This window comes from Streptomyces sp. NPDC054975 (genome assembly GCF_053609105.1).
Genome location: NZ_JBSGWV010000023.1, coordinates 1 through 55504, shown reverse-complemented (window position 1 = coordinate 55504; position 55504 = coordinate 1). Strand labels below are relative to the sequence as shown.

Here is a 55504-nt window from a genome sequence, read left to right as displayed (position 1 = left end):
CATCGCGCGTTCCCGCCGTAGGCTCCTCCCCGGAGAAAGGGAGGGCCCACGTGGGTGCCACGAAGGTCAAGCGGATGCCGCGGGAGGTGCGGGAGCGGCAGATGATGGACGCCGCCGTGCGGACCTTCGGACAGCGCGGGTACCAGGCCGCGTCCATGGACGAGATCGCCGAGCTGGCGGGGGTGTCGAAGCCGCTCGTCTATCTGTATCTGAACTCCAAGGAAGAGCTCTTCACCGCCTGCATCCGGCGCGAGGCACAGGCCTTGCTCGACGCCGTCGCGGCCGGGGTCGACCCGGGCCGGCCGGCCGAGGAGCAGCTGTGGGCGGGGCTGCTCGCCTTCTTCACGCACACCGCCGAACACCCCGACGGGTGGGCGGTGGTGAGCCGGCAGGCGCGGACCCACGGGGAGCCGTTCGCCGGTGAGGCGGGGCGGATGCGGGACGAGATCGTCGCGTACGTGGGAACGCTGATCGGGGCCGCGGCCCAGGAGACCCACCGCGAGACGAACCGCGACCCGGAACTCGCCGAGCGGGATGTCGCGGGCCTGGCCCAGGCGCTCGTCGGGGCGGCGGAGTCGCTGGCCTCCTGGGCGAACGAGACGCCGGGGATGACGGCCTGGGAGGCGGCGGCGACGCTGATGAACTTCTCCTGGGCGGGGCTCGGCAACCTCATGAGGAACGAGCGCTGGTCGCCCAGGGAGCCCCAGGGGCCGCGGCCTCCTCGCTGACCCCGCGCCGTCCGACCCGTACCGTCACACCATCAGGCTCACTTCGTGGATCTCGTCGGCGGCGTGGCCCGTGCGGGCGTGGATGCGCTGGACGGCGTCGGCCGACGGGCCGTGGGACAGGCAGTAGACCGTGCCGGAGTCGGGGTCCGCCCAGGCCTTTTCGAAGTGGACGCCCTCGTCCTTCTCGATCGCGAGGTCGGCCGCGTGCGCCTCCTTCAGCTGGTCGGCGGTGATCCCCTTCATGTTCCGGTGGACATCCATGTAGGTACCCATGGCACACCTCCTCCTCTCATGGTGCGCCCCGGCCCCCGTCACGGCCAGAGCAACTCCCGCGCCCAGCCGTCCGCCGCGTCCCGGCGGTAGCGGAGCCGCACATGGCGCCGTCGCTCGTCGCCCTGGAAGAACTCGACCTCGGCCGGCTCCAGGACGTACAGGGTCCAGCTCTCGGCGTGCGCCCCCGGCTCGGCCTGCGCCCGCTCCCAGGCCGCCTCGCTCACCCGGCGCAGCTCGTCCCGCGATGCGAGGACCTCGCTCTGCCGGCCCACGAGCGCGGAGGCCAGGGCCCCGGTCGTCCGCGCGTGCAGATCGGCGTACGCCTCGTCGCGCGGCGACGTCGAGACCCGGCCTCTGACGCGTACCTGACGCCCCTGGACGGGCCAGTAGAAGCCGAGCGCGGCGTCGGGGCGGGCGGCCAGCTGACGGCCCTTGGCGCTCGTGGCGTGCGAGGCGAAGTGCCAGCCGCGCGCGTCGGCCCCGTGGAGCATGACGGTACGGACGTCGGGGCGCCCGTCCTCGTCCACGGTCGCCAGCGACATGGTGTGCGGCTCCACCTGCCCCGCCTCGGCCGCCGCCACGAACCACTCGTGGAAGAGCGGCAGGGGTTCGGCGGGGGCGTTCGCCGGGTCGAAGGACGGCAACGTGGTGTCCCAGACCCGCAGGGAGCGCAGGGCGCGGTCGAAGGGCGAGGTGTGCGACGACTCGGTCATGGCGTCCATCATGAGGGCCGCACGGCTCTCCGGCCGCCTTCCCACCGAGGCCCTCAAGCCGTGGCCGTGGCGGCGGCCGGGCTCGGGTCGTACTGCTTCAGCGGGATCGCGTTCGCCGCGCGCTGGATGTCCGCGCGGATCTTCTTCGCGATCAGGTTCTTCCACGGCGTGTGGGGGAGTGTGCGGACCATGGCCATGCGCAGGGCGATCTTCCAGCGGGAGGAGACCGTCATCTCCTTCGCGAAGCCCGCCGCGAACCGCTGGTTCAGCTCCACGCCCGGGCGCATCACGCGTTCGTACGCGGCGAAGGCCGCGCCGTGCTCGCCGTGGGCCGCCGCCAGTTCGCCCGCGAGGACGTACGCGCCGGTGAGGGCGAGGCCGGTGCCCTGGCCCGAGGCAGGCGACGTGCAGTGGGCGGCGTCGCCGAGCAGGACGACGCGGCCGCTCGACCAGCGGTCCATCTCGATGAGCGCGATCGCGTCGAAGTAGAAGTCGTCGGCTTGTGCCGCGTCGGCGATCAGCCGCGGGATCTCCCAGTCGTCTCCCGCGAAGGCGTCGGCGAGCAGCCGCTTCTGGGCGCCGGTGTCCCGGTGGTCGTAGGACAGTTCCTCCGGCGCGGCGAAGACGAAGCAGTTCTTCGCGGTGTGGGCCTGCTCGCCCGCCGTGCTGTAGACGGAGACCAGCTTGTCGGGGCGGGCGTGGTAGGTCTCCCAGCGCGTGAGGCCCAGGCGGTTGGGGCCGGTGAAGATCGAGACGTACGCGCCCAGGTACCGCCGGAAGCGCCGCTCGTCACCGAAGACGAGGCGCCGGGTGTGCGAGTGCATGCCGTCGGCGCCGACCACCAGGTCGAAGCGGCGGCGCGCGCCGCTCTCGAAGGTGACGTCCACACCGTCGCCGTCGTCGTGCAGGGTGGCGATCGAGTCGCCGAAGACGTACTCGACGTCGTCGCGGGTCCGCTCGTACAGGATGCGGGCGAGGTCGCCGCGCATGATCTCGTCGTCCCCCTCCGTCCGTCCGCCGAAGATCTCGGCGGGCAGCTCCCCGACCTTGCGGCCCTGCGCGTCGACGTACGAACCGCCGTCCATGTCCGTGGAGTTGGCCCGGACCTCGTCGAGGATCCCGAGCCGGCGGCAGACCTCGACGGCGGTGCCTCGGACGTCGACCTTGTAGCCGCCGGTGCGGAGTTCGGGGGCGCGCTCGACCACGGTGGGGGTGAAGCCGTGGCGGTGGAGGAGGAGGGCGAGGGCGGGGCCGGCGATGGAGGCGCCGGAGATGAGGACGGTCTGGTTCGCGAGCGGCGTGCGCGTCGTCATGGCAGGACTCCTGGTCGCGGTCGGTGCGGGGCCGCTCCGACCCCGCACCGACGACTATACGGATGTCCTACACGCTTGTCTATGACGCTTGTATAGATTCTGGTGCGGCAGGAGTGGCCGGGTCAGCCCCGGCCAAGGACCACCGTCCCCGACGAGCAGAACCAGCCCCCCGTCCCCGACGCCACCGCCAGCTCCGGCAGGCTCCCGTCCGGGCGGCGGACCTGGAGGCCCGGCGCCTCGCCGCGCAGTTGGCGTACCGCCTCCACCAGCAGGAACAGGCCCCGCATCCCCGGGTGACAGGCCGAGAGGCCGCCGCCGTCCGTGTTCACCGGGAGGTGGTCCTTCGCCTCGACGAACGCGCCGCCCTCGCCCTTCGCGCAGAAGCCCAGGTCCTCCAGCGTCACGAGCGTCATGTACGTGAAGGCGTCGTAGACCTCCGCCAGGTCGATGTCCGCGGGGCCGACGCCCGCCCGCTCGAACGCGAGCCGGCCGCTGACCGCCGCCGGGGAGACCGTGAAGTCCTCCCACTCCGACATCGTCGTGTGCGAGACGTGCTCGCCCGTGCCGAGGACCCACACGGGCGCCTTCGCCGTGTCCGGCACGTACTCCTCCGCCGCGAGCAGCACCGCGCAGCCGCCGTCGCTGCGGATGCAGCAGTGCAGCTTGGTGAACGGGTCGGCGATCATCGGGCCGTCGAGCACCTCGTCGACCGTGATCGGCTCGCGGAACATCGCCTCCGGGTTGAGCGCCGCGTTCGCCCGCGCCTGGACGGCCACCTCGGCGAGCTGCTCCAGGGTCGTCCCGTACTCGTGCATATGGCGGCGGGCGGCCATCGCGTACTTGGCGATCAGAGTGTGTCCGTAGGGGACCTCGAACTGCAGGGGGCCGCGCGCCCCGAAGGAGAGGTTCGAGGTGCGGCGACGGGCCTTGATGTCGGCGCGGGCGGTCGATCCGTAGCCGAGCAGGACGACGTTGGCGTGACCGGCGGCGATGGCGTCGGCCGCGTGGGCGGCCATGACCTCCCAGGTGGCGCCGCCGACGGCGGTCGAGTCCACCCAGCGGGGCCGTAGGCCCAGGTACTCGGCGACCTCGACCGGCGCCAGGGCGCCGAGCCCCGCCGAGGCGAGGCCGTCGATCACCGAGCGGTCGAGGCCGCTGTCGGCGAGGGCGCGGCGGGCGGCCTGGGCGTGCAGAGTGTAGGGAGTGGCCTCGTCGACCCGGCCGCAGTCGGAGAGGGATATGCCGACGACGGCGACGCGGCGCCCGGCGCGGTCGCGGTTCCGTGAAGTGGTGGGCATGAATCTGACGGTACATCAGATGAGGAGAACCGGATGCCGAGAAGCACGGCCGAAGACGTCGACACCTACCTCGCCGAGGTCGTGGAACCGGACCGCCTGACGGCCCTCGTCCGGCTGCGTGAGCTGTGCCGCATCGAACTCCACGGCTTCGAGGAGGTCATGGCGTACGGAATGCCCGCGTACCGGCGGCCGGGCGGGGAGCCGGAGATCGCCTTCGCCTCGCAGAAGCGGTACATCTCCTTCTACCTGATGCGCCCGGACGTCCGGGAGGGCTTCGAGGAGCGGCTCGCCGACCAGGACATGGGCAAGGGGTGCCTGCGCTTCCGCCGCCCGGAGCGGGTGGACTTCACCCTCGTACGGGACCTGCTGCGGGCGACGGCGAAGGCGCCGGGGGAGATCTGCTGATCCGCGAGTCGCTCCCGGCTCTGGGATTCTGCCGCCGTCCGCCCTAGCATGACGGGCCGTCAGATACGGAGGGGAGCTCCATGGACGCCGCCTTCACCGCGGAGCAGGACGAGATCCGCCGCACCCTGCGCGAACTGCTCGCCAAACGCTCCGGGCCCGCCGAGGTCCGTGCCGCCGTCGCCACCCCCGAGGGGTACGACACCGACCTGTGGAACCGGATGTCCGGCACCCTCGGACTGCCCGGGCTCGCCCTGCCCGAGGAGTACGGAGGAGTCGGCTGCGGCCCCGCCGAGCTCGCCCTCGCCTGCGAGGAGACCGGCCGGGCCCTCGCCCCCTCGCCGCTCCTCGCCACCGCCGTCCTCGCCGCCCCCCTGATCCGCGCCCTCGGCACCGGACCCCAGCGCGCCGACCTGCTGCCGCGCATCGCCGACGGCTCCCTGACCTGCGCGCTCGCCGTCCCCGGCGGCTCGCTCTCCCGCGCCCTCGGCCTGACCGGCGACAACGGCTCCTGGGCCGCCGGCGGCGGGCGGGCCGGCGGCGTCCAGGCGCGGGCCGCCGACGGAGGGTGGCGGCTGTACGGGGAGGTGACCCAGGTCCTCGACGGGCACAGCGCCGCGCTGCTCCTGGTCGCCGCCCATGCCGGAGGCTTCGCGCGGAGCCGGACCCTGCTCTTCCTCGTACGGGGGGAGGCCGCCGGACTCGTCCGCGTACGGCAGTCGACCCTGGACGCCACCCGCTCCCAGGCCGCCGTGCAACTACGGGACGTGAGCGCCGAGTTGCTCGGCGAGGAACCGGTCGACGTGCTCGGGGCGCTCGCCGCGACCGGGTGCGTGGCGGCCGTGGCGCTCGCCGCCGAGGCGGTCGGCGCGGCCCAGGCCGCCCTGGACCGCACGATCGAGTACGTCGGCTCCCGCGCACAGTTCGGGCGGCCCGTCGGCTCCTTCCAGGCCGTCAAGCACCGGGTCGCAGACCTGTACGTGCACGTGGAGGCGGCCCGCTCGCTGACGTACGGCGCGGCACGGGAAGCCGGTGGCGATGCCGGGGCGGGCGGCGCGGCGCGGGAAGCCGGTGGCGGTGCCGGGGCGGGCGGCGCGCTCGCCCTCGCCGCCGGCCTGGAGGCGCTGCGGACGGTGGCCGGCGAGACGATCCAGCTGCACGGCGGCATCGGCTTCACCTGGGAGCACGAAGCGCACCTGTACTTCAAGCGGGCGACGGCGGACGAGCTGCTCTTCGGGCCCGCGCGGCGGCTGCGCGAGCGGGCCGCCCAGGTGACAGGGCTCTTCGGGGAGGTGGCGGCCTGATGCCCGTCGGCGTGCGTCTGATGCAGAAGGTGTCGTCCACGAAAGCGTTCGCGAAGATCGCCCCGCACTTCATCCCGGCGATGGACCGGGCCGTGCACCGGCTGACGCGCGGCAAGGTGATGCTGAGCGCCCAGATGCTGCCGGGGCTGGTCCTGACGGCGAAGGGCGCGAAGTCGGGCCGGCCGAGGGTGACGCCGCTGGCGTGCATGCCCGAGCCGGACGGGACCTGGCTGCTGATCGGCTCCAACTTCGGCCGGGAGGGCCACCCGGCGTGGACCGGGAACCTGCTGAAGTACCCGGAGGTGGAAGTGAGTTGGCGCGGCGAGACGATCCCGGTGCGGGCCGAGCTGCTCGCGGGGGAGGAGCGGGCCGCCGCCTGGCGGGCGGCGCTCGAATTCTGGCCGCCGTACGCGACGTACCAGGCGCGGGTGGAACGGGAGATCAGGCTCTTCAGGCTGAGGAGGCGGTGAGGGGCGGGGCGCGGCACTCGGGCCGGGGCACTCCTCGCGCCGTCCTCGCGCCGGACAGGGGAACGCCGACGGCGGTCTCGCGAGGAGGGCCGCCGTCGGCGCGACAGGACGGACGAAGCGCGGGGTGGAGCGAGGTGGGGCGCCAGGGGGGCGCTGGAGGCGCTGGCTTGGCGCGGGTGGGGCCAGGGGCTACTTCGTCGGCTTCTTGCCCGTGATCCCCAGGTGCACCAACAGCGCCAGGTTCGGCTTCAGTTCGGCCTGCTTCACACCCCAGGTCTGGAACCCCTTCTGGTGACCGGCCACCGAGGCCAGCATCGCCACCAGGGATCCCGCCATCGCCGCGGGGCTGACGTCCTTGTCGACCTTGCCCTTGGTCTGGAGGTCCTTCACCGCGTCCGTAAGGGAGTTGGTGACGGAGTTCAGGATCTTCATGCGGATCTTGTAGAACCGTTTGTCGCCCTCGGCGGCGCCGAGGTCCACGACCCGCAGGATCGCGTCGTGCCGGCGCCAGAAGTCCAGGAAGCCCTCGACCAGTTCCTCGGAGGTCTGCCAGCCCGCCTTGCCGACCCAGGAGCGGCCGGAGACCAGTTCGGTCAACGCGGCGCCCTCCTTGGCCATTTCCTCCGCGATCTCGAGGACGGCACCCTCGACGTCCGGGAAGTACTGGTAGAACGTCGCGGGTGAAGTGCCCGCCTTCCGGGCCACGTCGATGACCTTGACGTCCCGGTACGGCGAGGAGCTGAGCATCTCGCTGAGGCAGTCGAGCAGCTTCTGCCGCGTCGCCTGACCGCGTCGTCCGGCCACGCGGCCGTCGACGGTGCGTACTTGTCCTGTCATGCCGTCAGCTTACCGACGGGTGATCGGCGCGCGATTCGGCCGACTGCAAATGGGGTGCACCCCCTCCTGGGGCGGCACCCGGGAGGCCGGGGGCGAGGGTGAGGGGCGTCCGGCCAGGCGCCCGGCCAGGCGTCCGGCTCGGTCCCTGCGGGGGCGGGAGGCCGCCGAACTCGAAAAAGCTTATTAACAGCCTGTGGACAACTTCGGTGGACAACTCCAGGGAGGCTCGGGCGGCCGCCTCCCTATATGGCGGTATGTTCGATTATGGGGCGTGCGGCGGGACCTCCCCCGACCTAGCGTGGAGCCATGGCGGTATTCACAGAGGGCACCCCCTGCTGGGTGGAGGCACAGCTCCCCGACCTGGAGGCGGGGAAGCGGTTCTACCGCGAGATCTTCGGCTGGACCTTCGACCCGGACCGCGACGAGGCCCTCAGCGACGGGAAGCGCGTCGCCGGACTCGTACCGAAACGCGACGGCCGGATGCCCACGACCTGGACCGTCTACCTCGCCACCGAGAACGCGGGCACGCTCGCCGCCCGGATCAAGGCCGCGGGCGGCCAGATGATCATGGAGCCGTACCCGGTGGGCCCCTTCGGCGTCCTCGCGCTCGCCGCCGACCCGGGCGGCGCCGTCTTCGGCCTGCGGCAGGCGGGCGACGACAACGGCTTCGAGAAGACGATGCTCCCCGGCTCCTTCTGCTGGATGGAGGTCTACACGAGGGAACGGGACGCGGTCGACACCTTCTACGCCTCCGTCTTCGGCTACCTCGGCCGCCAGGTGGAGCCGCGCGAGGAGGGCAGGGAGAGCGACTTCGACTACCGCGTCTGGTCCCCGCCGGGCTCCCGCCCCGGCGACGACACCGCCTTCGGCGGCCGGGCCGTCCTCACCGACGCCTTCCCCGCCGAGATGCCGGGCCACGTCCTCATCTACTTCGCCGTCGCCGACTGCGACGCGACCTGCGCGACGGCCGTCGCCCTCGGCGGCCGCGTCACGAACGAGCCCTTCGACACCCCGCATGGCCGCATCGCCGTCCTCCGCGACAACCAGGGCGCCCGCTTCGCGATCCTGGCGGAACCGAAGGACGAGCCGACCGGGACCGACACCACCGCGACCCACTCCACGCAAGCCGCCGCACCCGAACCCGCCGACCCCACCGAACCACCCGAAAAGCCCCCCGCCCGGCCCGGCGAAATGAACTGAGACACCCCGATCCGCCCCCGGGTTCGCAACCGTCGCCTCGGACAGGAAGAATCAGGGCCCACGGGGCCGTACCCTCATGGCCCGTACGGGGAGGTGGCAGGCAAGTGGAGCAGCTGACGCAGCACGACCCGAGACGGATCGGGCCCTTCGAGGTGCTGGGCCGGCTCGGTGCAGGTGGCATGGGGCTCGTCTATCTCGCGCGCTCGGCGTCCGGGCGGCGCGTGGCGATCAAGACCGTGCGGACCGAGCTCGCCGAGGACCAGCTGTTCCGTGTCCGTTTCACCCGTGAGGTCGAGGCCGCCCGGGCCGTCTCCGGTTTCTACACGGCCGCCGTCGTCGATGCCGACCCCCGCGCCGCCGTGCCGTGGCTGGCCACCGCGTACGTCCCCGCGCCCTCCCTCGAAGAGATAGTGAACGAGTGCGGGCCGCTGCCGGCCCAGGCCGTCCGCTGGCTGGCCGCCGGGGTCGCCGAGGCCCTGCAGTCCATCCACGGCGCGGGCCTGGTCCACCGCGACCTGAAGCCGTCCAACGTCCTCGTCGTCGAGGACGGCCCCCGGGTGATCGACTTCGGCATCGCGTCGGGGGTCTCCAACACCCGGCTGACCATGACCAACGTCGCCGTCGGCACGCCTGCGTACATGTCGCCCGAGCAGGCCCGCGACTCGCGCAGTGTCACCGGGGCGAGCGATGTCTTCTCGCTCGGCTCGATGCTGGTGTTCGCCGCCACCGGACACGCCCCGTTCCACGGCGCCAACCCCGTCGAGACCGTCTTCATGCTGCTCCGCGAGGGCCCGGACCTGGAGGGGCTGCCGGACGAGCTGCGGCCGCTCATCGAGTCCTGCATGCAGATGGACGTCTCGCGCCGCCCCTCCCCGGCCGACCTTCAGGCCCAGCTCGCGCCCCATCTCTTCGGTCCCGGCAGCGACGACAGCGGTACGGCCTCGGCCTGGCTGCCGCGGTCCGCCGTCGAGATGATCGAGACCCGCCGCGGCGGCCGCCCGAGCGCCCCGCCGCCGCCGGTCACCCCGCCCACGCCCCCGCGTCCGCCACGGCAGCCGCCGGAGTGGAGCGGTGAGGGACGCCCCGGCGGCCAGGGCGGCGGCGGTCGGCACGCCGCACCCGCCGAGGTCGGCGGTCCCGTACGGCTGGCCGGCGCCGCCGTCCCGATCGGCCCCGGCCTCCGCGTCGCCGACACCCGCGCCGCGCTCGGCCCGGTCGTCGACGCGGGCACCGCCACCGGCTGGATCCGGCCCCCCGGCGGCGCGCCCGCCCCCGAGCCGGCCCCCCTGCCGGGCTCCCGCCCCCTCTCCGTACCCCCACCGGCCCCGGAAGCCGCACCCGAACCCGCGCACTGGCGGCCCTGGCGCTTCCGGATGTCCAACGACGTCTGGGGCACCCCGGTCGTCGACGGCGACCTGCTCTACGTCACCTCCTTCGAGGTGCACGCGCTGGACGTCGCCAGTGGCCGGCGCCAGTTCAAGACGCGGGACGTCGCCTGGTCGATGGCGGTGGCCCAGGGCCGTATCCACGCCTCCGACGGGCCCACGCTGTACGCCCTCGACGCCACCGACGGCGGTGAGCGCTGGCGGCTCCAGACGGACGCCTGGGTGTACTCCCTCAAGGTCGACCGGGGCACGGTCGTCACCGGCACCCGGGGCGGCGGGGTCCAGGGCTGGGAGGCCTCCAACGGCGCCAAGCTGTGGGAGGTCACCGGCGCGCAGACCGACTTCGAGACCCCGGAGGCGGGGCCCGCCGTGCACGGCGACACCGTGTACGTCTGGCGCAACGCCCGGCTCCAGGCCCTCGACGCCCGTACGGGGGCGGAGCGCTGGTCGTACCCGGTCGGCGACGCCGCCTCGTGCGGCAACGTGCCCGTGCGGGTGGCCCCGGCGGAGGACGGCTACGTGTACGTCGCCGCCGGTACGCGCGTGCTGTCGATCGACATCGCGTCCGGGCACGTCCGCTGGCACTTCGAGGCGCCCGCGGTCTTCCTCTCCCCGCCCGCCTTCGCCCCCGGCCCGGCCGTCACCGGCGGCGGGGTCTACCTCGCCGACTACCTCGGCACGGTGTACGCCCTCGACGCGACGACCGGCCAGGACCGCTGGCGGATCGCGACCGAGTCCCGCCAGTCGATCGAGCCCGTGCTCGTCGTCGACGGGAACGTCCATGTGGGCAGCGGCAGCGCGCTGTACACGCTCGACGCGGTCACGGGCACGCCGAAGTGGCGGTTCGCGGCGGGTGGCGAGCTGATCGGCACGCCGGTGGTGGCCGACGGGCGGGTGCACTTCGGCTCGGCCGACCACGTCCTGTACACGCTGGACGCCTCGGGCGGCCAGCTGCGCTGGAAGCTGGCGACCGGCGGCGAGATCACCGGCTCGCCGGTGGCGCGGGGCGGGGTCGTGTACGCGTGCAGCAAGGACCGGTGCGTGTACGCCCTGGACGCGGTGAAGGGCACGGCCACGGGGCGGGGCGCGGCGCCGAGGGCGTGAACCGCCCCAGAGGCGCCGAGGGCGTGGCGCGGCGCTAGGCGCGGTCGTCCCGGCGGGGGTAAGGGCCTTGGCCTTGGTCCCCGCCCTGTCCCTGGTCCCAGCCCCGACCGTGTCCCTGGTCGCCGCCCTGTCCCTGGTCCCAGCCCCGGCCGTGTCCCTGGTCCCCGCCCTGGCCCTGGTCCCACCCGCGCCCCTGGTCCCAGTCCCGGGCCTGGGTCCGGTCGCGGTTCGGGTCGTGGGTTCCGGGGGGCCAGTCCTGGGCCTGGGTCCTGTCGTGGTCCGGGTCCCACCTCGGTACGTCCATCGTCCGGGTGGAATCGTCGTCCCCGGTCGGCGTCGGGCGCGTGGGATGGGCGGGGTACGTCGGCTGCGGGCCCAGAGGCATGGTGTGCGCGCGGGTGCGGCCCGACATGACGAGGGCGCCGAGGAGGATCAGGATCCCGCCGCCCCCGGCGATCGCGACGCCGTCGTCGAGTCCCGCACCGTCCCCGCCGACCGTGAGGCCGCCCTCCACCTGGCCGACGCGGACCATCCACAGGATGGTGAAGCCGAGGACGACGAGCCCGGCGAACGCCACGAGCAGCCGCGAGCGCAGCACCACGCCCAGAAGGGTGACGAGAGCCGCGAAGGCGAACGGGAGCAGGATCGAGCCGATCACCTCGGCCCTCGCGTCGGTGATGCCGCCGAACAGGTCGTCGATGCGGTAGTCGCTGCCGTGACGGCCGTCGTACCAGGCACGGAAGGGGCTCCAGACGGCGGCCGTCGCTCCGGCGAGGGCCAGGACCGAGCCGATGACGTTACGGACCATCGAGCGGCCTCCTTACGGTCCGGCTCTCGGTCTTGACGCTACGCCGGGTGCGGGGGGCCCGCCACGTGGCACTAGGGTGGCGCGGACACGACAGGAGGAACGGGGAGATGGCAACGGGGACGGCGCGCCGCAGGGGCCTCAAGCTCGCGGCGACGCTCACGGTGGTGGTGCTCGCGCTGACGGGCTTCCAGACAGGCAAGGGAAGCAGCGGCGGCAGCGGGAGCGGCAAGAGCAAGAGCAGTGGCTCCGGCGGAGGCTGCTCCAGCCCCAAGAAGAAGAACAACGACTACGACTACGACAACAACGACCTGGGCAGCGGCTCGGGCGGCAGCGAGTACACCACCGCACCCGCCTCGCCGAGCGTCACGTCCTCCCCGAGCTCCACGGTGGAGGTGGTCGTGACCGATTGTGTGGATCCCGCGCAGAAGAAGCGCAAGGGCAAGCCGGCCCGTAAGGCGGACACGACGGCCACTCTGAAGATCACCTCGCGGGAGACGGTCACGCGGACGTTCGAGGTCGAGGTCGATTTCGAGGGCTCGGGCGGGGTGGACGTCGACGAGGCGCGAAAGCTCGTGACGGTCGAGCCGGGCGAGACGAAGACCTTCGACGTGTCGATGGAGTCGCCGAAGACGGTCGACCGGGTCAAGTCGTGTGCAATCGCAGGGGTCTCCGTCCAGTAGGGTGACGTGCGCTCGTCAAGGCGGGCGCATTCACTTCGCTCATTCGCACTCTGCACACTCAACGGGGGTTGAAGCGTGAAGCTTCGTCATGTCCGTGCCATCGCCGTCTTCGGTATCGCCCTGGTCGCGCTCACCGGCGCCCGCGGCTCCAACGGCGCCAGCTGCGGCGGCGGCAGCAGCTCCAGCAGTTCCAGCAGCTCCAGCGGCGGCTCCGACAGCAGCAGCTCCAGCAGCGGCGGCTCCGACAGCTCCAGCTCCAGCAGCGGTGGCCTGACCACCGGCGGCACCGGCGGCTCGTCGAAGAACAAGGTCATGCGCGACGTCCGCATCGACGAGTGCAAGCTCAGCGCCGACCGCAAGAACCTGGTCGCCAAGGTGACGATCACCAACAGCGACTCCTCGGCGTACCTCTACGACGTCTCCCTGCAGTTCAAGGGCGCCCCGAGCGCCGCCATCGCGATGGCGCAGGTCGACGACCTGCGCGTCGAGGGCGGCGCCTCGAAGCCGACCGAGGCGACCACCCCGTACACCGGCACCGGTGACGGCTCCGAGTACACCGAGTGCGTCGTCGTCTCCGCCGACCGCACCATCGGCTGACGGAGGAAGACGCTCCCTAGCGCAGCCGGAAGCCCTCCCCCCTCCTCGTGAACAGCTCCGCCTGCCGCTCCGGCGGCAGGTTCCCGAGCGTGACGAGGTGGGGGGCGTGGGCGAGGGCCTGGGCACGGGCGGCCTCCTTGGCCGACCAGAGCGCCCGGACCGTGCCCTGGACGGCCTCGGTCGGGTAGGACGCCACGACGGCGGCGGCGCGGCGGGCCGCGTCCAGCGCGCCGCCGTCCTCCGTCAGCTCGGAGACGAGCCCGGTGTCGTACGCCCGGCGGGCCGAGATCCGCTCGGCGCTCCCCATCAGGGCCATCCGGGAGACCTCCCCGAAGGGCATCCTCTGCGCCATGTGGATGGTCTCGAAGGCGCTGACCATCCCGTAGGTGGTGTGCGGGTCGAAGAAGGTCGCGCCCTCGCCGGCGACGAGGAACTCCGCCTCCCCGAGCAGGTAGAACGCGCCCCCGCAGGCCATGCCCTCCACGGCGGCGACGACCGGTTTCCACAGGTCGTTGGCCTTGGGCCCGATGGCGATCAGCGGATCGTCGATCGTGTACGGGGAGGAGGGCTGCGGGATCCCCGTGGCGGCCGCGCGGTCGATGCCGGTGCAGAAGGCCCGCTGTCCGGCGCCGGTGACGACGACGGCGCGTACGGTGTCGTCGTACCGGAACTCCCGCCACGCATCGGCCAGTTGCCGGGCCATCTCCAGGGTGAGGGCGTTGTGCTTCTCGGCCCGGTCGAGGGTGACGGTCGCGACGCCGGTCTCCTTGTCACGTTCCACGGTGACGGTCATCCGCGCTCCAGGAGCCACCGCGGCACGGTCATGCCGTCGACCTCGGTGAACGCCACCTTCACGCCCGCCCCGATCCGCAGCCGCGCCGGGTCGACGGAGTCGAGGGCCGCGTCCGGGGCGGCGACGACGTTGCCGACGAGCCGGATGCGGGGCGCCTCGGCGAGTTCGACGACGACGGCGTTGTACGGGGCCTGGGCGGCGTAGTCGGGCAGGAGCGGCGGGTGGGGCAGGACGTACGACCAGATCCGGCCGCGCCCGGACATCAGCCGCCACTCGGCGGCGAAGGACTGGCAGTGCGGGCAGCAGGGCCGGGGCGGGAAGCGCAGTTCGCCGCAGTCGGCGCAGCCCTGGATCCTGAGTTCGCCACGGGCGGCGTACTTCCAGAAGGGCGCGCCGTCCTCGTCCACGACAGGCGTCAGCATGGTGGGCTCTCAACTCCTCAGGCTCGAAGCAGGATGGCCGATGTGGGGACGCCCTCGCCCGCGGTGACCAGGCAGGTGGCCGCGTCGGGGACCTGGGCGGTGGAGCTGCCCCGGAGCTGCTTCACGCCCTCGTTGATGAGGTTGAAGCCGTGGACGTACGCCTCGCTGAGTCCGCCGCCGCCGGTGTTGATCGGCAGCCGTCCGCCGATCTCCAGCGCGCCGCCCTCGGTGAACGCGCCGCCCTCCCCTCTCCCGCAGAAGCCGTACCCCTCCAGGGAGAGCGGGATGAGCGGGGTGAACGCGTCGTAGATCTGGGCGACGTCGACGTCCTGGGGGCCGAAGTCCGCCTGTTTCCACAGGTGTCGGGCGGCGGTCCAGGCGGGGCCGGTGAGCGGGTCGTCGTTCCAGTAGTTGACCATGCCGTGGTGCTGGGCGGGCAGGCCCTGGGCGGCGGAGTGGACGTAGACGGGCTTCTGCCGGCAGTCGCGGGCCCGCTCGGCGCTCACGATGACGCACGCCAGGGCGCCGTCGGTCTCCAGGCAGTTGTCGAAGAGGCAGAGAGGCTCGCTGATCCAGCGGGCGGTCATGTACATCTCGCGGGTCAGCGGGCGTTCGTACATGATCGCGGCGGGGTTCTGGTTGGCGCGGTTGCGGCAGGCGAGGGCGACGTTGAAGAGGTGGTCGCGGGTGGCGCCGTACTCGTGCATGTAGCGGCGCGCGAGCATGCCGATCTCGTCGGTGGGGCGCAGCAGCCCGAAGGGGCGGGTCCACTGGCCGGGGGTGGGCAGCTGGACGGCGGTGTTCTTCCAGGGCCGGGGCCCGCTGCCGCGCTTGCGGGAGCGCCAGGCGACACCGACGCTCGCCTGCCCGGTGGCGACGGCGGCGGCGAGGTGCCCGACGGTGGCGCAGGACCCGCCGCCGCCGTACCCCACCTTGCTGAAGAAGGTGACGTCACCGGCACCGATGGCCTTGGCGACCTCGACCTCGTCGGTCTCCTCCATCGTGTACGAGGCGAAGCCGTCGACCTCGGAGGGGGCGATCCCGGCGTCGTCGAGGGCGGCGAGGATCGCCCGGCAGGCGAGCGTCTTCTCGGAGTCGGGGAGCTGTTTCGCGAAGGGTGTCTGTCCGATCCCGACGATGGCCGTGGCGTCCTTGAGCACTGCAACCTCCCCGATCGCGAGCTGCTGACAGCGCGTCAGGGTACAGCTAATCTGACGGATAGTCAGCTACGGGTGCGGCGGGAGGGGCGGTAATGCGCGGTGACCTGGAATGGGGCTCCATGGCGGGCCTTGTGCGCGCGGCGGCCGAACGGTACGGGGCGGCGGAGGCGGTCGTCGAGGGCCGTACGCGCGTCTCGTACGCGGAGCTCGGTGAGCGCGTCGAACGGGCGGCGGCGGCCTGCATGGCGGCGGGCGTGGAACCCGGTGACCGGGTCGCGATCTGGGCGCCGAACACCCTGGACTGGATCGTCTCGGCGCTCGGCGCGGTCACGGCGGGGGCGGTGCTCGTCCCGCTGAACACCCGCTTCAAGGGCACGGAGGCGGCGTACGTCCTCGCGCGCTCCCGGGCGAGGCTGCTCTTCATCACGGGCACCTTCCTCGGAACGTCGTACGTCGCGTCCCTGCGCCGCGCCGGCGTCGAACTCCCCGACCTGGAAAAGGTGGTGGTCCTCGGCGAGAGCGCCCCCGACGACTACGTCACCTGGAAGTCCTTCCTGGCGGAGGGCGACGGGGTCAGCGGCGCGGCGGTCCGCGCGCGGGCGGACTCCATAACCTCCTCCGCCCCGTCGGACATCATCTACACCTCGGGGACCACCGGCGCCCCGAAGGGCGCGGTGATCACGCACGCCCAGACCCTGCGCTGCTACGCCATCTGGTCCGAGCTCGCGGGCCTGCGGGAGGGCGACCGCTACCTCATCGTGAACCCGTTCTTCCACACCTTCGGCTACAAGGCCGGGATCATCGCCTGCCTGATGCGGGGCGCGGTGATGATCCCGCAGCCCGTCTTCAACGTGGAAACGGTCCTCGCGAACATCGCGGCGGAACGGATCTCGGTCCTTCCGGGCCCACCGACGCTGCACCAGTCACTGCTGGACCACCCGTCCCGCTCCTCGTACGACCTCTCGGCGCTGCGGCTGGTGGTGACCGGGGCCGCGGTGGTGCCGCTGCGGCTGGTGGAGCGGCTACGGGGTGAGCTGGGCGTGGGCACGGTCCTCACGGCGTACGGCCTGTCCGAGGCGAGCGGGATCGTGACCATGTGCCGCAGGGGAGACCCGGCCGACGTCGTCGCGACGACCTCGGGCCGCCCGATCCCGGACACCGAGGTCCGCCTCTCGCCGGCAGGCGAGGTCCTGGTGCGCGGCCACAACGTGATGAGCGGCTACTTCGAGGACGAGGAGGAGACCGCCCGCGCGATCGACGCGGACGGCTGGCTGCACACGGGCGACGTGGGGGTCCTGGACGAGGCGGGCAACCTGCGGATCACGGACCGCATCAAGGACATGTTCATCGTGGGCGGCTTCAACGCCTACCCGGCCGAGATCGAACAACTCCTGGGCCTGCACCCGGACATCGCCGACGTCGCGGTGATCGGCGTCCCGGACGCGCGCCTCGGCGAGGTCGGCAAGGCGTTCGCGGTCCGCCGCGCGGGGGCGACGGTGACGTCGGACGACCTGATCGCGTGGGCGCGCCGGGAGATGGCGAACTACAAGGTGCCGAGGGAGGTCGAGTTCGTGGGGGAGCTGCCGCGGAACGCGAGCGGGAAGGTGGTGAAGGGGGTGTTGCGGGGGAGGCGGTGAGGACTGCAACCAAGGGGCGCGGCGGACACGTCATATGAACAGGCGTCAGTAGGCCGAGCAGGCCGAACGACCAAGCAGCAGCACACGAACCACGGCACGAAGCACGGCACGAAGCACGGCACGAACCACGGCACGATGCACCGCTCGTCGCACCTTCCGCAGAGCACCGCCCACAGCGCGCAGCCTCACTCCTTGGAGCAGCCGGTGTCGTCCCCAGAGATCCCCATAACGCTCACCCCGCAGCAGGCCGCCGCAGGCGTGATCCTCACCGTCCAGCTGCCGACGGGCCCCACCCACATCACCATCCCGCCGTGCCGCGACGGCGACCTCGTCCCGGCGCGCGTCGGCGACGGTACGGTCCTGCTGCGCATCCGCGTCGGTGGCGCCGCGCAGACGCCCCGCAAGGGGGGATTCCTCGGCTGTCTGGTGCCGCTCGTGATCGCCGGCGTGATCGCGTTCCTCGTTTTTTCGAGCGACAGCGACGGCGACGACAGCGGCACCTCGGCCGCGCCCTCGCCGAGCTTCTCGTACGAGAACCCCCTCGACAGCGTGACGACCGCCCCGACCCCGGCCCCTGCCCCGACGACGGAGGATCCGCCGGACCCGTACACGAAGGGCACCTGCCTCAACGGTTCGCTTCCGGACTCGACGACCGCGCAGAGCGTCAGCGGCGTCGACGAGGTCCCGTGCTCGGCGTCGGACGCGCACTACCGCGTGATCCAGACGTTCCCGCTCACCTCGGACCTGAGCAGCTGCGAGAGCAACCCGAAGACGCAGTACGCCTTCTCCCACCGCTACACGATCAACGGCACGACGATCAACGAGTACGTCTACTGCCTGGTGGGGCTCGGCTCGTACGCGCGCGGTTAGCGACGGGCGCTTCCTCGGGGTACGCCGGAGGGGCCGGGCAGATGCCCGGCCCCTCCGTCTTGCGTGTCCGGGCGGCGGCGCGCCCCCGCGCTCTGTCCGTAGGGTCCCCCCGGGCCCTGCCGACGTCCCCCGAGCGCGTGCGCGGCTCGCTTCCGGACGGTTACGGTCCCGGCGGCTCCCCCGATGGCGCCGCCGCGACCGTCCCCGGCATGAGCCGGCCCCCGTCCCCCGTTCCCCCGTGGGCCGGCTCGGCTCTCTACTTGAGCGGCTCGCCCGTCGCGTGGGAGTCCAGCGGCTTGATGGGCGTACCCGTGGCGTGCGAGTCCATGGTCGTGACGTCCTCGCCGGTGGCGTGGGAGTCGAGCGGCTTGATGGGCGCGCCCGTGGCGTGCGAGTCCATGGAGGCGATGTCCTCGCCGGTCGCGTGCGAGTCGGTGGGCTTGACGTTGTCGGCCATGGAGCCAGCTCCTGAAGTCGATTGGGCAGTGTGGGACTGGGCCGTCCGCCCGGCAATTCCCCCGAGGACCGCCGGGCGGACGTCCAGGGCCGATCACCATAACGGTGGGGCCTCGTGTCGAACCGCCTGCCCCCCGACGCGACGCCTCGACAACCATGAGAGTGCCGTGCGGCGATAAACGATTGATGAACGTGCAGTCCGGGTCAGGCAACCGCCGCCGGACGCAGCAGCAGGCGGACGTCCCCGGCCTCGGGCGAACCCAGGTTCTCGAAGACGGCGAGCGCCTCGCTCCAGCACACCCGTGCCCGGTCCGTCTGCCCCAGCGCCGTGAGGCCGCGGCCGAGGACGGTCAGCACGTTGGCCCTGCGCCACTCCCCACCGATGCCGTGCAGCACCGACAGCGCCTGCTCGGCGTGGGCGGCCGCCGCGGGGTAGCGGCGGTCGGCGAGGTGGACCTCGGCGAGCCGGAACAGCGTCATGCCGTGCCACAGTTGCTGTCGGCTCTCCTGGAAGACGCCGAGCGCCTCGGTGAGGACCGCCCGGGCCTTCAGGGTCTGGCCGGACGCCGTCAGCGCCAGACCGAGGGCGTACTTGCCGTTGGCAAGCCGCAGGGCGTTGCCGGTGTCCGCCTCCTGGTAGAGGCCGATGCCCTGCGTCGCGAGTTCGACGGCGCTCGCGACCCGGCCCGTGGCGAGGTGGACGCGCGACAGGTTGCACAGCGCGCTCGCCTCCCCGGGCCTGTTCGCGTCCAGGCGGAACGCGTCCCGTGCCGCGGAGAGATGGGCCTCGGCGTCGGCGTGCCGGTTCTCGTACAGGGCGAGGATGCCCCGCTCGTTCGGCGCGTTCCCACACGTCCAGGGGTCCCCGGACGTGCGTCCGAGGTCCACCGCGAGCCGGGCCTCCTCGTCGGCCTCGTCGAACCGGCCGGCCGTGCTGTACGCCTGGGTGAGCGTGGTGCGGGCCCGCCCCTCGGAGCGGGCGTCGCCGAGCGCGCGGGCCGCGTCCCGGGCCGCCATCGCCGCCACCTCGTAGCGGCGGGCGTTGACCCCGGACTCGGCCAGGTCCTTCGTCGCCATCAGGAGGTCGACGGCCCGGCGCAGGGAGCCGTGTGTCAGAGACTGCTGGGCGCAGGCCAGGACGCAGTCGGCCTCGGCGTGGAGCCAGTCGAGGGCCTCGGCGTGGTCCGCGAACTCCAGCCCCGTCTGCTCGGTGGCCTCCAGGTGCGCGACGGTACGGTCCCCCGGGCGCTCGATCGCATACACCCGCGCCGCCGTCGACAGATAGAAGTCCAGCAGCCGCGACAGCGCCCGCTCCCGTTCCGCCGGCGGTTGTTCGTCGCGTTCGGCGCATGCACGCGCGTAGAGGCGGACCAGGTCGTGGTAGCGGTAGCGGCCGGGGGCCGCGGATTCGAGGAGGGAGGTGTCGACCAGGGCCTCCAGGAGGTCCTCCGTGTCCTGGGGCGGGAGGTCGAGCAGGGCGGCGGCGGCCGTCAGGGAGATGTCCGGGCCGTCCGCGAGGCCGAGGAGGCGGAACGCGCGGGCCTGGGCCGGTTCCAGCTGGCCGTAGCCGAGTTCGAAGGTGGCCTTGACCGCGAGGTCGCCCGCCTGGAGCTCGTCCAGGCGGCGCCGCTCGTCGGCGAGCTTGGCGGCCAGGACCGCGACCGTCCATGTGCGGCGGGCCGCGAGACGGGACGCGGCGATACGGATCGCCAGGGGCAGGAAGCCGCACGCCGCGACCACGTCGAGCGCCGCCTCGCGTTCCGAGGAGACGCGCTCCGCGCCGACGATCCGGGTGAAGAGCTGCAGCGCCTCCTCCGGTGACATCACGTCGAGGTCCACCAGGTGTGCGCCCGCCAGGTCCACCATCCGGATCCGGCTGGTCACCAGCGCCGCGCAGCCCGCCGTGCCCGGCAGCAGCGGGCGGATCTGGGCCGCGTCCCGCGCGTTGTCCAGCAGGACCAGGATCCGGCGGCCGTCGAGCGTCGAGCGGTACAGCGCCGCCCGCTCCTCCAGCGAGTCCGGGATCGAGGAGTCCGGCGTGCCGAGGGCCCGCAGGAACGCGCCCAGGACCGTCTCCGGCGCCGCCCAGTGGGAGCCCGCGCCCTGCAGGTCCACGTAGAGCTGCCCGTCGGGGAAGTGGGGGCGCGCCTCGTGTGCCACGTGCACGGCGAGTGTGGTCTTGCCGACGCCGCCGATGCCCGCGAGCGCCGAGACGGCCATCACGGACCCCTCGGCGGTGGCCAGCCGGTTGCCCAGCTCCCGTACGAACGGGGCGCGGCCGGTGAAATCGGGGACCGTGGCGGGGAGTTGGGCGGGGCGGGCCACGGTCGGGGCCGGGGCCGACTCCTCGACCGGGCGGGCCAGTTCGGCGTCCGCCCGGAGGATCCGCTGCTGGAGGCGGGAGAGCTCCGGGTTCGGGTCGACGCCCAGCTCGTCGGCGAGGAGCCGGCGGGTGTCCGCGTACACGGCGAGCGCCTCGGCCTGCCGTCCGCTGCGGTAGAGGGCCAGCATGAGCAGCTCGCGCAGGCGCTCCCGCAGCGGGTGCGCGGCCGTCAGCGCGGTCAGCTCGGAGACCGCCTCCGCGTGCGCGCCGGCCTCCAGGTCCATGTCGAGCCGGGTCTCCAGGAGCTGGAGCCGCCACTCCTCCAGGCGCGTCCGCTGCGTCTCGGCGTACGGCCCCGGGACGGAGGCCAGCGCCTCGCCGTCCCACAGCCCGAGGGCCTTGTTGAGCCGCGACCGGGCGGCCGCGCGGTCGCCGGCGCCGCGCAGCTTGTCGGCCTCGGACGCCAGGTCCTGGGCGACGTTCAGGTCGAGGGCGCCGGAGCGGGCCGTACGGATGGCATAGCCGCCCGACTCGCTGACCAGGACCCCCGCGCCGAGGATCTTGCGCAGCCGCGAGGCGTACGTCCGTACCGCCGCCAGGGCCTGCGAGGGCGGCTCCTCGCCCCAGATGGCATCGATCAGCTCGGAGGCGGTGGCCGTGCGCCCGTCGCGCAGCAGGAGCGCGGCGAGCAGCGCCCGCTGCTGCGGGGAGCCGGAGGGGAGGGCGGTGCCGTCGCGCCAGGCGCGGACCGGGCCGAGCACGCCGAAGCGCAGGTCGTGACCGACGTCGTCGGCACCTGTCGACGGAGCCCGTTGCTCCGGAACCCGCGGGCCGTTCTCACGGACCATAGCTCCCCCTGCCCACCGCTGGTTTCGCCCAAGACAGTCTGCCTTGTCCGGAGGGGGCGCGTCAGCATCGGGTGACTGTCTGCACAAGTCCTGCCACATGATTCGGCCGACCAGACAGCTGACGGGTCGTCAGATGAGCGCTACCGTGAAACGCATGGAGACCTTCCCGAAGATCATCTCGGTGGACGACCACACCGTGGAGCCGCCTCACGTCTGGCGGGACCGGCTCCCGTCCAGGTATCGCGACACCGGACCCCGGATCGTCCGCGCACCGCTGAAGGAAATGACCTTCCTCGGCGGCAAGTTCGCCCCCGTCATGGGCGCCAAGGGCGACGACGGGCCGATCGGCGACTGGTGGGTGTACGAGGACCTGCACCGGCCGCTCACCCGCCTCGACACCGCCGTCGGCTACGACCGGGACGAGATCAAGCTCGAGGTCATCACCTACGAGCAGATGCGCCCGGGCTCGTACTCCGTGCCCGACCGGCTCGCCGACATGGACGTCAACCACGTCCAGTCCGCCCTCTGCTTCCCCACCTTCCCCCGCTTCTGCGGGCAGACCTTCACCGAGGCGGGCGACCGCGAACTCGGGCTCCTCGGGATCCGCGCCTACAACGACTGGATGGTGGAGGAGTGGTGCGGGCCCGAGGCCCACGGGCGGCTGATACCGCTCACCCTCATCCCGCTCTGGGACGCCGACCTCGCCGCCGAGGAGGTCAGGAGGAACGCCGCCCGGGGCGTGCGCGCCGTCGCCTTCTCGGAGATACCGCCCCACCTCGGCCTCCCTTCCATCCACACGGACTACTGGGACCCCTTCCTGCGGGCCTGCGACGAGACCGGCACGGTCGTCGCCATGCACATCGGCTCCTCCAGTCGGATGCCGTCCACCTCCGCCGACGCCCCGCCGGCCGTCGGCTCCACCATCACCTTCGCCAACTGCTGCTTCTCGATGGTCGACTGGCTGATGAGCGGCAAGTTCGAGCGCTTCCCCCACCTCAGGATCATGTACGCGGAGGGCCAGATCGGCTGGATCCCGTACATCCTCGAACGCGCCGACGTCGTCTGGGAGGAGAACCGGGGCTGGGGCGGCGTGGCCGAGAAGGTGCTGCGCCCGCCGTCGGAGCTCTTCGCCGAGCACGTCTACGGCTGCTTCTTCGACGACGCCTTCGGGCTGCGGAACCTCGACGCGATCGGCGTCGGGAACGTCCTCTACGAGACGGACTACCCGCACTCGGACTCCACCTGGCCCAAGTCCCGCGAGGTCGGCGAGGCGCAGATGGGTCACCTGGCACCGGACGTCGTGGACCGGATCGTGCGCGGCAACGCGATCGAGCTGCTGGGGCTCACGGCGGAGGGGCTCTGGGTGCCGTAGCGGAAGGGGCGGGAGCGCCGGCCCGGCAGGGCGGCGGTTGTTCCGGCGCGGCCCTTGCCTCATGGCGCGGTGGCCGTGACTATGGGGCCCTTCATCTTCTGACGGATCGTCAGTTAAGGGGTCCCTCATGGTCGTCTTCGGCATGCAGCTCCCGGTCCAGTCGCAGAGCACCCTCTACGCCGAGCCCTGGGAGGCCGGAGCGGGCCCCGAGGACCTGCTGGAGATCGCCCGCGTCGCCGACCGCTCCGGCTTCGACTACCTCGCGAGCTGCGACCACGTCGCCATCCCGCGCCGGCTCGCCGGGCCCATGGGCACCGTCTGGTACGACCCGGTCGCCACGCTCTCCTTCCTGGCCGCGGCCACCGAGCGCGTCCGGCTGCTCTCGCACGTCGCCGTCGTCGGCCTGCGCCACCCACTGGTGACGGCCAAGGCGTACGCGACCCTCGACCACCTCTCCGGCGGCCGCCTGGTCCTCGGGGTCGGTGCCGGGCACGTGCAGGAGGAGTTCGAGGCGGTCGGCGCGGACTTCGTGCGCCGCGGCCCGGTCCTCGACGAGACGATCGACGCGCTCCGGACGGCCCTCGGGCCGGAGGAGTTCCCGGAGCACACGGGCGAGCGGTTCGCGTTCAAGGACCTCGGGCAGCGGCCCCGGCCCGCCCAGGCGCGGGTGCCGATCTGGGTCGGCGGCTCCTCGCCGGCCGCCGTGCGGCGTGCCGCGCTCAGGGGCGACGGCTGGCTGCCGCAGGGCGACCCCCGGGGCAAGCTGGCCGCGCAGATCGCCCGGCTCAAGGGGCTCCGCGAGGACGCCGGGATCACCGAGCCGATCACCGTCGGGGCGATCACCGAGGCGCTGTACGTCGGCGAGGCAGGCTGGGAGGTCGGCCGGCGCACGCTGACGGGCAAGCCGGAGGCCCTGGCCGAGTCGCTGAACGCGTACGGCGCGATGGGCGTGCACCAGATCCAGGTCCGGTTCCGCTCCCGGAGCCGTACCGAACTCACCGATCAGATGGCGGCGTTCGCCGCCGAGGTCGCCCCCCACCTGAGCTGAGGAGTTGGACGGACATGGGCAAGCTGGACGGGCGGGTCGTCGTCGTCACGGGCGCGGCGCGCGGGCAGGGCGAGCAGGAGGCGCGGCTCTTCGCCGCCGAGGGGGCGCGGGTCGTCCTCGGGGACGTCCTCGACGCCCCCGGCGAGGCGCTGGCCAAGGAGCTGGGGGAGGAGCGGGCGGTCTACGTCCACCTCGACGTCACGAGCGAGGAGGACTGGGCGGCGGCGGTCGCCGTCGCCAAGGAGCGCTTCGGCCGGATCGACGGCCTGGTCAACAACGCGGGCATCCTGCGCTTCAACGAGCTGGTCTCCACCCCGCTCGAGGAGTTCCAGGCGATCGTCTCGGTCAACCAGGTGGGCTGCTTCCTGGGGATACGGACGGTCGCGCCCGAGATCGAGGCGGCCGGCGGCGGCACGATCGTCAACACCGCCTCGTACACGGGGGTGACGGGCATGGCGGGCGTCGGCGCGTACGCGGCCACCAAGCACGCCGTGCTCGGGCTCACCCGGGTCGCCGCGCTGGAGCTGGCGGCGAAGAAGATCCGGGTCAACGCGGTCTGCCCCGGCGCGATCGACACCCCGATGAGCAATCCGGAGGGCGTCGACCCGGAGGCGACGGCGGGGCTGTACCAGAAGCTCGTGCCGATGGGGCGGATCGGGAAGCCGGAGGAGGTGGCGGCCCTCGCGCTCTTCCTGACCGCCGACGACTCCTCGTACATCACGGGCCAGCCCTTCGTCATCGACGGCGGCTGGCTGGCGGGCGTGGCGCTGTTCTGACGTCTCGTCAGGTATTGACTGACCCGTCACGCGATGCGACAGTCGGGCACATCGAGAATCTGACGATACGTCAGAAACAACGAGGACGGTGAACCCCTTGGAATTCGGGATCTTCGTACAGGGATACGTCGGCAAGCGCGCCGAGACCGATCCCGAGGCCGAGCACAAGGCACTGATGGAGGAGACCGAGTACGTCATCCAGGCGGACACGTCCGGGTTCAAGTACGCCTGGGCCTCCGAGCACCACTTCCTGGAGGAGTACTCCCACCTCTCGGCGAACGACGTCTACCTCGGGTACCTCGCCCACGCGACCGACCGGATCCACCTCGGCTCCGGCATCTTCAACCCGCTCGCCCCCGTCAACCACCCGGTCAAGGTCGCCGAGAAGGTCGCCATGCTCGACCACCTCTCCCAGGGGCGGTTCGAGTTCGGCTCGGGGCGCGGTGCCGGTTCCCACGAGATCCTCGGGTTCATGCCGGGCATCACCGACATGAACCACACGAAGGAGATCTGGGAGGAGACGATCGCCGAGTTCCCCAAGATGTGGCTCCAGGACGAGTACGTCGGCTTCCAGGGCAAGCACTGGTCCCTGCCGCCGCGCAAGGTCCTGCCCAAGCCGTACGGGAAGTCCCACCCGGCCATGTGGTACGCGGCCGGGTCGCCGTCCTCGTACGCCATGGCGGGGAAGAAGGGGCTCGGCGTCCTCGGGTTCAGCGTGCAGAAGGTCTCCGACATGGAGTGGGTCGTCGAGTCGTACAAGACGGCGATCAAGGAGGCGAAGGCGGTCGGCGACTTCGTCAACGACAACGTCATGGTCACCTCGACCGCGATCTGCGCCGAGACCCATGAGAAGGCCGTCGAGATCGCGGTCGGCGGCGGGCTCAACTACCTGCAGTCGCTGCTCTTCCGCTACCACGACACGTTCCCGCGGCCGGAGGGCATCCCGGAGTGGCCGGAGCTGCTGCCGGAGTACAGCGCGGAGATCATCGAACTCCTCATCGCGGAGGAGCTGATGATCTGCGGGGACCCGGAGGAGGTCCTCGGCCAGTGCAAGCGGTGGGAGCAGGCGGGGGCCGACCAGCTCTCGTTCGGGCTGCCGATCGGGATCTCGTACGAGGACACGATGAACACGATCAAGCTGATCGGCGAGCACGTGATCCCCAAGATCGACACGGACCCGGTCCACCGCACGACCCGCTTCCGGCAGCAGGCCGGGGAGTAGGGCCCCATACCGGGGCGGTGTCTTCCCGGACCACCACCCCGTACCGGCCCCGGTCGGGGACGTCGTAGCCGCGGCCGGCTACCGCGTCCCCGGCCGGGGCATGTCCGGCGTACGAAGGAAGGGACCCCATGCTCGACCACCTGATCAAGGGCGCCACCGTCGTCGACGGGACCGGCGCCCCCGCCCGCGTCGCCGACGTCGGCATACGTGACGGGCGGATCGTCCTCGCCGAGCCCGACGCCGTCGCGAGGACCAGCGAGGACGCCACCGGTCTGGTCCTCGCCCCCGGCTTCGTCGACCCGCACACCCACTACGACGCCCAGCTCTTCTGGGACCCCTTCGCCACGCCCTCCATGAACCACGGCGTCACCACCGTCGCCGGCGGCAACTGCGGCTTCACCCTCGCCCCGCTCCACCCGGACCGGCCCGAGGACGCCGACTACACGCGCCGCATGATGTCCAAGGTCGAGGGCATGGCCCTCAAGGCCCTGGAGGAGGGCGTCGACTGGAGCTGGTCCTCCTTCGGCGAGTACCTCGACGCCCTCGAAGGGCGGATCGCCGTCAACGCGGGCTTCATGGTCGGCCACTGCGCCCTGCGCCGGTACGTCATGGGGGCCGACGCCGTCGGCGGGCGGCCCACCCCCGAGCAGCTCGACCGCATGACCGCCCTGCTCCACGACGCCATGAACGCCGGCGCCTGGGGCCTTTCGACCACCCAGTCCGCCACCCACTCCGACGGCGACGGCGCCCCCGTCGCCTCCCGCCACGCCACCCCCGAAGAGCTCGTCGCTCTCTCCCGGGCCGTCGGCGAGCACGAGGGCACCCAGCTCGAAGCGATCCTGGCCGGCTGCCTGGACCAGTTCTCCGACGACGAGATCGACCTCTTCGTCGCCATGACGGCCGCCGCCGGACGCCCCCTGAACTGGAACGTCCTCACCATCGACGCCGCCGTCCCCGAACGCGTCCCGCGCCAGCTCGTCGCCTCCGAACGCGCCCGCGCCTCCGGCGGCCGGATCGTCGCGCTCACCATGCCGATCCTGACCCCCATGAACATGTCGCTGGGTACGTTCTGCGCCCTCAACCTCATCCCCGGCTGGGGCGAGATCCTCGGCCTCCCCGTCCCCGAGCGGATCGCGAGGCTCCGCGACCCGGAGGTCCGCGCCGAGATGCTGCGCCGCGCCGACTCCAAGGAGGCCGGTGTCTTCCGACGGCTCGCCCACTTCGGCCGCTACGTCATAGGGGACACGTACTCCAAGGAGAACGACGGTCTCACAGGGCGCGTCGTGAACGACATCGCCGCCGAGCGCGGCCAGGACCCCTTCCAGTGCCTCGTCGAGATCTGCGCCAACGACGATCTGAAGACCGTGCTGTGGCCCATGCCCTCCGACAACGACCCGGCCTCCTGGGCGCTGCGCCGCGAGACCTGGGAGCACGAGGACGTGATGCTGGGCGGCTCCGACGCCGGTGCGCACCTGGACCGCATGTGCGGCGCCCCGTACACCACCCGCTTCCTCGGCGACTGTCTGCGCGGCCGCAAGCTGGTGCCGCTGGAGCAGGCGGTGAAGATGCTCAGCGACGACCCGGCCCGGCTCTTCGGGCTGCGCGAGCGCGGCCGGATCGCGGAGGGCTTCCACGCCGACCTGGTCCTCTTCGACCCCGAGCGGATCGACGCCGGCCCGGCCACGCTCGTGCACGACCTGCCCGGCGACAGCCCCCGGCTCGACTCGCGGGCGACGGGGGTCGTCTCCGTCCGCGTCAACGGCGTGGAGACCATCCGCGACGACGAGGTGACCGGCGCGATCCCCGGCCGGGTGCTGCGCTCCGGCCGCGACACGAGGACGGTGTCCACGCGATGACGCTTTCCGAGAGGCTCTACATAGGGGGCGAGTGGATCGAGCCCGACGGCGGGCACTACGAGGTGGTCAACCCGGCCACCGAGGAGGTCGTCGGCCTCGCGCCCGAGGCCTCCCGCCGACAGGTGTACGACGCGGCCGGCGCCGCCCGCGAGGCCTTCGCGACCTGGTCCCGTACGAAGCCGGAGGAGCGCGCCGCGATCCTCGACCGGGCCGCCGACCTGATGGCCCGCGACGCCGAGGCGAACGTCGTGCTCGCACAGGCGGAGACCGGCGCCACCACCGGTACCGCGCGCGGCATGCAGGTCGCCGTCGGCTCCTCGCGGTTCCGGCGGTACGCGCGCGGCGCCCTGGAGCCCGTCGAGCAGGCGCTGCCCCCGCAGATCAACGAGGCCGGGCCGATGGGCAAGGCCGGGATCTTCGGCGCGGTGGCGGTGCGCCGCCCGGTCGGCGTGGTCACCTGCATCACCTCCTACAACAACCCCTGGGCCAACCCGGCGGGCAAGATCGCCCCGGCGCTCGCGATGGGCAACACGGTCGTGGTCAAGCCCGCCCCGCAGGATCCGCTCTCCGTCTTCGCGATGGCCAGGGCCCTGGAGGAGGCGGGGGTCCCGCCGGGCGTGGTCAACGTCGTCACGGGGACGAGCACCGCCGTCGGGGAGGCGGCCGTCGACTCGCCCGAGGTCGACATGGTCTCCTTCACCGGCTCCACGGCCGTCGGGCAGCGGATCGGCGAGGTCTGCGGCCGGGCGCTGAGGCGGCAGCTGATGGAGCTGGGCGGCAAGGGCGCGGCGCTGGTCTTCGACGACGCGGACCTCGACTCGGCCGTGATGGGCATCGGCACGACCTTCTCCTTCTACAGCGGACAGATCTGTACGGCGCCGACCCGGGTGCTCGCCCAGCGCGGGATCCACGACCGCCTGATCGAGAAGCTCACCGGCTACCTCGGCTTCATGAAGGTGGGCGACCCGACCGTCCAGGGCACGGTCGTGGGCCCGGTGATCTCGGCGGCCCACCGTGACCGGGTGGAGTCGTACATCGAGCTGGGGCGGAAGGAGGGCGCCACGGTGGTCGCGGGCGGGGAGCGTCCCGCGATGGAGAAGGGCTTCTACGTGGCCCCGACCCTGCTCGCGGACTGCACGAACGAGATGCGGGTGGTCCGGGAGGAGATCTTCGGCCCGGTCGTCGTGGTCGTCCCCTTCGACGACGAGGAGGAGGGCGTCGCGCTGGCCAACGACAGCGACTACGGGCTGCTCGACTACGTGTGGTCGGGGGACGTGGCCCGCGCATTCCGTATCGCGGCCCGGCTCCGGGCGGGCGGCGTCGGGGTCAACACGATCGGACGGAACATGGAGGCGCCGTTCGGCGGGTTCAAGAAGAGCGGTGTGGGGCGGGACGTGGGCTCCTACGCCCTGCACGCGTACAGCGAGACGCAGGCGGTGGTCTGGCCCGGCTGACCCCCTCCCCGTACGGCCCGGAAAATACTTCGGGAAATTTTAGAAACGGACATTTGGGGCGCTGCTGCGGTTCCCGTATATCGGACGGTCTCCTGGAACGCCTACCAATCGCTCGGTGCGACCGGGCGGTCGATCTTTCAATCAATGCCGATGGGGCGTTGCTGCCCTCTTAATGCAAGGTGAAGATCGGCCAAAATCGCGGACTGAAGGCCTCCGGATGTGGAAACCGCAGCACTTAACGTCCTGTTCATGACTCAGGTGGAAGCACGGCCACAGGCCGGAGACACGGTAAGGGGCGTCGCCGCCACGGGCGACACCAACGGCGTACAGACCAAGGGACTCGGCAAGAACTCCGTCGGACTGATGGGCGGCGCCGTCATCGGCATCTCGACCGTCGCCCCCGTCTACTGTCTGACCTCCACGCTCGGCCCGACGGTCGGCGAGGTCGGACTCCAGATGCCCGCGATCTTCCTCGCGGGCTTCCTCCCGATGCTGCTCGTCGCGTTCGCATACCGCGAGCTGAACCGGGCCCTCCCGGACTGCGGCACCTCCTTCACCTGGTCCGTGAAGGCGTTCGGCCCGAAGATCGGGTGGATGTGCGGCTGGGGCCTGCTGGTAGCCACCATCGTCGTCCTGTCCAACCTCGCCGGCGTCGCCACGTCCTTCTTCTGGCTCACCGCGGGCGAGATCAGCGGTAGTGAGAGCATCGCCGCCCTCGACGACAACAAGGCCGTCCACATCCTCACGACGCTGGTCTTCATCGGCATCGCCACGGCGATCAGCTACCGCGGCATCACGGCCACCAAGTGGGTCCAGTACGCCCTCGTCGGCCTCCAGCTCACCGTCATCGTAATCTTCGCCTTCATGGCGATCAGCAAGGCCGACACGGTCGCCGGGTCGCTCGACTTCTCCCTCACCTGGCTGAACCCCTTCGGCGTGGAGTCGTTCTCCGCCTTCACCGCCGGTCTCTCCCTGTCGATCTTCATCTACTGGGGCTGGGACGCCTGCCTGTCCATCAACGAGGAGAGCACCGGCAGCGCCCGCACCCCCGGCCGCTCCGCCTTCCTCGCCATGGTCGTCATCGTCGCCTCGTACCTGCTGGTCGCGATCGCCGTGCAGATGTACGCCGGCGTCGGCGAGGAGGGCACCGGCCTCGGCAACCCGGACACCTCCGACAACGTCTTCGCCGTCCTCGCCGGCCCGGTCATGGGCTCCGGCCTCGGCATCCTGCTCTTCGTCGCCGTCCTCGCCTCGGCCGCCGCCAGCCTCCAGACGACCTTCATCCCGGTCGCCCGCACCGCGCTCGCCATGAGCACGTACGAGGCGCTGCCCCCGGCCTTCGCCCGGATGAACCCGCGCTTCAAGACGCCGGGCCGCGCCACCGTGTGGGCGGGTGTCGCCACCGGAGTGTTCTACGCGGTGATGAGCCTGGTCAGCGAGAACGTCCTCGTCGACACGATCTACGCGCTCGGCCTGATGATCTGCTTCTACTACTCGATCACGGCCTTCGCCTGCGTCTGGTTCTTCCGTAAGGAGCTGACCGGCTCCTTCACCAACCTGATGGTCAAGGGCATCCTGCCCGGCGTCGGCGGCCTCATGCTGACCGCCGTCTTCGGCAAGACCCTCTACGACATGTGGGACCCGGCCTACGGCAGCGGCTCGTCCGTCCTCGGCGTCGGATCGGTCTTCGTGATCGGTGTCGGCCTGCTGCTCGTCGGCTTCGTGATCATGCTCGTCATGCAGCGCAAGAGCCCCGCGTTCTTCCGGGGCGAGGTGCTGACGAAGGAGACGCCGTCGCTGGTGGTGGCCGACTGACCGTCGCCGTACCCACCTGAGTCCTGAACGCGCGAGGTGGCGGAACCCGAAGTCCGGGTCCCGCCACCTCGCGCGTTTCCGCGTGCGCGGGCTCACCGCCCGGGCAGCAGACCCCCGACGGCCGTGTGGGCGGCCGACATGTCGGAGGGCCGCTCCTGCGGGTTCAGGAGGCCGCTCAACGGGACGACGGACGGCAGGTTGGCGTTGCCCAGGTCGGCGGTGTCGGCAACGGCCGAACCGGCGGCGCCGACGCTCCCCGCGAGGACGAGACCGGTCAGGGCCAGGTTACGGATCTTCTTCATGCCGCCCCAACGACCGGCACCCCCGCCAGGTGGCGGAGGCATCGGCCGTACGGGCGGACCTGGAGCCCTCCCCTGTAAGGCTCCAGGTGCCGCGGGGCAGTGCGGCCCGGTGGCTCTACGAGCGTGAGGGCTCCGTCGCCGAGTCCGAGGACCCCATCGACGTCCTCCTGGTACGCGAGGCGGGAGCGGTCAGAGGGCCACGCCCGCCGGCTGCCGGACGGTGACGTTGAGCCGGTTGAACAGGTTCGTGAGGCTGACCATCAGCACGATCGCCGCGAGCTGCTGCTCGTCGAAGTGGTCGGCCGCCGCGTCCCACACCGCGTCCGGCACCGCGTCCGAGGTGTCGGCGATCCGCGTCGCGTACTCGGCCAGCGCGAGCGCGGCCCGCTCCTCGTCGGAGAAGTGCGGCGACTCGCGCCAGGCGGAGACGGCGAACAGCTTCTCGTCGCTCACGCCGGCCTTCCGGGCGCCCTTGACGCCGTACTCGACACAGAAGCCGCAGCCGTTGATCTGGCTGGCCCGCAGGTGCACCAGCTCCAGCGTCGACTCCGGCACACCACCCTGCCGGGTGGCCTTCACAAGACCCTGGATGGCCGCGCCGGCGTCCGGGAGGAGGTAGGCGGGGTTGGTCATCCGGGGGGTGATCGCGTGCTGCATGGTGGTCGCTCCTTCAGCGGTCCGTGGTGCGTGTTCCGTTGCCTTCACCGCACTGACGGACCGCGCGACGCGGATGTGACACGACCGGAGAAGTTTTTCCCGGAGAACTTTCAGGAAGCCGGTTCCGCGATCAGCGCCGTGCCGACCGTGCGGAAGCCGAGACGCCCGTACAGCCGGGCCACGCTCTCGTCCGTCGCCGACAGGAAGACGGTCTCCACCCCGTGCGAGCGCGCGTCGGCGACCAGCGCGGCGCTCACCGCGAGGCCCAGACCCCGGCGGCGGGCGGTCGGCAGGGTTCCGACGCCGACGACCTCCGAGACGGTGCCCACCGGCTGGTGCTGCCCGGCGGAGAGCACGGTGCCGTCCGCGTCCAGGGCGGCGGCGAGCCGGGTGAAACCCGCTCGGACGCGGACCGCGAGGTGCGTGGCCGCCACGGGCGAGGGTTCGACCCCGAAGGCCGCGTACGGGACTGCGGCGGCCGACGGCAGCCCGGGATCGTCGTGGTCCATGATCCGTACGGTCACGCCAGCGGGCGCGGGGGCCGGCGCGCCCTCCCCTTCCAGGACCATCAGCGGGTGCTCGTGGACCACGAGCCCGCTCTTCTCGACGGCCGCCCGCAGCCCCGGCGTCGTCTCCGCCACCCACTCGAACGCCTCCGGCACCCCCAGCTCGCGCTGCCGCGCCCGCACCCGATCCACGTCGCCGAGCGCCACCTCCCCGGTGTGCCCGAGCGCGGGCCGCGCGTAGTACGGCCACCCGTCCCCGTCCCGTACGAACAGGGTCAGCGGCCCGAACTCCTCGGCGCGGGCGGCGGATCGGGGAACGGCGTCGTAGTACGTCTCAAGGCGGCTCAGCATGTCCGCCATCCAAGCAGCCGGGCCCACGTCCGCACAGCTGGATTTCCCCTGGTCCCGGGCGATCGGGGCGTCGGGCCGAAGCTGACAGGATGGAGCCATGACCGAGATCCTCACGCCCCGTCTCCTCCTGCGCCGCTGGACCGACGACGACCTCGTCCCGATGGCCGAGATCAACGCCGACCCCGAGGTGATGCGGTGGGTCGGTGACGGGTCCACCCTCGATCTGGAGGAGACCGCCGAGGCCATCGAGCGGTGGGAGGAGGAGTGGGACGAGGAGGGGTTCGGGCTCTTCGCCGTCGAGCTGCTCGGCTCCGGGGAGCTGATCGGCTTCACCGGGCTCTCCGTGCCGGAGTTCCTGCCCGAGCTGCGGCACGAGGTGGAGATCGGCTGGCGGCTCGGGCGGCCCTTCTGGGGTCAGGGGTACGCCTCCGAGGCCGCGCACGCGGCCCTGGAGTTCGCGCTCCAGGACCGCGGACTCGACCGGGTGGTCGCCATCACCCACATCTCGAACACGGCCTCCGAGAACGTCATGCGCAAGCTCGGCATGGTCCCGGAGCGCGACACGACCCACCCGGTCTTCGGCGTCCCGCTCCGCGTGCACGCGATCGACCTCAGCGAGTACCAGGGGTGAGCCGGCGGGCGGCATCCAGGAACACCGGGTTCGTGAAGGCCACCAGCGCGCCCGGCAGGGGCGGCAGCGTCGCCGGGTGCCGTACCTCCGCCCGTACGTAGGAGGCGTAGGCGGCCGTCGTCAGCCACTCCACGGGCCCGCCCGCCGCCGGAGCCGTGTGCAGCACGCCCTGGTCCGTGACGAAGCGGACCGTCGCGCCCTCCGGCGCGCCGGTCACCGCGAGCCGTACCGTCACCGGCTCGTCCGTGGGGACCCGCAGCCGCTCACCGATCCCGGCCCTCCGCCCCCGCCCGTCGGTGACCGAGAAGTCCAGGGAGACCGCCGAGGACTCGGCGACGTACGACCGGCCCGCGCGCAGCCCCTCCAGGATCGCCTGCCGGCTCAGCTCGTCCGCCAGGACCACGGTCTGCGGGGTGCCGACCCGGTCCGGGTCGCGGTGGGCGTCGCTGTTGCCCATCGCCGGCGTCCAGCGGCCCTGGGCGAGCGCCCCGTCCCAGCCGGCCAGCGACACCTCGTCGTCCGGGGTGTACGGGCCGTTCCACACCTCGACCGCGTCCGCGTCGCCGAAGCCGAACTTCCAGTTGCAGCCGATGCAGGTGGCGTGCGGGTGTGCCGGGACGACCAGGCCGCCCGCCCGGCGGATCGCCCGGGCGAAGTGGCCGAAACGGTTCTCCCGCGCCCGGTAGCGCCAGTCCACGAACGTGCCGGGGTCCGTGCCGAGCGCCAGGACGTGACCGTTGCGCGTGGTGACCTCCTCGCCGAGCAGGACCAGCAGGTCGTCCCCGGCGAGCTCCGCCCACGCGCCGTGCCCGGCGTGCGTGTTGTGCTCGGTGACGGTGAGGAAGTCGAGCCCGGCGGCCCGCGCGAGCGCGGCGACCTCGGCGGGCGTGCGGCGGCCGTCCGAGTACACGGTGTGCAGATGGCTGTCGCCCCGGTACCAGGACCTGCCCCGCCCCTCGGCCCGCTCAGGGGGATACACCGGCCGGACCACGGGCAGCGAGGCGCCGAGGCGGAGGGTGATCGTCACCGAGTACGTCAGCCCCTGCGGCGCCACGGTGTACGGCGCGAGCACCACGAACCAGGTCCCGGCCTTCAGCGGTCCGGGCACGTAGCCGGGCGTCGCCTCGTCGGTGCGCAGGAAGAACTCCTTGCGCGCCCCGCCGGACCAGCCCCGGAAGCCCTCCCCGCCCAGCTCCGTGCCGCGCTGGTCGAAGATGCCGATGTCGAGGGCGTTGCCCTGGGTCCCGGCGGGGACGGCCGGCCGTTCGTAGCTGTAGGCGACATGGATCTCGCGGACCCCGCGCGGGATCTCGACCGGGAGGTACACGTAGTCGGGGGAGCCGGGCGGCAGCGTGCCGCCGACCGTCCGCGTGCGTTCCCCGGTGGGGCTGTCGGCGTGGGCGAAGCTCACGCTTCCCAAGGTAAGGGCGGAGGCGACGCTCGTCGTCAGGAGCGTTCGTCGGGTCGGTTCGCTCATGTCCGGCACCCTCGTAGTAGGGCGTGAACTCCCGGACAACGCAAGAAGCCTGACGCGTCGAACCTCTCGGAAATCCCCGCTCCACGGCCTACCGTGCCGCTATGCGGATCTCGACCACGATCTTCCTGACCGACGAGACCATCACGCCCGTGCGGCTCGCGCGCGAACTGGAGCAGCGCGGCTTCGCCGGCCTGTACCTCCCCGAACACACCCACATCCCGGTCGAGCGGACCACGCCCTACCCGGCGGCCGGCACCGAACTGCCCCGGGAGTACGGCCGTACGCTCGATCCGTTCGTCGCCCTCGGGCAGGCCGCCGCCGTCACCGAGCGGCTCGGGATCGGTACGGGCGTCACGCTGGTCACCGAGCACGACCCGATCGCGCTCGCCAAGCAGATCGCGACGCTCGACCACCTCTCGGGCGGGCGCTTCACCCTCGGCGTCGGCTTCGGCTGGAACAAGGAGGAGGCCGCCGACCACGGCGTGGAGTGGGCGACGCGGCGCGAGCTGAGCCGTGAGCGGATGGCGCTGATGCGGGCGCTGTGGAAGGCCGAACCGACCGCGTACGAGGGGGAGTTCGGGGTGTCGGTACGGGCGTCCTTCGCGTACCCCAAGCCGGTGGGCGGCGCCCCGCGCACGCTGCTCGGCGGGGCGGCGGGCCCGAAGCTCTTCGCCCAGATCGCCGAGTACGGGGACGGCTGGATGCCGATCGGGGGACGCGGCCTGTCGCAGTCGATGCCGGTGCTCCAGGAGGCCTGGGAGCAGGCGGGCCGCGACCCGAAGGCCCTCCAGGTCGTCCCGTACGCGGTCCTGCCGAACCCGGGGAAGCTGGCGCACTACGCGGAGCTGGGCTGCGAGGAGGTCGTGCTCCAGCTGCCGCCGGCCGGGGAGGCGGAGGTGCTGAGGGTCCTCGACGAGTACGCCCAGTACCTCTGACGGTTCACTTCAGGGTCGGCGGCTTCAGGTCCTGGACGGCCTCGTCGCCGCCGACGCCGTCCGGGGCGTAGGCGCAGGACATCGCGGTGAAGCCGTCGAGGGTCTGCCAGTGGGACCACCAGGTGACGACGATCCGCTCGGAGTCGGGGTCGTCCTCGTCGCGCCGGGCGCGCAGGTCCCAGTCGTCGCCGCTCGCGGAGAAGTCGGTGATGTCCCAGCCGGTCTTCTCCAGATGGGCGCGGAGCCGGCGCAGGGCGGGCATGCCCTCCTGCTCGGAGACGCCGGCGATCCGCCAGTTGTGACCGAGCCGGTAGGAGCCCTCGACGGGTTCGTCGGCGATCGACTCCAGGCCGGTCGGGTAGCAGGTCTCGGCGGTGACCGTGTTCTCGGCGGCGTGGTTGTCCCCGCCCGCCGTGACCGGCGGCAGCTCGCCGCCGATCCCGGCGACGTCGTACAGCTCCTGCGTCCGCGCGGCGGCCCGCTGGACCATCGCGTCCGGGGCGACCACGGGATACCCCTCGTCGGTCCCGCGCTCGACGGCGTACACGACGACGAGCCCGAGAACGAGCAGCACGGGCAGCGCGACCGCCGCGATCACCACGAAGAAGATGCCCCGCACCGCCTTCCGCAGCACCGCCGCCCCCGGCTCGGTCACGTCGTCCATCAGCTCACCGTTCGTCATGATCACGACGGTAGGACCCGACGGGACGCCTGGGTATCGGCGCGAGAGCTCAGGCGGGGTGGGGGCGGGTACTCACCTTGACTTCGGAATACGTTCCGAAGTATGGTCGAGGCATGGTGACCCAGACTGTCTCGTTCTCCGAGCTCTCCAAGAACTCGAAGCGAGTCTCCGAGACGCTCGACACGGCGCAACGCCTGCTCGTCACTCGGCGGGACGGGCAGGACCTCTACCTCACCACGGCTCGTCACGACCAGGAGAGGGAGGAGACGGCCGAGATCACCGCGCGCCTGCTCGCCGCGCTCCTCGCGGCCGACGATGGTGCCCGAGCCATAGCGCGAGCGCTTCCGGCGGTCTTTCCCTGGGTGCGGCACCTCTCCGACGATGAGCTCAGGGAGTTCGTCCAGGAGCTCGTCGACGCGACATACGACGCCGTGCAGTTGGACGTCCACGCGAACCTGCACCGAGCGATCGTGGAATGGCGGGCGACAGCGCGCATCCTCGCCGATCCATCGCTGACTGCGACGCTCACCCGAGCGCTCCCCGACGAGGACCACGGTGAGGTGTCCGTGCCGTGAGCCCGAAGCGGGGGGATGACGTCGCCCCACCGGCGATCGGCACGGAGTGGCGGCTGCGGTTCGCGACGAACGAGGCGGCCAAGGGGTGGGGTGAACTCGCGGCGGAGGCGCCGGGAAACACCCGGCGATGCTTCGAGGCGCTGCGCCGGGACCCCGTGGCTCACGGGGACCCCGACCGGCAGCACCGTCTGCGTGGCCGCCTGGCCACCGGCATGCTGGGCGGCCGTGCCTACCCCCAGTGGGAGTACGAAGTCACCGCAGGGGGTCGCGTGCGCTACCTGGTCGACGAGGCGCGTCGCATGGTGCATCTGGTCTACGCGGCGCCACGGCATCCCAAGGACACGGAGTGAGCGGACCCAGTGTTCGGGGGGAGGTCCGGGGGCGGGAGGTCACTCGTATGCTCGGTCCATGACGGATCAGCAGCCCGGAGCGGCAGAACGGCCCACCGAGAACGCCATGCGCCGCGCCCTCAAGCGGGCCAGGGACGGGGTCGCGCTCGACGTCGGCGAGGCCGCCGTGCTGCTCCAGGCGCGGGGCGCCGATCTGGACGATCTCGCCGCCTCCGCCGCACGCGTGCGGGACGCGGGCCTCGAGGCCGCCGGGCGGCCCGGGGTCATCACGTACTCCAAGAGCGTGTTCATCCCGCTCACGAGGCTGTGCCGCGACACGTGCCACTACTGCACGTTCGTCACCGTCCCCGGTAAGCTGCGGCGCGCCGGGCACGGGATGTTCATGTCGCCCGACGAGGTCCTCGACATCGCCCGGCGCGGCGCCGAACTGGGCTGCAAGGAGGCCCTGATCACCCTCGGCGACAAGCCCGAGGCCCGCTGGCCCGAGGCCCGCGAGTGGCTCGACGCGCACGGGTACGACGACACCCTCGCGTACGTACGGGCCATGGCGATCCGGATCCTGGAGGAGACCGGACTGCTCCCGCACCTCAACCCGGGCGTCATGTCCTGGACCGACTTCCAGCGGCTCAAGCCCGTCGCGCCGTCCATGGGCATGATGCTGGAGACGACCGCGACCCGGTTGTGGAGCGAGCCGGGCGGCCCCCATTACGGCTCCCCCGACAAGGAACCGGCCGTCCGGCTGCGGGTCCTGGAGGACGCGGGCCGCTCCTCGGTCCCCTTCACCTCCGGCCTCCTCATCGGGATCGGCGAGACGTACGAGGAGCGGGCCGAGTCCCTCTTCGCGCTCCGCCGCGTCTCCCGCGCGTACCACTCCGTCCAGGAGCTGATCATCCAGAACTTCCGCGCCAAGCCGGACACGGCGATGCGTGGCATGCCGGACGCCGCACTGGACGACCTGATCGCCACGATCGCCGTCGCCCGTCACATCATGGGCCCCTCCGCCTGCCTCCAGGCCCCGCCGAACCTCGTCGACGAGGAGTACGGCCGGCTCATCGGCGCCGGCATCGACGACTGGGGCGGGGTCTCCCCGCTCACGATCGACCACGTGAACCCCGAGCGGCCCTGGCCGCAGATCGACACCCTCGCCGAGAAGTCCCGCGCGGCCGGCTTCGAGCTCCGTGAACGGCTCTGCGTCTACCCGGAGTTCGTCGGCCGGGGCGAGCCCTGGCTCGACCCGCGCCTGCTCCCGCACGTCCGCGCGCTCGCCGACCCGGAGACCGGCCTCGCCAACCCGGACGCGGTCGTGCGCGGCCTGCCCTGGCAGGAGCCCGACGAGGCGTTCGGCGCCGTCGGCCGCACCGACCTGCACCGTACGATCGACACCACCGGCCGCACCCACGACCGCCGCGAGGACTTCGACGAGGTCTACGGCGACTGGGACGCGCTCCGCGAGGCGGCGGCCCCCGGCATGGTCCCGCAGCGCATCGACACCGACGTACGGGCCGCCCTCGCGACCGCCGCCGACGACCCCACGAAGCTCACCGACGGCGAGGCCCTCGCCCTGCTCCACGCCGACGGCCCGGCGCTCGACGCGCTGACCCGGATCGCCGACGACGTGCGGAGGTCGGCGGTCGGCGACGACGTCACGTACATCGTCACGCGGAACATCAACTTCACCAACGTCTGCTACACCGGCTGCCGTTTCTGCGCCTTCGCCCAGCGCCGCACGGACGCCGACGCCTACACCCTCTCCCTCGACCAGGTTGCCGACCGGGCCCAGCAGGCGTGGGAGGTCGGCGCGGTCGAGGTGTGCATGCAGGGCGGCATCCACCCGGACCTGCCCGGCACGGCGTACTTCGACATCGCGAAGGCGGTGAAGGAACGGGTGCCCGGCATGCACGTCCACGCCTTCTCGCCGATGGAGGTCGTCAACGGCGCGACCCGGACCGGCCTCTCGATCCGCGAGTGGCTGACGGCGGCGAAGGAGGCCGGGCTCGACTCGATCCCCGGCACGGCCGCCGAGATCCTCGACGACGAGGTCCGCTGGGTCCTCACCAAGGGCAAGCTGCCGACGGCCACATGGATCGAGGTGATCACCACCGCCCACGAGCTGGGCATCCGTTCCTCCTCGACCATGATGTACGGGCACGTGGACCAGCCCCGGCACTGGCTCGGCCACTTCCGCACCCTGGCCCGCATCCAGCAGCGGACGGGCGGCTTCACCGAGTTCGTGACGCTGCCCTTCATCCACACCAACGCGCCGGTCTACCTCGCCGGCATCGCCCGCCCCGGCCCGACCGTCCGCGACAACCGCGCGGTCACGGCCATGGCGCGGCTGCTCCTCCACCCGTACATCCCGAACATCCAGACCAGTTGGGTGAAGCTCGGCGCGGACGGCGCCGCCGAGATGCTCCGCTCGGGCGCCAACGACCTCGGCGGCACGCTCATGGAGGAGACCATCTCCCGTATGGCGGGCTCCAGTTACGGCTCGTACCGCTCCATCCGGGACCTCGTCGCCATCGCGGAGACGGCGGGCCGCCCGTCCCGTCCGCGCACGACGCTCTACGGCGAGGTCCCCGAGGAGCGCCGGCGGGCGGCGACGGCCTCGGACGGCCACCTGCCGGAACTGCTGCCGGTGCTGGGCGACTAGAACCTGTCGCGAAGGGTGTACCGGCCGTCCACGAGGGGCGCGTCGGCGGCCGGGGCCGCGGTCGCTCGGGCCGCAGGCGCGGCTTCGGCCGGTGTGGGAGCCGCCACGGCGACCGGTGCGGCGACCGCGGCGCTCAGCGCGGCGACGGCGGCAGCTCGCAGGCCGTCCTGCAGCCCGCGGCGGATCGTTCAAGCCATCCCGAAACATACGGTGAACAGCGGTCGAAGATGGACAGAAAGGCGTCGGATCGCAAAACGTTCTGCCTCGCGAACGAGCGAACCTGGTCGATTACAGTGCTGCGAGACCTGTGCGGAGAGGGCTTTCCGGGGAAGGGCACGTCGTGACCACAACCGCTGCGACCGTATGGGGCCGGGCCGAACAGCAGGACTTCCGGGCCCGCGTCCGTGGCTGCCTCCTCGGCGGGGCGGTGGGCGACGCCTTCGGCGCGGGGGTCGCGACCCACTCCCTGGACACGATCAGGGCCGCCCACGGCCCGGAGGGCCTCACCGAGCCGGTCCTCGCCCACGGCAGGCGCGGCGCCGTCACCGCCGCCACCCAGATGACCCTGTTCACCGTCGACGGGCTGATCCGCGCCCAGGTCCGCCGCGACACCGGCGCCTGGCATCCGCCCACCGACGTCCACCGCGCCCATCTGCGCTGGGCGGCCACCCAGCGCGACTGGGGCCCCGACGAGCGCCGCAAGGACAACGGCTGGCTCGCCCGCGAGGAGTGGCTCTACGCCCGCCGCGACCCCGCCCGCGCCTGCCTCACCGGCCTCGGCGACGAGATCCTCGGCACCCTCGACAAGCCCAAGAACCCGGGGGCCACCGACTGCGGCGCACTCGTCCGCTCGGCGCCCTTCGGCCTGCTCGTCGGCTGGGAGCCCCAGCTCGTCTGCCAGCTCGCCGTGGAGTGCGCGGCGCAGACCCACGGCGACCCGGCCGCCTACCTGTCGGCCGGCGCGCTCGCCGTCGTCGTGCACGGCCTCGCGCGCGGCGAGAGCGTGGACGGCTCGGTCCAGCGGGCCCTGGCCCAGCTCACCCCGCGCCCCGGCCACGAGCCCGTCACCGACGCCCTCCAGCGGGCGCTCGGAGCCGTACGCCAGGGGATGCCGAACGCCGGCCGGGTCACCGACCTCGGCGCGCACGAGGACCGCGCGGAGGGCCAGCTCGCCGCCGCCGTGTACTGCGCGCTCGTCGGCGAGGACTTCCGCCACGGCCTGCGCCTCGCGGTCAACCACGACGGCCCGTCGGCCGCGACCGGGGCCGTCACGGGCGCCCTGCTCGGAGTCCTGCACGGCGAGACGGCCCTCCCGCCGGCCTGGCTGGCCGAACTGGAGGGCCGTTCCACGATCCTCGAGCTCGCGGACGACTTCGCGATGGAGATGACCCAGGGCGCCGCCCTGCACAGCCCCGCGGAGTCCCACCCCGGCTGGCTGGCCCGCTACCCGAGGGGCTGACGGGGCTCGGCCAGGGCAGGCCCATCGGAGGCCTGCGGTGGTACGGCGGCGCCGCCGTCCTCGTCGTCGGGGTCCTGGTTGATCGTGGCGAGGATCGCGTCGCGCTCAGGGGTGTCCTCGGGCCGGATGAAGCCGATGACGACGTACAGGACCAGCGAGGTCGCGAGCGGCGAGACGATCTGGATCTGGAGCTCGATGCCGTCCAGGCCGTAGTTGGTCAGCCAGAAGGCGAAGAGCCCCGCCGCCCAGGAGACCAGCGCCGCCGTGGGCCCGGACTTCCGGAAGGTCTTCAGCAGGCCCAGCATGAACGGGATCGCGATCGGTCCCATCAGACCGGCCACCCACTTGATGACGACGGTGATGATGTCCTTGAAGGTGGGCGAGTTGACCTGGGTGGCGACCGCCATCGACAGCGCGAGGAACGCGATCGTCGACCAGCGGGCCGCGAGCAGTCCGGCCTGCTGCGTCCAGCGCCGCGCCGCCTTGCTCATGACCGGTGCGATGTCCCGGGTGAAGACGGCCGCGATGGCGTTGGCGTCGGAGGAGCACATGGCCATGGTGTGCGAGAAGAAGCCGACGATGACCAGGCCGAGGAGGCCGTGCGGCAGCAGCTGCTCGGTCATCAGGGCGTAACTGTCGGACGCGTCGGGCTTGTTCGGCTTCACGAGCAGCGGCGCGACCCACATCGGGAAGAACAGGACAAGCGGCCAGACGAACCACAGGACCGCCGAGAGCCGGCCGGAGCGGGTGGCCTCACGGGCGTTGGGCGTCGCCATGTAGCGCTGCGCCTGGTTCCACATGCCGCCGCTGTACTCGAAGGTCTTGATGAAGAGATAGGCGAGCAGGAAGGTCATCGTGTAAGGACCGGCGGTCGGCGCGGTGTGCCCCTGGAGTTCGGGCCGGTCCCACACCTCCCACAGGGCGCTGACGCCGCCGAGCTTGGCGAGGACGGCGACCAGCATCGCGATGCCGGCGAAGAACTGGATGATGAACTGGCCGAGTTCGGTGAGCGCGTCGGCCCACAGACCGCCGACCGTGCAGTAGATGCCGGTGATGACACCGGTGATCAGGATGCCCTGGTTGAGGGAGATCCCGGTGAACACGGAGAGCAGGGTGGCGATCGCCGCCCACTTGGCGCCCACGTCGACGATCTTCAGCAACACGCCCGACCAGGCGAGCGCCTGCTGGGTGGGGAGGTTGTACCGGTTCTTCAGGTACTCCAGCGGGGAGGCGACATGGAGCCGTGAGCGGAGCCGGTTGAGCCGGGGCGCGAAGAGGTGCGCGCCGATCGCGATGCCGATCGCGATGGGGAAGGACCAGGTGACGTAGGAGGTGACGCCGTAGGTGTACGCGATGCCCGCGTATCCGGTGAACATCACCGCGCTGTAGCCGGACATGTGGTGCGAGATGCCCGAGAGCCACCAGGGCATCTTGCCGCCGGCCGTGAAGAAGTCGGAGACGTTGTCCACGCGCTTGTGGGACCAGACTCCGATCGCGACCATGACGCCGAAATAGCCGATGAGCACGGCCCAGTCGAGACTGTTCATTGAGCCCCCTCCAGGGGTCCGGTCCGCCTTGTGAACGCCGTTCATGGTGTGGGGAGTTGCATGCCTGCGACAACGCACCGGAGGGTCAAGAGAAAGCAAAATCGTTCTTCTTGCTGACCTGTGTTCACATGTTTGGACGGAGATGGTGGCAAAAAGGGCCGCACCGTACGCGAGGGCGTACGGTGCGGCCCGAAGGGGATCCGTCCCCAGGCGCCACGGCTACCGCATCAGCTCTCCCGCGTTGACGAGCAGCGACTGGCCCGTGATCGCCCGCGCGCGGTCCGAGGCGAGGAAGGCCGCCGCCTCCGCGACGTCCCCGTCGGTCGCGAGCTCGGGCAGCGCCATCCGCTCGGTGAGCCGCGCCAGTACCTCGTCCTCCGGCACGTTCTCGGTGTGCGCCGTGAACCGTACGTACGCCTGGACCGGCGGGCCCCACATCCAGCCCGGCAGCAGGGTGTTGACCCGGATCCGGTACGGGCCCAGTTCGCGGGCCATCGAGTACATCGCCGAGGTCAGCGCCCCCTTCGACGCCGCGTACGCCGCCTGCTGGACCTGCGAGGGCGCGGCCACCGCCGACTGCGTACCGACGAGGACCACCGAGCCCCCGCGCTCCTTCAGCGCCGGCAGGCAGGCCCGGGTCATCCGGAGCGTGCCGAGCAGATTGACGTCCAGGACGCCCTGCCAGGTGGCGAAGTCGGCGTCCTCGAGGCCGCCGAAGTAGCTGTCCCAGGCGGCGACATGGACGACGGCGTCGATCCCGCCGAACCGCTCGACCGCGAGGGCGGCGAGGGCCTCGCACTGGGCCTCGTCCGTGATGTCGGTGGCGCGCAGCGCGGTGTGGCGGCCCTCCGGGTCGATCTCGGCGGCCGACTTGGCGAGGTTGGCCTCGGTGCGGGCGCCGAGGACCGCGTTGCCCCCGTCCCGTACGACGGTCTCGGCGACCCGGTGCCCGAGCCCGGCGCCGACCCCCGACACGATCACGGTCTTCCCCTGAAGCAGCATCCGGGTGCCTCCCGACTCTGGCGGTGGATCTGACGACCCGTCAGAGTAGGAGCGACCGCAGGACAAGGGAAGGGGTACGGGCATGAGCGAGCAGGCCGACACCTACGCGGAGCTGGCGGCGGTCGGGCCGTACGGCGTGCGCCCCGGCCACGCGCTGATCACGATGGTGGAGCCGCACCCGGGCCACGAGTACGCCTACAACCGCTGGTACGAGGACGACCACTACTACGCGGGCGCGATGGCGATGCCCTGGATGTACGCGGGCCGCCGCTGGGTCGCCACCCGGGCGCTCCAGGAGCTGCGCGGACCGGAGAAGTCGGCGGTCGCCCAGCCCGTCACCGCCGGCTGCTACCTCTCCACGTACTGGGTCACCGACGGCCGCTACGACGAGCACATGAAGTGGACCGTCGCCATCAACAAGCGGCTCAACCGCGACGCCCGCGTCTACCGCGACCGCACGCACGTCTTCACGTCGTTCCAGGACCACGAGGCGACCGTCTACCGCGACGGTGCGGCCGGTCCGCGCGACTTCCACGCCCTCGACCACCCGTACCAGGGCCTGATCCTCCAGGTGATCGACGCGGAGGGCCCGCAGGCGCGGGAGGAGCTGCTCGAACGGCTGGTCGCCCGCGAACTGCCGAGGCGGCTGGCGGGCTCCCCGGCCGCGATGGTCACGGTCTTCCGCCCGACGCCGCTGCCGGGGGACCGGATGACGTACGTGAAGCAGGTCGAGGGGGTCGACACCCGGCTGACCCTGCTGTGGTTCCTGGAGCGCGACCCGCGCGCCTGCTGGGCGGAGCACTTCGCCGACCTGGAGACGGTGGGCGGGGAGGCGGGGAGGGTGGAGCTGGTGGCGCCGTTCATCCCGACGGTGCCGGGCACGGACCGGTACGTGGACGAACTGCGCTGACGGGGCACAGGCCGAGCCCCCTCGGCCAGGACGGCGGACCGGTCGAGAGGGCTCTTTCCCTGGGTGCTGCTCGTGCTGCGCCTGGTACCGGTACTGGTACCGCTCGAACTGCTCGTACTGCGTGGGTGCGCTGCGGTGCGTTGCGCGGCTGCGCGGTTCTCATCCCCGGGCTCAGAGAGCCCCGTTGCTCACTTCGCCGACGAAGGCGTTCCACGACGCCGAGCCGAAGGCGAGGGACGGGCCCTCGGGGGCCTTGGAGTCCCGGACCGCGATCGCCGCGACGACGGGCGACTTGACTTCGACGCAAGCCCCGTTGCCGCCGGAATAGGAGGACTTCGTCCAGGTGTCCGTAGCGCCCTGAATAATGGCCATGTTCTTCACTCCGGTTCTGCCAGTGGTGTGTCGCGCCCACCTTCATGGTGGCGTGATCGACGCTACTCGCCGGTCCCCGTGCGTGGGGCCGGCGTTCACCCGACCGGATGGCATATTCCAAGTGAGCTTCCATTGAGGCGAGTCGGCGGTGTACCGTGCCTGCCTCTTCTCCCGGGGCCCGGCCGAATAGCCGCTTTCATGCCCGAATCGGAGAATTGGGATCAGCCGGCCGCATAGGACTTGGCGATGTCCGAAATGAACTCCCGGGTCTGCTCGACATTCAGCGCCTGCGCCCGCAGGTGTTCGTACATCACGCTGTACTTGGCGACGTCCTGGGCCTTCTCCAGATACAGGTCGCTCGTGACACCCTCGATGTACACGACGCTGGAGTCGGACGTGTCCGGGAATTCCAGGATCGCGTAATGCCCGCTGATGCCCGGGTGCGCGCCCATCTCGAACGGCAGCACCTGCACGGTGACGTGCGGCAGGTGCGACTGCTCGACCAGGTGCTCCAACTGCTGGATCATCAGCTGCTTGTTGCCGACGAGGCGGCGCAGCGCGCCCTCGTCGATGACCGCCCACAGCCGCAGCGGGCGCTCCTCGTCCTTGATCCGGTCCTGGCGCCGGGTGCGGACGGTGACCCGCTTGTCGATGTCCGTCGGCGTCGACTCCGGCAGCGCGCCGCTGATCACCGCCTCCGCGTAGCCGTGGGTCTGCAGCAGGCCCGGGATGATCTGCGGTTCGTACACCCGCAGGCTCTCCGCGTCCGTCTCCAGGCCGATGTACACGCTGTACGGGATGTCGCCGAAGGCGTGCCACCAGCCCTGCTGGCGGGAGTCCTTGGCCATCTGCATCAGCGACTCGACGACGCGCTCGTCCTCGACCTCGTACACCCCGCAGAGGTCGCGGACATCGCGCTGGCTGATCGAGCGGCGACCGTTCTCCAGGCGGCTGATCTTGGACTGCGACACCAGAAGACGCTCGGCCACCTGCTCGGCCGTCATGTTCTTCTGCTCCCGGAGCCGGCGCAACTCCTGGCCCAATCGGCGTCGCCTGACGGTGGGATTGACGTTGGACGCCACGGAAACTGCACCTCCGGCTGTCGGCTGCGTAGCTGTGAGTATCTACTGCTTGGCAGACTGCCACCAAAGGTGCGGTGTGCGCTGGGAAATGACGACAACGTGCGCCGGGCGCACGTGTGTGAGGCGTCGGGGCGCCGGTTTGTGGGGTCGCACGTGTGCGTGCGGGTCACACGTGTGTGGGGGCGTCACGTGTGTGCGGCGGCCATGCGTGGTGGGGCCGTCACACGTGTGTGGGGCGGTCGTCACGACCGCCCCACACACGATGTGCGGCTCCCGGAACGGGTTCTGTGGTGCGTAGGTGCCGTGCTCCGTGCTCAGCCCGCGGCGCGCGCCATGCTGCCGCGACGCGGCTGCTGGGGAACACCACCGGTGCTCGGTGCACTGCGGCGCGGCTGGGCGGCCACACCGTTCTGGACGTCCATCACGGCGTGCGCCACGAGTCCGCCCATGGGGTCGTGCCGGATCAGATCGCGCAGTCGGGACCGCGACGAGCGTCCTTCGTTCCCCGGGTACAGGTGCTTGCCGAGCCCGACCGCGTGGGCCAGGGCGGCGAGCGCCGCGGTCCGCGGGTCCGGCGGTACGCCGGTGCGGATCGCACTGTCCAGCCGGGCCCTGATGTCCCGGCTGATGGCCGTGTCCGTCGCCTGGTAGCGAGTCGTCGGCAGCACTCCGCACATCTGGCCCTCCACGGCATGCACCATGCCGCAGCGCTCCAGATGAGCGAGGTAGATCTGGCGCAGCCCCAGTCGGGGCCCGCCGATCCAGTGGACGGCCCGAACCGGGCTGCCGCGTCGGCGCAGCAGTTCCAGTGCGGAGTCCAGTGTCGGATCTCCGGTCGGCCGTGGCATCACCACGGCGATACGATCCCCGTCAGGGGCTATCCGTCCTGCCAGAGCCAGCTCCACTAGCTGTGCTCCGGCCAGGCCGAGGTCGAGCGACTGCGGCTGCGCTGTGGTACCCGTGGCCGGGTCCAGAGCGAGCAGCAGAAGCTCCTCCGGAATTGTTCTGCGGCTCCTGCCCATCCATGCCTCCCCGCGTGGATGAGTCACAGGGTGACCCCTCTCACATTCATCTGTCGAGAGTGCCTGGGTGGTTCGTACGGGAACCAGTAGGTATGTCGTTCTCGTCTAGCACGGGGGCCAAGGGGTTCACACAGGACACTGGTACATGGTTCGGACGTACGCATGACGCATGGAGGAGGCACGGTGGCGGGCGAGTCCCCCGACAAGGCGGAGCAGCAGGAGTCCTCGAAGGAGTCGACTCCGGGCGGCGGGCGGGATCCCCGGCTGTCGGTACTCCGCGAGCCCGCGCAGTCGCCGATCCAGGTCGACCAGCCGACGGCCGTCTTCAAGACCCTGGCACCGAGGACCTCGGAGGACGACGCTCCGGTGGGGGAGCGTACCGAGGAGCGCGTGGAGGAGTCCGCCGAGGAGCCTGCCGCGGAGCCGGAGACGGCTTCGGAGACCGCTTCGGAGGCGGGCGCCGAGGGGGAGGGTGACCGCCTGAGGGCCGCGGTGGCGGCGTGGGTCGCCTCCGGCGACGAGGAGGAGCCCTCCGGGGCGGCGAGCGAGCCGGAGACCCAGGACGACGCCACCGAGGCGGACATGGCGGCGCCTGAGGCGCCCGCGCCGGGCGCGGACGACGACGCGGACGCGACGGACGCCGTCGCTCCTCGCGACGACGCGTCCGACGACGCGTCCGACGACGCTCCGGCGGCTGTCGAGGCCGACGAGCCCGATGCGGCCGCCACCGAGGCGGGGCAGGGCGACGACAAGCCTGCCGGCGAGTCGTGGTTCGCCGCTTCCGCACGGAAGCCCGGCGCGGAGAAGCCGGGCGCGGAGAAGCCCGGCGCGGAGAAGCCGGAGGCCGCCAAGCAGGACGCCACCGGCACCGAAGGCGCCGCCGACACCGCCGATTCCGCTGACGCCACCGGCACCGCCGACGCCGTCGATCAGCCCACCACGATGTTCAAGGCCGTCCGGCCCCGCGTCGTGGATCAGCCGACGACCGCGCTCAAGCTTCCGCCGCCGCCCGCGGCCCCGGAGACGCCTCAGAAGACCCCCGCCGAGCGGACGAGCAAGTTCGTCCCGCTGCGCCCGGACGTCCCCGGAGAGTCCCAGGCAGCGAAGGCCCCTTCGGCCCCCGCGGCGCCCTCGGCTCCCACCCCCGCCCCGGCCCCCGCTCCCGCCCCCGCGGCGCAGGCGGCGGCCTCCAGCCCCGCGCCCGCGCCCGCCTCGCTCACCGAGGCCGAGCGGACCAAGCAGCAGCCGATGCCGCCGCTGCCCCCGCTCGACCTGCTCGCCGAGCTGACCAACACCCCGCCTCCGGCGCCGACACCGCTCCGTACGACCCTGAGACGGGTGCGGATCTGGACGCCGCTGGTCGTCCTTCTGTTGATCGTCTTTGCGGTCGTACAGTTCGTGCGGCCGCTTCCGCAGCCCGCGCTCTCCCTCACCGTCGCGCCCACCTTCACCTTCGAGGGCGGCGAGCTCCAGATGCCGTGGCCGAGCGAGGGCCAGGGCGCCGCCGAGGTCGAGGGCGTCGGCTCGCTCGGGACGTACGGCGCCCAGAAGCCCGCCCCGCTCGCGAGTGTGGCGAAGACGATGACGGCGTACGTGATCCTCCGGGACCACACGATCAAGGGCAGCGAGACCGGCCCGGAGATCACCATCGACAAGAAGGCCGCCGACGAGGCCGGCGCCAAGTTCGAGTCGACGGCGGCGGTCAAGGAAGGCCAGACGTACACGCAGAAGGAGCTGCTCCAGCTCCTCATGATCCCGTCCGCGAACAACGTGGCGCGGCTGCTGGCCCGCTGGGACGCCGGTTCCGAGGCCGCGTTCGTCGAGAAGATGAACGCCGCCGCCAAGGACCTCGGGATGACGCAGTCGACGTACACGGACCCGTCGGGTCTGGAGTCGACCACGGTCTCCACGCCGCTGGACCAGCTGAAGCTGGCGAAGGCGGTCATGCAGTACGACGTGTTCCGGGAGATCGTGAACATGCCGAACCTGGTCGTCGACGGCATCCCGGGCAAGGTCGAGAACAACAACAACATCATCCTCGAGCCCGGTGTCTCGGGCATCAAGACCGGATCGTCCACCCCGGCCGGCGGCAACCTCCTCTGGGCGGCGAACACCGTGATCGACGGCAAGGAGCGCCGGATCCTCGGCATCGTCATGGGGGCGAAGGACGCCGCCGTGCTGCACGAGAAGCTCCAGCTGTCGATCGACTACAGCCTCAAGCTGATCCAGCAGGCCCAGAGGGACGTGACCTCGGCAGCGGTGATCCGTAAGGGCCAGGTCGTCGGCCACATCGACGACGGTCTCGGCGGCCTGACCCCGGTGGTCGCGGACAAGGAGCTCAAGGCCGTCGGTTGGCCGGGCCTGAAGGTCGATCTGGAGCTGACCGACGGCGGCAAGGCCGTCCCGCACTCCGGCAAGGCGGGCGACGTCGTCGGCCAGGTGTCGATCGGTACCGGTACGGGCAAGGTCAGCGCCCCGGTCTCGCTCCAGTCGGACCTGGTGGAGCCCGGCTTTGACAAGAAGCTGACCCGTCTGGGCTGACATGTCAGGGCGTCCCGGTTTCCCCGGGGCGCCGACTGTTAGCGTTCCGGAGGCCGAGACATGGGCGAAAGGCAGTTCGGGAGCAGCACGGGAGAGGGACGCGAGTGACCACCGCCGAGCCGACACGCGCCGACGAGACCGCGCCGACGCCTCCCGAGCCGAGGCCCCTGGAACCGGCACACTCCGAGCCGGCGCACCTGGCGCCGGACCTGGAGTCTCCCCACCTCGCGCCGTCGCCCCCGGAGCCTGTCCACCTTGCGCCGTCGCCGCTGGAGTCTTCCCACCTCGCGCCGTCGCCGCCGCTGGGACCGACGCTGCCGGAGCCCTCCGCGACGCGAATAGACCTCCCGACGCCCCGGCAGCCGGCCGAGGCCGCGCCCCCGTCGTCCGTGCGGAGCCCCCGGCGGCGGCGTCGGCGCTACCCGGTCCTGATCGCGACGGGTGTCGCGGCGCTCACCCATGTCCTCTGGTTCTTCCTGTTCGCGAACAGTGGAGGGGACCTCGCGGCGCAGGACGCCTGGGCCGAGTTCGTGGGCCGGCATCCGGACTCCGCGTACAACCTCGCCTGGTACGGCGGGATGCACCCGGTCTCGTACAGCGTGGTCTCGCCGTACGTGATGTCGGTCCTCGGCGTCCGTACGACGATGATGATCGCGGGCACGCTCTCGGCGGGGCTGACGGCGCTGATCCTGGTGCGGGTACGGGCGGTGCGCAACCCGCTGGCGTGCGCGCTGGCGGGGGTCTTCGCGTTCCTCTGCAACGCGCTGTCGGGGCGGGTGACGTTCGGGCTCGGCATGATGTTCGCGCTGGGCGCGGTCGCCGCCGTCTTCTGCTGGCCGCACCGCTGGCGCCGCAGGCGCTGGGCGAAGGCGGGGGTCGCCGCGCCGCTCGCCGGCGTCGCGACGGCGTGCAGCCCGGTGGCGGGCCTGTTCCTGGGGGTCGCGGCGGCGGCGCTGTTCCTGAACCGCCGCAGGCCGGGCGCGTACGCGCTGGGTCTGGCGCCGGTCGTGGTGGTGGCCCTCTCCTCCTGGCTGTTCCCCTTCTCGGGCACGCAGCCGATGTCACTGGGTTCGACGGCCCTGCCGTTCCTCTTCGGGCTGCTCTGCTTCCTTCTCGTCCCGCGGGAGTGGCGCACGGTCCGCACGGGCGCGGCGGTGTACTCCGCGGGCACCCTCCTGACCTGGCTGATCGACTCGCAGATCGGCTCGAACGTCTCGCGGCTCGTGATGCTCTTCGCGGGGGTGGTGCTGCTGGCGGCGCTGCCGTACGCGGTCCCGCGCTCGCGCAGGTGGTACGCGATCGTCCTGGCCTTCGCGGGCTTGAACTTCTGGATCGGCTTCAAGGGCGTGGACGACGTGATCCGTACCGCGCCGGACGCGTCGTGGGCGCGGGAGGTCGCGCCGCTGATCAACCAGTTGCAGGTGCGGGGGGCGGAGAAGGCGCGGGTGGAGGTCGTCCCCGCGTCGAGCCACCGGGAGTCCTCGGCGCTCAGCCCGTACATCAACCTGGCGCGGGGCTGGAACCGCCAGGCGGACATGGAGCGGAACCCGCTCTTCTACGACGACACCCTGAACGCCACGAACTACCAGGACTGGCTCGACCGCTGGGCGGTGCACTACGTGGTGCTGCCGACGGGGGCGCCGGACTCGGGCGCCGAGCGGGAGGCGGAGCTGGTCGGGGACGGGCTTCCGTACCTGAAGCAGGTCTGGTCGGACGCGAACTGGCGCCTGTACGAGGTGGACGACCCGACCCCGCTGGCGGACCCGCCGGCGAAGGTGCGCCGGGCGGGCGCGAACGAGGTCGTGATCGAGGTCGACAGCCCGGGCCGGGTCCTGATCCGCGTCCCGTACTCACCGTGGCTGGCGCTCGTCGACGAGAACGGCGCGAAGATCGAGCCGCCGGAGGAGACGGAGGCGTCGAAGAAGGCGAGGGACGAGTCCCCGGTGGAACTGGACAAGATCTTCCTCAACGAGTCGGGCTGCCTCCTGAAGACGGAGACGGACGCGGACGGCGACGAGTGGACCGAACTCCTGGCCCCGAAGGCCGGCGTCTACCGCCTGTCGGCCCCGTACAAGTTCTTCCCCAGGGGCACGGCCTGCCCGGAGGAACTCCGCTGACGGACGACCAGAGGGTCGGCACATGTGTCGAAGGGCACCTAGCAACGTTGCTAGGTGCCCTTCTTCCTGTGCCCCCGGCAGGATTCGAACCTGCGACACCCGCTTTAGGAGTTCGCACTGCGTCTGACGTGGGGATTCGCGGGCCGCTAGGGGATTGCTCTGGGAGGTCCTGGGCGGTTGCCGTCGTGCGTCGACGTTGCCGTCAAGCTCTGCCGTCAGAGGGCGATGTATCCCGGGCGAAGGAGCAGAAGGCGACTGCCGCGTCGTCTCCGGCCTTGTAGCGGGGCCAGCGCTGACCATTAGGGTCAGTCGCCTCTACCTCGCGAACCGTGTGAATTAGAGCGGCGGGTCCGCTCTCCTTGAGCTGAGAGAACAGTGCTTCCCAGGTCGCCATCTGATACTCGGTCACCAGTCGCGACACGCCGTCGGACATGACGGCCGCCGATCGCACGCCAGCAGCGGCAACGGAGCCTGTCAGCGCGTGTGAGGCAGCATCAGGCGCCGCTGCGGCCACCCAATAGCCCTCCGGGGTGTTCCGGATCTCCCTCTGCGCAGCTACAAGTCTGGCGACGCTCGCGTGGTGCTCCGGGGTGCCTGTCTGGAGTTGTTCCGTCTCGGCCCGTAGGTCCTGGCACACCTCATCCACCCGCAGGTCTGTAATCACCGTGATCCCGTCGGCGCTCTCCAGAACGACGGGCGAATCTGCGAGCACGAGATGGTCGAAGTAACCGGACCTCTCGCGAAGAATGGCTACGGTCGCGGACGGTGTCCCGGGGTTCTTGAGGTCGCACTCCGGATGGAGCCGCCCCACCTTCTCCAAGGCTTCGGCCAACCCATCCGCGAGCGGCCGCTCACCTGCCGTCAGCGCTGCCACTAGGTGGCCGCCGAGCTGCGCGACGTACCAGGGCACGCCATGGCGGCAGCCGGTGTCCAGACCCGCAGTACTGAGGCCATCCAGCACGAGGGCAAGGGAGGGGGTTCCCCCCACCCAGTCCTCGTTGGGCGCCGACCCCCCAGGTTCTGTTGCAACGCTGACGTACATGTCACGCCTCGTGTCGGTAGATCGGGCTGACTCGCTTGCTCTCCAAGACTTCGAGCGTCTGGGGGTCATAGCGGCACGAGATCAGCGTGGAGAAGCGATGGGTGCGGACGTCTCGGTACAGCTCAGCTAGGTGGTTTTCGAGGTAGTGGATCACTCCGTTTGCCCCGATGGAGTGGATGCCCGCGACGTAGATGAACGTCCCTTTGCCATCCAGACGCGGCAGCCGGGCGAGGTACCCGACATCTCCTGCCGATCCGTCTTCGTCCATCGGTGACCGGTAGACCTCCTGCGCCTTCAGGTCGACCAGATGCCATGCCCGATCCTTCTGGAACCGAAGGTTGTCATCGCCTTCCAGTACCTGGGCGATGATCGGCGACAGGCGGGGACCGCAGACCACCACGTGGTTGTCGCGGTTGAGGTTCACGATTCCACTCGGCGGAATCACTTCGTACTGAGCTTCCAGCTTCAGTGTCGCGAGGAGCTTCCGCAGGTGTTCGAAGTTCCCAAGGTCCTCACGGGTGACGACCTCCCCCGCTTCCTCCGGAGACTTGCCCGCTTCGTACTTGCCGCCGAGCGAGATCGTCATTAGGTCGGTGCCGAAGAAGGCACGCTCGGGCGGCGGCCCCTGAGCGGCCAACTGGCCCACTCGACCACGGCTCACGCCGAGTTGTGCCGCAATCTCCGTCTGAGACATGCCAGAGCCTGCGGCCTCCTCGATGGCTTCTCGTCGAATGCGGGACAGCTCGGTGACTCGGCCCTGGTAGTCGGCCATCAGAGCGATCGCCGCCTTGGCCCGCTCCACAGGCACCTCGACCTGAGCCACTCGCTGGATTTCCTCGTGCACTTAAGCCTCCATGCCTAGGGGGTCTATCAACCATACCGCGAGGGGGGCTTGACGGTCACTGGGGTGACTGCCTACCTTGGCTATCAGGTCAGCGCATAGGCCCCCTAAGCGAAAGTTGCTGAGGGAGTCTATGCATGGTCTGACCTGCATGGATTTGTCGAGCGGGCTCGTCGTTGGGTTGCTCTCGGCGCCAGCAGTGCTCCGCACCAGCCGGAAGACCCGGGAAGGCGACGTTGTCGCGCGCCGACGGGCTGGTGCGGCCGTTCCTTGAGAACTGAACAGCGTGATGAGGGTTCGCCGCCTGTCCTTAGGCACAACAAGGCGGCCAGCGCGGCATAGGTCCGCGCACCCAATCTCTCCGCAGTCCTCGCGGCTGCGGCCGGTTGCCTCCTCCGCCCGTCTCGTACGGGCGGGGCTGAGGGGAGCCGGATGGTTCCAACGGCGAGAGGCCCCGGAGGTGCAACTCCGGGGCCTCGGTTCGGGCCGTTCCTGGATGAGAGGAACACACCCAATGAAGTCCATCGCTGCACTTCAGGCCATTGTTACGGCCACCCCGTTCGACGGTGAGCCGTCGGACGCGGAGCTGGACGCGATCGAGCAGGAGATGCCGCTGATCCTTGCGGAGGTCGACATGCTCGACGCGGAGATCGCGACGCTCGACCGGACCCCGTCGGTGCTGGACGCCCGACGGATCCGCCGGGCCCGCCGCCGCGTCCTCGCGGCCCGCACCGCGCTCACGAACAAGGCCGCCTCGGGTTCGTCGGAGGTGGCCTGATGGCCATGACGATCACCGCGCACCTGACTGGCCGGAACGACCGCTGGCGCCTCTACGTGATCCTGCCGGGGCCGGTCGCCGACTGGCCCGAGTACGACTTGGGGGCGGGTGAGGTGCCGACCGTTCGTGAGCGTTCACGGGCGCTGAACGCGCTCGGCTACGTGTTCACGGACGGTGCCGAATGGCGCTGGACGGAGACCACCTTGTGGCCGAACGACCCTGCCGCCCGGGCGTACCTGATCGCGTCGATCGAGGTGCGGGAGGCGCCGGAATGAACAGCGTTCAGATCCGTTCAGCCGAGCGCGCCCTATCGGTCGGGACGTGGCTGATCGTCGGCGGCGCGATGCTGTACTCGATCCTCACCGTCACCCCGCTCATGGCGGCCCACACCCCCGACAAGTGGGACTGGACGGCCTCGATCCTGCCCCTCGTCGTGGACGCGGCGGTGGTGATCGTGGTCCGCCTCGACGCGGTCCTCGCCCGGCTGGGCGGGAACGGCGGCCGGTGGCCC

General features: G+C 71.5%; 52 protein-coding genes and 1 pseudogene. 29 read left to right on the top strand and 24 right to left on the bottom strand.

The window, feature by feature from the left end; genetic code table 11:
• The first annotated feature begins 50 nt into the window (after positions 1 to 50).
• On the top strand, positions 51 to 728 hold the full coding sequence (locus ACWF79_RS21055) for a TetR/AcrR family transcriptional regulator (RefSeq protein WP_453729639.1): 678 nt from the start codon (positions 51 to 53) through the stop codon (positions 726 to 728).
• 24 nt (positions 729 to 752) lie between these two features.
• Here ACWF79_RS21055 and ACWF79_RS21050 read toward each other — a convergent pair whose 3' ends face one another.
• From ACWF79_RS21050 to ACWF79_RS21035, 4 genes are all read right to left on the bottom strand, one after another.
• Positions 753 to 1001 (bottom strand): SCO4226 family nickel-binding protein, encoded by a 249-nt coding sequence (locus tag ACWF79_RS21050; protein ID WP_453729638.1) that lies wholly within the window; start codon positions 999 to 1001, stop codon positions 753 to 755.
• A 38-nt stretch (positions 1002 to 1039) separates the two neighbouring features.
• Positions 1040 to 1714, bottom strand: coding sequence for a pyridoxine/pyridoxamine 5'-phosphate oxidase (locus ACWF79_RS21045; protein ID WP_453729637.1), 675 nt, complete (start codon positions 1712 to 1714; stop codon positions 1040 to 1042).
• A 53-nt stretch (positions 1715 to 1767) separates the two neighbouring features.
• Positions 1768 to 3027, bottom strand: a complete 1260-nt coding sequence (locus ACWF79_RS21040; RefSeq protein ID WP_453729636.1) for an FAD-dependent monooxygenase — start codon at positions 3025 to 3027, stop codon at positions 1768 to 1770.
• 122 nt (positions 3028 to 3149) lie between these two features.
• Positions 3150 to 4325, bottom strand: a complete 1176-nt coding sequence (locus tag ACWF79_RS21035) for a thiolase C-terminal domain-containing protein (RefSeq protein WP_453729635.1) — start codon at positions 4323 to 4325, stop codon at positions 3150 to 3152.
• Positions 4326 to 4358: 33 nt separating this feature from the next.
• On the opposite strand from ACWF79_RS21035, the gene ACWF79_RS21030 reads away from it, so the two are divergent.
• From ACWF79_RS21030 to ACWF79_RS21020, 3 genes are all read left to right on the top strand, one after another.
• Entirely contained in the window at positions 4359 to 4730 is a 372-nt protein-coding gene (locus ACWF79_RS21030; protein ID WP_453729634.1) for an iron chaperone, read from the top strand.
• 80 nt (positions 4731 to 4810) lie between these two features.
• Positions 4811 to 6031, top strand: a complete 1221-nt coding sequence (locus ACWF79_RS21025) for an acyl-CoA dehydrogenase family protein (RefSeq protein ID WP_453729633.1) — start codon at positions 4811 to 4813, stop codon at positions 6029 to 6031.
• On the top strand, positions 6031 to 6501 hold the full coding sequence (locus ACWF79_RS21020) for a nitroreductase family deazaflavin-dependent oxidoreductase (protein ID WP_453729632.1): 471 nt from the start codon (positions 6031 to 6033) through the stop codon (positions 6499 to 6501). Before ACWF79_RS21025 ends, ACWF79_RS21020 begins: the two co-directional genes overlap by 1 nt.
• 189 nt (positions 6502 to 6690) lie before the next feature.
• On the opposite strand, the gene ACWF79_RS21015 is transcribed toward ACWF79_RS21020, so the two are convergent.
• Complete coding sequence (locus ACWF79_RS21015) at positions 6691 to 7338, bottom strand: TetR family transcriptional regulator (RefSeq protein ID WP_453729631.1); 648 nt, start codon at positions 7336 to 7338, stop codon at positions 6691 to 6693.
• Positions 7339 to 7644: 306 nt separating this feature from the next.
• Between ACWF79_RS21015 and ACWF79_RS21010 the strand changes: the two genes are divergently transcribed.
• Together ACWF79_RS21010 and ACWF79_RS21005 are read left to right on the top strand one after the other, a co-directional pair.
• Positions 7645 to 8538 carry a VOC family protein gene (locus ACWF79_RS21010; RefSeq protein ID WP_453729630.1) on the top strand — a complete coding sequence of 298 codons (894 nt, stop codon included), beginning with the start codon at positions 7645 to 7647 and terminating at the stop codon, positions 8536 to 8538.
• A 104-nt stretch (positions 8539 to 8642) separates the two neighbouring features.
• On the top strand, positions 8643 to 11027 hold the full coding sequence (locus ACWF79_RS21005; RefSeq protein ID WP_453729629.1) for an outer membrane protein assembly factor BamB family protein: 2385 nt from the start codon (positions 8643 to 8645) through the stop codon (positions 11025 to 11027).
• A 34-nt stretch (positions 11028 to 11061) separates the two neighbouring features.
• Here ACWF79_RS21005 and ACWF79_RS21000 read toward each other — a convergent pair whose 3' ends face one another.
• Positions 11062 to 11835 carry a hypothetical protein gene (locus ACWF79_RS21000; RefSeq protein WP_453729628.1) on the bottom strand — a complete coding sequence of 258 codons (774 nt, stop codon included), beginning with the start codon at positions 11833 to 11835 and terminating at the stop codon, positions 11062 to 11064.
• Positions 11836 to 11942: 107 nt separating this feature from the next.
• Here ACWF79_RS21000 and ACWF79_RS20995 point away from each other — a divergent pair, with 107 nt between their 5' ends.
• Positions 11943 to 12515: a hypothetical protein gene (locus ACWF79_RS20995; RefSeq protein WP_453729627.1), complete on the top strand. Its 573-nt coding sequence runs from the start codon at positions 11943 to 11945 to the stop codon at positions 12513 to 12515.
• Between the two features lie 86 nt (positions 12516 to 12601).
• Here ACWF79_RS20995 and ACWF79_RS20990 read toward each other — a convergent pair whose 3' ends face one another.
• Entirely contained in the window at positions 12602 to 12829 is a 228-nt protein-coding gene (locus ACWF79_RS20990) for a hypothetical protein (RefSeq protein WP_453729626.1), read from the bottom strand.
• On the opposite strand from ACWF79_RS20990, the gene ACWF79_RS20985 reads away from it, so the two are divergent.
• On the top strand, positions 12828 to 13112 hold the full coding sequence (locus ACWF79_RS20985) for a hypothetical protein (protein ID WP_453729625.1): 285 nt from the start codon (positions 12828 to 12830) through the stop codon (positions 13110 to 13112). The two genes, ACWF79_RS20990 and ACWF79_RS20985, sit on opposite strands and share 2 nt — an antisense overlap.
• A gap of 16 nt (positions 13113 to 13128) precedes the next feature.
• On the opposite strand, the gene ACWF79_RS20980 is transcribed toward ACWF79_RS20985, so the two are convergent.
• From ACWF79_RS20980 to ACWF79_RS20970, 3 genes are read right to left on the bottom strand one after another with little or no spacing between them, the layout of a single operon-like run.
• The gene (locus tag ACWF79_RS20980) at positions 13129 to 13905 is read right to left on the bottom strand and encodes an enoyl-CoA hydratase/isomerase family protein (RefSeq protein WP_453729624.1); all 777 of its coding nucleotides are present in this window, start codon (positions 13903 to 13905) and stop codon (positions 13129 to 13131) included.
• The gene (locus ACWF79_RS20975) at positions 13902 to 14327 is read right to left on the bottom strand and encodes a Zn-ribbon domain-containing OB-fold protein (protein WP_453729623.1); all 426 of its coding nucleotides are present in this window, start codon (positions 14325 to 14327) and stop codon (positions 13902 to 13904) included. Before ACWF79_RS20975 ends, ACWF79_RS20980 begins: the two co-directional genes overlap by 4 nt.
• Before the next feature lie 17 nt (positions 14328 to 14344).
• Positions 14345 to 15487 carry a lipid-transfer protein gene (locus tag ACWF79_RS20970; RefSeq protein ID WP_453729622.1) on the bottom strand — a complete coding sequence of 381 codons (1143 nt, stop codon included), beginning with the start codon at positions 15485 to 15487 and terminating at the stop codon, positions 14345 to 14347.
• 92 nt (positions 15488 to 15579) lie between these two features.
• On the opposite strand from ACWF79_RS20970, the gene ACWF79_RS20965 reads away from it, so the two are divergent.
• Positions 15580 to 17124, top strand: a complete 1545-nt coding sequence (locus tag ACWF79_RS20965) for a FadD3 family acyl-CoA ligase (protein WP_453729621.1) — start codon at positions 15580 to 15582, stop codon at positions 17122 to 17124.
• A 204-nt stretch (positions 17125 to 17328) separates the two neighbouring features.
• A complete protein-coding gene (locus tag ACWF79_RS20960) occupies positions 17329 to 17994 on the top strand; it encodes an LppU/SCO3897 family protein (RefSeq protein ID WP_453729620.1) in 666 nt (221 codons plus the stop codon).
• Positions 17995 to 18250: 256 nt separating this feature from the next.
• Here ACWF79_RS20960 and ACWF79_RS20955 read toward each other — a convergent pair whose 3' ends face one another.
• A complete protein-coding gene (locus ACWF79_RS20955; protein ID WP_453729619.1) occupies positions 18251 to 18451 on the bottom strand; it encodes a hypothetical protein in 201 nt (66 codons plus the stop codon).
• Positions 18452 to 18654: 203 nt separating this feature from the next.
• Complete coding sequence (locus tag ACWF79_RS20950) at positions 18655 to 21621, bottom strand: BTAD domain-containing putative transcriptional regulator (RefSeq protein WP_453729618.1); 2967 nt, start codon at positions 21619 to 21621, stop codon at positions 18655 to 18657.
• A 154-nt stretch (positions 21622 to 21775) separates the two neighbouring features.
• On the opposite strand from ACWF79_RS20950, the gene ACWF79_RS20945 reads away from it, so the two are divergent.
• From ACWF79_RS20945 to ACWF79_RS20915, 7 genes are all read left to right on the top strand, one after another.
• Positions 21776 to 22993: an amidohydrolase family protein gene (locus tag ACWF79_RS20945; RefSeq protein WP_453729617.1), complete on the top strand. Its 1218-nt coding sequence runs from the start codon at positions 21776 to 21778 to the stop codon at positions 22991 to 22993.
• A gap of 127 nt (positions 22994 to 23120) precedes the next feature.
• Positions 23121 to 24041, top strand: a complete 921-nt coding sequence (locus ACWF79_RS20940) for a TIGR03619 family F420-dependent LLM class oxidoreductase (protein ID WP_453729616.1) — start codon at positions 23121 to 23123, stop codon at positions 24039 to 24041.
• A gap of 14 nt (positions 24042 to 24055) precedes the next feature.
• Positions 24056 to 24817: an SDR family NAD(P)-dependent oxidoreductase gene (locus ACWF79_RS20935; protein WP_453729615.1), complete on the top strand. Its 762-nt coding sequence runs from the start codon at positions 24056 to 24058 to the stop codon at positions 24815 to 24817.
• A gap of 97 nt (positions 24818 to 24914) precedes the next feature.
• Positions 24915 to 26039 (top strand): LLM class flavin-dependent oxidoreductase, encoded by a 1125-nt coding sequence (locus tag ACWF79_RS20930; RefSeq protein WP_453729614.1) that lies wholly within the window; start codon positions 24915 to 24917, stop codon positions 26037 to 26039.
• Between the two features lie 128 nt (positions 26040 to 26167).
• Positions 26168 to 27895 (top strand): N-acyl-D-amino-acid deacylase family protein, encoded by a 1728-nt coding sequence (locus ACWF79_RS20925; RefSeq protein WP_453729613.1) that lies wholly within the window; start codon positions 26168 to 26170, stop codon positions 27893 to 27895.
• A complete protein-coding gene (locus ACWF79_RS20920) occupies positions 27892 to 29349 on the top strand; it encodes an aldehyde dehydrogenase family protein (RefSeq protein WP_453729612.1) in 1458 nt (485 codons plus the stop codon). Before ACWF79_RS20925 ends, ACWF79_RS20920 begins: the two co-directional genes overlap by 4 nt.
• A 249-nt stretch (positions 29350 to 29598) precedes the next feature.
• On the top strand, positions 29599 to 31164 hold the full coding sequence (locus tag ACWF79_RS20915; protein WP_453729611.1) for an APC family permease: 1566 nt from the start codon (positions 29599 to 29601) through the stop codon (positions 31162 to 31164).
• A 92-nt stretch (positions 31165 to 31256) separates the two neighbouring features.
• Here the strand turns inward: ACWF79_RS20915 and ACWF79_RS20910 are convergent, their stop codons facing one another.
• The 3 genes from ACWF79_RS20910 to ACWF79_RS20900 all read right to left on the bottom strand — a co-directional run bounded on the left by ACWF79_RS20910 (position 31257) and on the right by ACWF79_RS20900 (position 32989).
• The gene (locus ACWF79_RS20910) at positions 31257 to 31466 is read right to left on the bottom strand and encodes a hypothetical protein (RefSeq protein WP_453729610.1); all 210 of its coding nucleotides are present in this window, start codon (positions 31464 to 31466) and stop codon (positions 31257 to 31259) included.
• Positions 31467 to 31655: 189 nt separating this feature from the next.
• The gene (locus ACWF79_RS20905) at positions 31656 to 32123 is read right to left on the bottom strand and encodes a carboxymuconolactone decarboxylase family protein (protein ID WP_453729609.1); all 468 of its coding nucleotides are present in this window, start codon (positions 32121 to 32123) and stop codon (positions 31656 to 31658) included.
• A gap of 110 nt (positions 32124 to 32233) precedes the next feature.
• Complete coding sequence (locus tag ACWF79_RS20900; protein ID WP_453729608.1) at positions 32234 to 32989, bottom strand: GNAT family N-acetyltransferase; 756 nt, start codon at positions 32987 to 32989, stop codon at positions 32234 to 32236.
• Between the two features lie 88 nt (positions 32990 to 33077).
• Here ACWF79_RS20900 and ACWF79_RS20895 point away from each other — a divergent pair, with 88 nt between their 5' ends.
• Entirely contained in the window at positions 33078 to 33611 is a 534-nt protein-coding gene (locus ACWF79_RS20895; protein ID WP_453729607.1) for a GNAT family N-acetyltransferase, read from the top strand.
• On the opposite strand, the gene ACWF79_RS20890 is transcribed toward ACWF79_RS20895, so the two are convergent.
• Positions 33592 to 35088, bottom strand: a complete 1497-nt coding sequence (locus tag ACWF79_RS20890; protein ID WP_453729606.1) for a CehA/McbA family metallohydrolase — start codon at positions 35086 to 35088, stop codon at positions 33592 to 33594. The genes ACWF79_RS20895 and ACWF79_RS20890 overlap by 20 nt on opposite strands.
• Before the next feature lie 101 nt (positions 35089 to 35189).
• Between ACWF79_RS20890 and ACWF79_RS20885 the strand changes: the two genes are divergently transcribed.
• Complete coding sequence (locus ACWF79_RS20885) at positions 35190 to 36023, top strand: LLM class F420-dependent oxidoreductase (RefSeq protein WP_453729605.1); 834 nt, start codon at positions 35190 to 35192, stop codon at positions 36021 to 36023.
• Positions 36024 to 36027: 4 nt separating this feature from the next.
• Here the strand turns inward: ACWF79_RS20885 and ACWF79_RS20880 are convergent, their stop codons facing one another.
• On the bottom strand, positions 36028 to 36705 hold the full coding sequence (locus ACWF79_RS20880; protein ID WP_453729604.1) for a hypothetical protein: 678 nt from the start codon (positions 36703 to 36705) through the stop codon (positions 36028 to 36030).
• A gap of 113 nt (positions 36706 to 36818) precedes the next feature.
• On the opposite strand from ACWF79_RS20880, the gene ACWF79_RS20875 reads away from it, so the two are divergent.
• The 4 genes from ACWF79_RS20875 (at position 36819) to ACWF79_RS20860 (ending at position 41739) form a co-directional block, all read left to right on the top strand.
• Positions 36819 to 37280: a prevent-host-death family protein gene (locus ACWF79_RS20875; RefSeq protein WP_453729603.1), complete on the top strand. Its 462-nt coding sequence runs from the start codon at positions 36819 to 36821 to the stop codon at positions 37278 to 37280.
• Positions 37277 to 37630: a hypothetical protein gene (locus tag ACWF79_RS20870; RefSeq protein ID WP_453729602.1), complete on the top strand. Its 354-nt coding sequence runs from the start codon at positions 37277 to 37279 to the stop codon at positions 37628 to 37630. The genes ACWF79_RS20875 and ACWF79_RS20870 overlap by 4 nt, the downstream gene beginning before the upstream one ends.
• Positions 37631 to 37688: 58 nt before the next feature.
• Positions 37689 to 40280: a bifunctional FO biosynthesis protein CofGH gene (locus ACWF79_RS20865; RefSeq protein WP_453729601.1), complete on the top strand. Its 2592-nt coding sequence runs from the start codon at positions 37689 to 37691 to the stop codon at positions 40278 to 40280.
• A 340-nt stretch (positions 40281 to 40620) separates the two neighbouring features.
• The gene (locus ACWF79_RS20860; protein ID WP_453729600.1) at positions 40621 to 41739 is read left to right on the top strand and encodes an ADP-ribosylglycohydrolase family protein; all 1119 of its coding nucleotides are present in this window, start codon (positions 40621 to 40623) and stop codon (positions 41737 to 41739) included.
• Here ACWF79_RS20860 and ACWF79_RS20855 read toward each other — a convergent pair.
• Positions 41724 to 43286, bottom strand: coding sequence for a sodium:solute symporter family protein (locus tag ACWF79_RS20855; protein ID WP_453729599.1), 1563 nt, complete (start codon positions 43284 to 43286; stop codon positions 41724 to 41726). The two genes, ACWF79_RS20860 and ACWF79_RS20855, sit on opposite strands and share 16 nt — an antisense overlap.
• A 219-nt stretch (positions 43287 to 43505) precedes the next feature.
• Entirely contained in the window at positions 43506 to 44288 is a 783-nt protein-coding gene (locus tag ACWF79_RS20850; RefSeq protein ID WP_453729598.1) for an SDR family oxidoreductase, read from the bottom strand.
• Between the two features lie 82 nt (positions 44289 to 44370).
• Here ACWF79_RS20850 and ACWF79_RS20845 point away from each other — a divergent pair, with 82 nt between their 5' ends.
• Entirely contained in the window at positions 44371 to 45198 is an 828-nt protein-coding gene (locus tag ACWF79_RS20845; RefSeq protein WP_453729597.1) for a hypothetical protein, read from the top strand.
• Positions 45199 to 45369: 171 nt separating this feature from the next.
• Here ACWF79_RS20845 and ACWF79_RS20840 read toward each other — a convergent pair whose 3' ends face one another.
• The 3 genes from ACWF79_RS20840 to ACWF79_RS20830 all read right to left on the bottom strand — a co-directional run bounded on the left by ACWF79_RS20840 (position 45370) and on the right by ACWF79_RS20830 (position 47674).
• On the bottom strand, positions 45370 to 45570 hold the full coding sequence (locus tag ACWF79_RS20840) for a DUF397 domain-containing protein (RefSeq protein ID WP_453729596.1): 201 nt from the start codon (positions 45568 to 45570) through the stop codon (positions 45370 to 45372).
• A 221-nt stretch (positions 45571 to 45791) separates the two neighbouring features.
• Positions 45792 to 46652, bottom strand: coding sequence for a helix-turn-helix domain-containing protein (locus ACWF79_RS20835; RefSeq protein ID WP_453729595.1), 861 nt, complete (start codon positions 46650 to 46652; stop codon positions 45792 to 45794).
• A 314-nt stretch (positions 46653 to 46966) separates the two neighbouring features.
• On the bottom strand, positions 46967 to 47674 hold the full coding sequence (locus tag ACWF79_RS20830) for a GOLPH3/VPS74 family protein (protein WP_453729594.1): 708 nt from the start codon (positions 47672 to 47674) through the stop codon (positions 46967 to 46969).
• 162 nt (positions 47675 to 47836) lie between these two features.
• On the opposite strand from ACWF79_RS20830, the gene ACWF79_RS20825 reads away from it, so the two are divergent.
• Positions 47837 to 50215, top strand: a complete 2379-nt coding sequence (locus ACWF79_RS20825; RefSeq protein WP_453729593.1) for a D-alanyl-D-alanine carboxypeptidase family protein — start codon at positions 47837 to 47839, stop codon at positions 50213 to 50215.
• 389 nt (positions 50216 to 50604) lie between these two features.
• The gene (locus tag ACWF79_RS20820; protein WP_453729684.1) at positions 50605 to 52332 is read left to right on the top strand and encodes an MFS transporter; all 1728 of its coding nucleotides are present in this window, start codon (positions 50605 to 50607) and stop codon (positions 52330 to 52332) included.
• A 202-nt stretch (positions 52333 to 52534) separates the two neighbouring features.
• On the opposite strand, the gene ACWF79_RS20815 is transcribed toward ACWF79_RS20820, so the two are convergent.
• Together ACWF79_RS20815 and ACWF79_RS20810 are read right to left on the bottom strand one after the other, a co-directional pair.
• Positions 52535 to 53242 (bottom strand): hypothetical protein, encoded by a 708-nt coding sequence (locus ACWF79_RS20815; protein ID WP_453729592.1) that lies wholly within the window; start codon positions 53240 to 53242, stop codon positions 52535 to 52537.
• A 133-nt stretch (positions 53243 to 53375) separates the two neighbouring features.
• On the bottom strand, positions 53376 to 54218 hold the full coding sequence (locus ACWF79_RS20810) for a sigma-70 family RNA polymerase sigma factor (protein WP_453729591.1): 843 nt from the start codon (positions 54216 to 54218) through the stop codon (positions 53376 to 53378).
• Between the two features lie 511 nt (positions 54219 to 54729).
• On the opposite strand from ACWF79_RS20810, the gene ACWF79_RS20805 reads away from it, so the two are divergent.
• The 3 genes and pseudogenes from ACWF79_RS20805 to ACWF79_RS20795 form a co-directional block, all read left to right on the top strand.
• On the top strand, positions 54730 to 54993 hold the full coding sequence (locus ACWF79_RS20805) for a DUF6284 family protein (protein ID WP_453729590.1): 264 nt from the start codon (positions 54730 to 54732) through the stop codon (positions 54991 to 54993).
• A gap of 5 nt (positions 54994 to 54998) precedes the next feature.
• Entirely contained in the window at positions 54999 to 55268 is a 270-nt protein-coding gene (locus ACWF79_RS20800) for a DUF6303 family protein (RefSeq protein WP_453729589.1), read from the top strand.
• Positions 55265 to 55504, top strand: a pseudogene (locus ACWF79_RS20795) (DUF2637 domain-containing protein); the annotation flags it as partial. The gene ACWF79_RS20800 and the pseudogene ACWF79_RS20795, both read left to right, overlap by 4 nt.

What these genes read in the sequence shown, in the direction of transcription:
- ACWF79_RS21050 (WP_453729638.1), bottom strand. Translation starts at nt 1,001, where the DNA reads ATGGGTACCTACATGGATGTCCACCGGAACATGAAGGGGATCACCGCC.
- ACWF79_RS21045 (WP_453729637.1), bottom strand. Translation starts at nt 1,714, where the DNA reads ATGACCGAGTCGTCGCACACCTCGCCCTTCGACCGCGCCCTGCGCTCC.
- ACWF79_RS21040 (WP_453729636.1), bottom strand. Translation starts at nt 3,027, where the DNA reads ATGACGACGCGCACGCCGCTCGCGAACCAGACCGTCCTCATCTCCGGC.
- ACWF79_RS21035 (WP_453729635.1), bottom strand. Translation starts at nt 4,325, where the DNA reads ATGCCCACCACTTCACGGAACCGCGACCGCGCCGGGCGCCGCGTCGCC.
- ACWF79_RS21030 (WP_453729634.1), top strand. Translation starts at nt 4,359, where the DNA reads ATGCCGAGAAGCACGGCCGAAGACGTCGACACCTACCTCGCCGAGGTC.
- ACWF79_RS21025 (WP_453729633.1), top strand. Translation starts at nt 4,811, where the DNA reads ATGGACGCCGCCTTCACCGCGGAGCAGGACGAGATCCGCCGCACCCTG.
- ACWF79_RS21020 (WP_453729632.1), top strand. Translation starts at nt 6,031, where the DNA reads ATGCCCGTCGGCGTGCGTCTGATGCAGAAGGTGTCGTCCACGAAAGCG.
- ACWF79_RS21015 (WP_453729631.1), bottom strand. Translation starts at nt 7,338, where the DNA reads ATGACAGGACAAGTACGCACCGTCGACGGCCGCGTGGCCGGACGACGC.
- ACWF79_RS21010 (WP_453729630.1), top strand. Translation starts at nt 7,645, where the DNA reads ATGGCGGTATTCACAGAGGGCACCCCCTGCTGGGTGGAGGCACAGCTC.
- ACWF79_RS21000 (WP_453729628.1), bottom strand. Translation starts at nt 11,835, where the DNA reads ATGGTCCGTAACGTCATCGGCTCGGTCCTGGCCCTCGCCGGAGCGACG.
- ACWF79_RS20995 (WP_453729627.1), top strand. Translation starts at nt 11,943, where the DNA reads ATGGCAACGGGGACGGCGCGCCGCAGGGGCCTCAAGCTCGCGGCGACG.
- ACWF79_RS20985 (WP_453729625.1), top strand. Translation starts at nt 12,828, where the DNA reads ATGCGCGACGTCCGCATCGACGAGTGCAAGCTCAGCGCCGACCGCAAG.
- ACWF79_RS20990 (WP_453729626.1), bottom strand. Translation starts at nt 12,829, where the DNA reads ATGACCTTGTTCTTCGACGAGCCGCCGGTGCCGCCGGTGGTCAGGCCA.
- ACWF79_RS20980 (WP_453729624.1), bottom strand. Translation starts at nt 13,905, where the DNA reads ATGACCGTCACCGTGGAACGTGACAAGGAGACCGGCGTCGCGACCGTC.
- ACWF79_RS20975 (WP_453729623.1), bottom strand. Translation starts at nt 14,327, where the DNA reads ATGCTGACGCCTGTCGTGGACGAGGACGGCGCGCCCTTCTGGAAGTAC.
- ACWF79_RS20965 (WP_453729621.1), top strand. Translation starts at nt 15,580, where the DNA reads ATGCGCGGTGACCTGGAATGGGGCTCCATGGCGGGCCTTGTGCGCGCG.
- ACWF79_RS20955 (WP_453729619.1), bottom strand. Translation starts at nt 18,451, where the DNA reads ATGGCCGACAACGTCAAGCCCACCGACTCGCACGCGACCGGCGAGGAC.
- ACWF79_RS20950 (WP_453729618.1), bottom strand. Translation starts at nt 21,621, where the DNA reads ATGGTCCGTGAGAACGGCCCGCGGGTTCCGGAGCAACGGGCTCCGTCG.
- ACWF79_RS20945 (WP_453729617.1), top strand. Translation starts at nt 21,776, where the DNA reads ATGGAGACCTTCCCGAAGATCATCTCGGTGGACGACCACACCGTGGAG.
- ACWF79_RS20940 (WP_453729616.1), top strand. Translation starts at nt 23,121, where the DNA reads ATGGTCGTCTTCGGCATGCAGCTCCCGGTCCAGTCGCAGAGCACCCTC.
- ACWF79_RS20935 (WP_453729615.1), top strand. Translation starts at nt 24,056, where the DNA reads ATGGGCAAGCTGGACGGGCGGGTCGTCGTCGTCACGGGCGCGGCGCGC.
- ACWF79_RS20925 (WP_453729613.1), top strand. Translation starts at nt 26,168, where the DNA reads ATGCTCGACCACCTGATCAAGGGCGCCACCGTCGTCGACGGGACCGGC.
- ACWF79_RS20920 (WP_453729612.1), top strand. Translation starts at nt 27,892, where the DNA reads ATGACGCTTTCCGAGAGGCTCTACATAGGGGGCGAGTGGATCGAGCCC.
- ACWF79_RS20915 (WP_453729611.1), top strand. Translation starts at nt 29,599, where the DNA reads ATGACTCAGGTGGAAGCACGGCCACAGGCCGGAGACACGGTAAGGGGC.
- ACWF79_RS20910 (WP_453729610.1), bottom strand. Translation starts at nt 31,466, where the DNA reads ATGAAGAAGATCCGTAACCTGGCCCTGACCGGTCTCGTCCTCGCGGGG.
- ACWF79_RS20905 (WP_453729609.1), bottom strand. Translation starts at nt 32,123, where the DNA reads ATGCAGCACGCGATCACCCCCCGGATGACCAACCCCGCCTACCTCCTC.
- ACWF79_RS20900 (WP_453729608.1), bottom strand. Translation starts at nt 32,989, where the DNA reads ATGGCGGACATGCTGAGCCGCCTTGAGACGTACTACGACGCCGTTCCC.
- ACWF79_RS20895 (WP_453729607.1), top strand. Translation starts at nt 33,078, where the DNA reads ATGACCGAGATCCTCACGCCCCGTCTCCTCCTGCGCCGCTGGACCGAC.
- ACWF79_RS20890 (WP_453729606.1), bottom strand. Translation starts at nt 35,088, where the DNA reads ATGAGCGAACCGACCCGACGAACGCTCCTGACGACGAGCGTCGCCTCC.
- ACWF79_RS20885 (WP_453729605.1), top strand. Translation starts at nt 35,190, where the DNA reads ATGCGGATCTCGACCACGATCTTCCTGACCGACGAGACCATCACGCCC.
- ACWF79_RS20880 (WP_453729604.1), bottom strand. Translation starts at nt 36,705, where the DNA reads ATGACGAACGGTGAGCTGATGGACGACGTGACCGAGCCGGGGGCGGCG.
- ACWF79_RS20875 (WP_453729603.1), top strand. Translation starts at nt 36,819, where the DNA reads ATGGTGACCCAGACTGTCTCGTTCTCCGAGCTCTCCAAGAACTCGAAG.
- ACWF79_RS20865 (WP_453729601.1), top strand. Translation starts at nt 37,689, where the DNA reads ATGACGGATCAGCAGCCCGGAGCGGCAGAACGGCCCACCGAGAACGCC.
- ACWF79_RS20855 (WP_453729599.1), bottom strand. Translation starts at nt 43,286, where the DNA reads ATGAACAGTCTCGACTGGGCCGTGCTCATCGGCTATTTCGGCGTCATG.
- ACWF79_RS20850 (WP_453729598.1), bottom strand. Translation starts at nt 44,288, where the DNA reads ATGCTGCTTCAGGGGAAGACCGTGATCGTGTCGGGGGTCGGCGCCGGG.
- ACWF79_RS20845 (WP_453729597.1), top strand. Translation starts at nt 44,371, where the DNA reads ATGAGCGAGCAGGCCGACACCTACGCGGAGCTGGCGGCGGTCGGGCCG.
- ACWF79_RS20840 (WP_453729596.1), bottom strand. Translation starts at nt 45,570, where the DNA reads ATGGCCATTATTCAGGGCGCTACGGACACCTGGACGAAGTCCTCCTAT.
- ACWF79_RS20830 (WP_453729594.1), bottom strand. Translation starts at nt 47,674, where the DNA reads ATGGGCAGGAGCCGCAGAACAATTCCGGAGGAGCTTCTGCTGCTCGCT.
- ACWF79_RS20825 (WP_453729593.1), top strand. Translation starts at nt 47,837, where the DNA reads ATGACGCATGGAGGAGGCACGGTGGCGGGCGAGTCCCCCGACAAGGCG.
- ACWF79_RS20805 (WP_453729590.1), top strand. Translation starts at nt 54,730, where the DNA reads ATGAAGTCCATCGCTGCACTTCAGGCCATTGTTACGGCCACCCCGTTC.
- ACWF79_RS20800 (WP_453729589.1), top strand. Translation starts at nt 54,999, where the DNA reads ATGACGATCACCGCGCACCTGACTGGCCGGAACGACCGCTGGCGCCTC.